This is a genomic window from Castellaniella defragrans (assembly GCF_014203015.1).
Classification (GTDB): domain Bacteria; phylum Pseudomonadota; class Gammaproteobacteria; order Burkholderiales; family Burkholderiaceae_B; genus Castellaniella; species Castellaniella defragrans.
This window is the reverse complement of sequence record NZ_JACHIB010000001.1, coordinates 1-56,414: the sequence shown is the minus strand read 5'-3', so window position 1 is coordinate 56,414 and position 56,414 is coordinate 1. Positions and strand designations below refer to the sequence as shown.

Genomic DNA, 56,414 nt, shown 5'->3' with positions numbered 1-56,414 from the left:
AAGAACCTGCTCGAGGCGCGTCTGGACATGGCCTTCCTGCATGGCGACCTGCGCGGCCCGCTGCTGCAGGCGGAGCCGCTCGGGGTCCTGAAGTTCGCCTGGATGGGCAGCCCCGAGCTGATTTCCAGCGACAAGGTATACACGCCGGAGGAAATTTCGCGGATGTTCCTGATTCGCCAGGATCAGGAGTCCGGGTTGAACGCCGTCTATGACGAATGGCTGAAACCCCATAGGGCGGAACAGAATCTTTTCACGATCAACAGCCTGCTGGCCATGGCGGGCCTGACGGTGGCCGGTTTTGGCGTGTCGTGCCTGCCACTGGACTATTTCTATGGCCTGGTGCAGCAGAGAAAACTGATCGTTGCCCAGACCACCAAGCCCATGCCCCAGTCCCAGTATTGCTCGATGTACATGAAGAACATGAACAGCGTGCTGTACCAGGAGGTCGCGGACCTGGCCAGGGAGCACTGCAATTTTGCCGTGCCTTACGGCTCGGCCGTCATGAACTGATTTGACCCGATATGAGCTGATGTGCACGCCTGATGTGCACTACTGATGTGCACCGGTCAGTGCCTGATGTCGGACAGGAACTTGAGCGCCCGGTCGGACGCCGGCCGCGTGAAGAACTGGTCGGGAGGCGCCATTTCGACGATCCTGCCGGCATCCATGAACCATACGACGTCGGCGACGTCCCGGGCGAAGTTCATTTCGTGAGTGACGCACACCATGGTCATGCCGTCTTTCGCCAGCGACTTCATCACCAGCAGCACTTCGTTGACCATCTCCGGATCCAGCGCGCTGGTGGGTTCGTCGAAAAGCATGATCCGGGGCCGCATGGCCAGGGCGCGGGCGATGGCGACGCGCTGCTGCTGGCCCCCGGAAAGCTGCCCGGGGAATGCCCCCGCCTTGTGGGACAGCCCCACACGCTCCAGCAGCGCCATGGCCGTCTCCTTGGCCTGTTTCCGGTTCAGCCTCCCGAGCATGACGGGCGCCATCGTCAGGTTGTCCAGCACGCTCATGTGGGGGAAGAGATTGAATTGCTGAAACACGAAGCCGATGTGGCTGCGCAGTTCGTCGATCGAACGGCAGCTGTGGACGGGCGTCTTGTCGACGTAAATCGCGCCTTGCTGAATGGATTCGAGGCGATTGATGGTGCGGATCAGGGTGGATTTGCCCGATCCCGACGGCCCGCATATGACGACGACCTCGCCCTGCTTGACTTCCGCATTGATGTCGTCGAGGGCGTGGTAGTCCCCGTACCATTTGCCCACGTTTTCAAATTGAATCATTCAGGCCACCTGGATTGCTGATGTGCGTTTGATCTGGATGCGGTTTTCGATCAGCTTCACGAAACCGCCGAGAATCAGATTGAGGGTGAAGTACGTGAGCGCCAGCAGGGAAAAGACCTCGAATGGCTTGGTCAACAGGATGTTGTTGATCTGCGCCGCCGCGAACGTCAGTTCGTGCACGCTGATGACGAATCCCAGCGAGGTTTCCTTCACCGTCGAAATGAACTGGCTGAGCATGCTGGGCAGCGTGTTGTACAGCGCTTGCGGCAGGATGACGCGCCGCATGGTCCGGGTGTAGCTCAGGCCCAGCGAACGGCCTGCTTCGAGCTGGCCCGCGGGCAGGGCCTGGATGCCGCTGCGGATGATCTCGGCCAGGTAGGCGCTTTCGTAGATCACCAGGGCGGTGACCATGGTGGCCGCGCCTCCCACCGGCCGGCCGATCAGGATGGGCACGAAGAAATATGCCCAGAAAATGAACATGATCAGCGGCAGGCCCCTGACGATGTAGACGACGGCGGTGCTGGGCCAGTAGAAAATCCGTATGGAACTGATCCGGCCCAGCGCAAGCGCGATGCCTAGCGGGAAGGCCAGCGCCAGGCTCATCAAGGCCAGGCCGACGGTCGCCGCCAGGCCGCCTATCGCGCCATTGGGATACTGACCCACCAGCAGGAGCAGCCAGTTGTCGAAAATGATATCCAGCATGTTTGCCTTGTCAGCTTCTGGCCGCGGCAGAGCGGTGTTTTGAGATGCAGGCGCCCCCCAGCATCAGGACGAGAGACACGGCCAGGTACAGGGCCGTGACGACGAGATAGACCTCGAAGGTCTTGAAGGTGGCGGATTCGATTTCGCGTCCGGCGCCGGTCAGTTCGATCAGGCCGATCGCCATGGCGAGGCTCGTATTCTTGAACAGCAGCAGCGTCTGGTTCATCAGCGACGGGATGGCGATGGCGAACGCCTGCGGAAGCACGATCTTGCGCATCGAGCGCAGGTAGCTCAGGCCCAATGAGCGCGAGGCTTCCATCTGGCCGTCCGGGATGGCGCGGATGGCGCTGCGCAAGTCTTCGGCGACATAGGCGGCCGTCACCAGTCCGATGGCGATCGTGGAAAACAGGAATTCTCCGCCCCATTGGTTGATGGCGTCGTTCAGCCCCGCCGGCAGGACGGCCGCGACCCCGAAATACCACAGCAGAATGTGGACCAGCATGGGCACGTTGCGGTGAAACGCCACATACAGCGCAATGGCGTAGTTGAGGGGGCGGATGTCGAGCATGCGCAGCGTGGCCAGCACGCTGCCCAGCCCGAACGCCAATAGCCAGGCGAGGGCGGTCATTTCGAGCGTCGTCAGCAGCCCCCCGAGAATGAGGGCGGGGTAGCCGTTGCCGAGCAACGCCGCAAAATCCAGTGTGTAGTTCATGAAGCGACCGCCCTTCCTTTATTCGACTAGCCCTTGATTTCCTCGAACTTGAATGTGCGCTTCGTGTAGAACTTGGTGTCCTTGCCGAACCATTTGTCGAAGATCGCCTGGGCTTTTTGGGAGGCTTCCAGCTGGGCCAGTGTGTCGTTGACTTCCGCCAGCAGTTCCTTTTCGCCCTTGCGCACGCCGATGCCCCACGGCTCGGTGAACAGCGGCTTGTCGATCATCTGGGTCTTGCTGCCCGTTTTCCGTGATTCCTGCTCGAATTTCAGCAGCATGAGCTCGGATCCGACGAAGCCGGAAACCTTGTTTTGCTGCAGCGCCAGGTACGAGGTCGGCGGATCCTTGAACGTCACGGTCGTGACGTTCGGGATCAGGCGCTTGGCGCCGGCTTCCGAAGACGAACCGCTGACCGCGCTGACCCGTTTTCCCGACAGGTCCGCAGGCGTCTTCAGCGTATCGGCATCGGAACTGCGGATCAGGATTTTCTGCGGGCTGACGTAGTCGGCGTAGCTGTAATCGATCTGCTGGGCCCGGTCGGGAGACCAGCCGAGATTGGCCGCCACGACGTCCACCCGGCCGGCGACCAGTTCGGGGATGCGCGCCGCCACGGCGATCATCTTGATTTCCAGCTTGACGCCCAGATGGTCTGCGATTTCCTGGCAGAGATCGACTTCGTAGCCGACGACCTGGCGTGTCTTGGGATCCTGGAAGCTGAAGGGTTCCGACGTCCCCAGCGTGCCGCAGACGAGCGTGCCGCGGCTCTTGACGTCATCCAGCGCGTTGGCCGATGCGGCGCAGCTGGCGCCCAGGGCCAAAGCGATGGCGGTGGCTTTCAATGCGATTTTGAATTTCATGCGTCTCTCCGGTGCTTGATGATTATGATCGATCGATCCGCCTGCGGGGCCGAACCGGCTTTCCGCGTTCCCGGCGGATCGCTTCGATGAAGGCGCCGTGCAAAAGAATATCTCGCATGGCCATTGGATCCCATCAAATCGATCCAGCGTGCATCATGCAAAAAAATGCGGAAGCGCAAAAGGGAATTAATTTGAGGTTTTCCCATTCCTAAAAAGAATGTTTGTTCTTGCGCGGATCCGTGGGCCTGTTCATGGGGAATAATTTCCATATGAATCATGATGTTATATGGAATCTATATTCAAATTGAAGAGGGGGTGGGCACTCTTTTCAGGGGCTGCATTGGCCGCTGCTGGATATGAATTCTAGGGTATTCCCTAGGAGTGCGGAGGGCCGTGATGGCCATGCCCATGAACCTCCCGAACCGGTCGTCCGGCGGGTTCGGCCCGGCGGATGAGCCGGTGGTTCCACATATCGCTTTATTTCATCTATTTGGATATAAAAATCTCCCTTTCATCGAACTTGGATCGGTTTCATAATCGCCGACATTCCGTGAAACCATTTCAAGAGCGTCTTATGTCCCTTTCTCAAGGCCAATTCCTTCCTGAAGACCTCATGTCCGAGATCAAAAGCAGATTCCATCAGGTGGATCACGACCATGCGGGCCAGAAGCGCCTGTATTTCGACAATGCCGGCGGAGCGTTTCGATTGAAATCCGTGCTGGAGCGCCTGGCCGAACTGGATGCGATTCCGGACAACATCGAGCGCGTCCACACGGTGGCGCGCCGCCTGCAGGATGTCCAGGCCAGGGGCGAGGCGGACTTCCGCTGCTTGCTGAACGCGAAAGGGGGCAGCATCCATGCGGCCCAGACGGCTTCTTCGGTCATGTTCGACATGGTGCGCGCCGTCGCGGAAAACGTGGCCGGGACCAATATGGTGACCACCGTGCTGGAACATCCTTCGGCGTTCGATGCGATGTCCCTTTATGCGCAACGGTCGGGCAGGGAACTGCGGGTCGCGCAGAGCAATCCGCGTACCGGCGGCATCGACGTCGACGCGATCGTGCAATTGATCGACCAGGACACCTGCCTGCTCAACGTGATCTGTGCATCCAACATTTCGGGCGCGAAGCTGGACCTTGAGGAAATCGTCCGGCGGACGCGCGCCATCAAGCCGGATCTCTACATTCTCGTCGATGCCGTGCAACACGCGCCTCATGGTCTGATCGATCTCCAGCGCACGCCGGTGGACGGCATCAATATTGCGCCGTACAAGATTTTCGGCGTGCGCGGCTCGGGGATGGCCTGGCTGTCGGATCGGGCCGCCGTGCTGCCGCACCACAAGCTCCAGGGGAAGAACGCCGATGCCTGGGGCCTGGGCAGCGGCACGCCTTGGCAGTTCGCGGCCATGACGGAGATCGTCTCGTATGTCTGCTGGCTGGGCGGGAAGTTCACCGACAGCCGCGATCGCCGCGACTTGTTCGCAAGCGGAATGACCCGCATCGAACTGCACGAGCGCGCATTGTTGTCACGGTTGCTGGAAGGCAGCGGATCGGTCGAGGGGCTGCGGCATATTCCGAAGGTGAAGGTGCATCTCGATCATCCCGACCTGAGCAAGCGTGATCTCATCGTCATGATCGACCTGGGCGGTCTCGATTGCTCGGAAGCCGTCCTGGAATACGAGCGGCGCGGCGTGGTGGTCTATCAGCGGACCGCCGCCAGCATCTATTCAAAACGGATGCTGGATTCATTCGGGCTCGGCGGAGGCGTACGCATATCCCCCCTGCACGTGCATACGCCCGAGGACATAGACGTGTTTCTCCGGGTCACCGCCGAAATGGCGGACGCGCTGGCCTAAATGCCGCGGCGCCTGGGGCCGCTGCCGATCCTGCAAGGGCTTCCGGCGTCCAGACGACCCTCATGCGTGGCCGGCCATCTGGGCGCAGCCGGCTCCCGGCGCATCACGCGGGGTTCCGCCAAAACAAAACGCCCGACTGAGAACAGTCAGGCGCCAATTCTGGTGGCCCGGGGCACGATCGAAAAATGATCGTAAGCCAGCATGGATAAAGGACCTTTTCAAAAGTGGTTGATACCGAGGGAACATTCTAGGGAATAGGGGTCTCCGTTCGCAAGTAGGCTAATGCTACGGCTTGCAAAACATCAGGGCGGGAGGTGATTTTGTCTGCCATCAAGTCCTGGCGGATGGCATCGCCTTGTGTATCGGCAAGCAGTTGAGTCAATCGCTTGACGATACGGGGTTTGTCCGCAGGCAGGGTGTCCTTGAGCCAGTGCAGTGCTTGCACGACGCGCATGGTGGGCCGATCGGCCCAATGCAGGCGGTTCGGAGCGGTGAGCTTGAAGTGATGGTCAGATTATCGAGCTGGATGGTGCGCCGGCGTGCGTCGGTATGGATGGTGACATGTGCGGGCACCGCGTCCGCCAGGCCCTGGTCGTTGGCAGCGGTCATGCCATCAACCAGCAGGCGCAGTTGGTCGCGGCGTGCGATCGAATCCACCACGGCACGGTAGTCCGGGGCCGCTGTCTTCTTGGTCTGGTTGTTCTCCCTGGGCCGGTCGTACAGGTCACGGTCAATGCGACGAAGCTGGCCAGCCGCGGACCAAGCGTTGGAGCGCCTTATCCACGGCATCACGACCGTCAAAGTGAGAAAAATCGGCCGGCACCCACACTCGACCGGGAGCGGCCGCGTCGATGTCGGTCTGAGTTGGGCTTTGATATCGTTCATAGGGCACCCTGGTCCGATATTTGTATATGTTTTTCGGACAGAGGAGTTAGGGCGTACGAGGGCCAGAGCAACGCTTGCACAGCAAGATGGACAAGTTGGGAAAGTGATGCACACGACTGTGCAGATTGGATGAGCTTGTACAGATTTCCTTGATGATGTAATGCAATTGAATTACAATCATGATGGCTCAAGCCTATCCCACAGGAGGCTCGCTATGTCCGCCAGTGCATTGGTTCAAACTCGCATCGACCCCGTTCTGAAAGAACGGGCCACGGAAGTGCTCAACAACATGGGCCTCACCGTGTCGGATGCTGTGCGTATTCTATTGACCCGTGTGGCCAATGAAGGGACGCTGCCGTTCAACTTTGCCGTTGATCCGGCGGCGCACGACGCCTGGTTCCGCGCCAAGGTTCAAGAGGCCTTGAGCGACCCGCGTCCTGCCGTGTCCAACGAAGAGGCCTCTGCCCATTTCGCCAAACGCCGCGCCGCCGCCATGCGCAAAGCCGAGGGCAAGGCGTGAAGGTCGAGTGGTCGGAGTTTGCGATGGAAGACCGCGACAGGATTTTCGATTACATCGAGTCGGAAAGCCCCAAAGCAGCGGTATTGGTTGACAGTCGTATCGAAGAACAGGTCAATCGGCTTGCACAGTACCCGGAGTTCGGCCGGCTTGGCCGCGTTGAGGACACCCGAGAACTGGTCATCGGTCAGACGCCCTATATCGCGCCTTATCGCATCTATGGGGATGTCGTGCGCATCCTGCGCGTGCTGCATGGGGCGCAACAATGGCCGGATGATTTTGGTGATTGAATAGCACCCCCAAAGTTGGGCCGCGCGCATCGCATCATTGGCGGGATGGTACACCTGGGCCGGGCCTGCCCCACGAGCGCAAAGGCCACGTGCGCTTTTATGTCAGGGCCGCCAAGGGTAAGCACCCGGTGAATCCATCTTGAGCCCTCCGGGTCGCTTCCGATAGTGTCCACCATTTTTAGGTGGACACCATGAGCAAGGCAGAATTGGCTCCGCTGCGCCAGCGGCGCTCTTATCCGAAGGACTTGAAGGCTCAGATTGTGGCCCAGTGCAGTCAACCCGGCGTGTCAGTGGCCGGCGTAGCACTCTCGCACGGCATCAACGCAAATGTGGTTCACAAATGGATTCGACAGGCCGAACGACAGCCCGCAACGGCGTTTGTGCCGATCATGCCCGCGGGTGTACCTGGTGTAGGTCATCATATCGAGATTCATCTGGCGCGTGGTGCTGTGCAGGCGACGGTGCGCTGGCCGGTCAGCGACGCCGGGGCGTGCGTGTCCTGGCTGCGCGAGTGGCTGCGATGATTCGCATTGAAGCCATCTGGCTGGCCACCGAGCCGCTGGACATGCGCGCAGGTGCGGGCACAGCGCTGGCGCGCGTGGTGACGGCGTTTGGCGCGGCTCACCCGCATCATGCGTATTGCTTCGCCAACCGGCGGGCCAATCGCATGAAGGTGCTGGTGCACGACGGCATTGGCGTGTGGCTGGCGGCCCGACGCCTGAACCGGGGCAAGTTCGTCTGGGCCGATGCAGTGCACGGATCCCGTGTCGGACTGGACACCGAGCAGTGGCATGCCCTGGTGCTGGGCCTGCCGTGGCAGCATGTGGGATCAGCGGGCACGATCTCGGTGCTGTAAATCAGGCAAGATGCCGATACTGTCACCGAGCCAACTGCGGCATACTGCGGCCCATGGATTCGGCAACATCCCTCGATCACCTCGATGAGCAACAGCTACGCACCTTGGTCCAGCAACTGATGGGCGACGTGGCCGTGCGTGACGGGCAGCTTGCCACACAGGATCAACTGATCCACACCAAGCAGACGCATATCGATCAGCTCACCCACGAACTGGCGATGTACAAGCGCTGGCGCTATGGCAAGCGCAGCGAGCAGCTCAATGCCGCCCAGCTCAGTGTGCTGCAAGAGACGATGGACGAGGATCTGGCGGCCATCGAGGAAGAACTGGCCGCCTTGCGCGATGAGCCTGCGGCTACGCCCCAGAAACCGCAAGCACCGCGCCGTCTGCGGTTGCCTGTCGAGTTGCCGCGCACCGACATCCACCATGCCTGGTCGATGCGCTCAAGGCCGAGATGCTGGGCCGTACGGTGCTGCATGCCGACGAGACACCGGTGCAGATGCTCACGCCCGGCGCGGGCAAGACCCAGCGGGCGTATCTGTGGGCGTACACGTCCACATCCTACGACAGCCTGCGTGCGGTCATTTATGACTTCGCACCCAGCCGTGCCGGGGCGCACTGCCGCACCTTCTTGCAAGACTGGCGCGGCAAACTGGTCACGGACGATTACTCCGGCTACAAGGCCGGGTTCGCCACCGGCATCACGGAACTGGGCTGTCTGGCCCATGCCCGGCGTAAGTTCCATGATCTGCACGTCAATCATCAGAGCCAGATCGCCGCCCAGGCACTGGAGCTGTTCGGTGGGCTGTACGGGGTTGAACGTGAGGTGGCAGAACTGCCCGCCGATGAGCGCAAGCGGATACGGCAGCAAACAGCCGTACCCATTGCCAATACCTTACATCAGTGGCGATCGCCCAGCGCCAGCGTGTACCTGACGGATCGGGGACGGCGCGGGCAATGGCTTACAGCTTAAAACGCTGGGAGGCGCTCACGCGCTACCTGGATGATGGCGATGCACCGATCGACAACAATTGGGTGGAATGGCGCGCAGGTAGCGATTGATGATCCGTGAGTCGAGGAGTGCGCCTTTGAGGTATGGGAGGCGCTTCTTGGCGTAGGTGGTGAAGGCGCCGGCTACTGACGTGCGAAATGGTCCGCTGCCAACTGCCGAGCCTTGTTGCCGGATTTCGGTGCGTAGCTCGGCCTGAGCGTTGTTCGCAGCCGCCTCCGAAGGGAAGCCACTGCGGTATTCGTCCTGGCCCTTGATGCGTAGTCGAAACGACCAGCCGTTGCCTTCGCGAAAAGGTTTAGCCATGCCGCACCTCCACATGGGAGGTGGTGCGGAGGGGGGAGGTTTGGTTCATCACAATTCCTGTGGGAGTGGAATTGCGTATAGGCAAACTCGCGAGATGACGGCCGGAAAATGGCACAACACCGCACCGAAGCGCACCCGTCCACCAATGGAATTGACAGAAAAGTGACAGACCAAATAAAAAGCCCAGCGCATCGGCTGGGCTAAGTGTTTGATTCTACTGTAAATTCTATGGTGGCCCGGGGCGGAATCGAACCACCGACACAAGGATTTTCAATCCTCTGCTCTACCGACTGAGCTACCGGGCCAAGACGCAGAATCATACATGAAAATTTGATCCTGTGCAGGCAAGCGATGTCCGGAAGCGACGGTCGGCGTTCCAAGTCGGGCGGCAACGCCCTATAATACAAGCCATCTTCTCGTGCAACTTTTTCCTGCGGGCATGTCCGTCGACGTCCTGACCTTTGGCCTGAACCACGTTTCCGCACCGGTCTCGGTGCGGGAGCGCGTGTCGTTTCCGCTCGAACTGGTCAAGCCCGCCCTGGCGGCCCTGCGGTCCGCCTTCGGCAGCGGCGTGCGCGAGGCCGCCATCCTGTCCACCTGCAACCGCACGGAAATCTACTGTGCGGCCGATCCGGGCGTCGCGCCGGAACTGCCCGCCTGGCTGGCGGAATTCAACCGCCTGGAAACCGGCCTGCTGGCGCCGCACCTCTACCAGTACCAGAAGAACGACGCCGTGCGCCATGCCTTCCGCGTGGCCAGCGGCCTGGATTCCATGGTGCTGGGCGAGCCGCAGATCCTCGGCCAGATGAAGGACGCCGTGCGCACGGCCGAGCAGGCCGGCACGCTGGGCACGCTGCTGCACCAGCTGTTCCAGCGTACCTTCTCCGTCGCCAAGGAAGTCCGCTCGCAGACGGCCATCGGCGCGCATTCGGTGTCCATGGCCGCCGCCGCCGTGCGCCTGACCGAGCGCGTGCTGGGCGACCTGTCCTGTAGCAACGTGCTGTTCATCGGCGCGGGCGAGATGATCGAACTCTGCGCCACCCATTTCGCCGCGGTGCGGCCGCGCCAGATCGCGGTGGCCAACCGCACGCTGGAGCGCGCCGAGACCCTGGCGGCCCAGTTCGACGCCCGCACGCTGAAGCTGTCGGCGCTGCCGGACCACCTGGCCGAATTCGACGTGGTCGTCTCCTGTACGGCCTCGTCCCTGCCCATCCTCGGCCTGGGGATGGTGGAAAGGGCCGCGCGCGCGCGGCGCCACCGTCCCATGGTGATGGTGGACCTGGCCGTGCCGCGCGACATCGAGCCCGAGGCCGGCCGCCTGGCCGACGTCTACCTGTACACCGTCGATGATCTGGGCCGCATGGTGCAGTCGGGCACCGACGCGCGCCGCGCCGCCGTGGTCCAGGCCGAAGCCATCATCGAAGCGCGGGTGCGGCATTTCATGCACTGGCTCAGCAACCGCGAAATCGTGCCGGCGATCATCGACTACCAGCAAAGCGCCGACGCCCTGCGCCTGGCCGAACTGGACCGCGCCCGGCGGCTGCTGGCGCGCGGCGACGATCCCGAGGCCGTGCTCGAACTGCTCGCGCACAGCCTGACGCACAAGTACATGCACGGCCCGCTGGCCGCCCTGAACCGCAGCGAAGGCGCCGAGCGCGACCAGCTGCTGGCGCTGCTGCCCCGCCTGCTGCCCGAATCCGGCGCCCGCCGCCGGTAGCGCCGATCTCCCCCTCTTCGTGCCGATCCGGTCCCGCGCGGGCCGGGTCCTGGCTTCCTTGTGATTTTCCGGAACCTCCCTCCATGAAAAGTTCGATGCGCAGCCGTCTGGAACAGCTCAGCCACCGCCTGGCCGAGATCGACGCCCTGCTGGCCGAGCCGGACAGCGCCGACGACATGGACCGCTTCCGCAAATGGACGCGCGAGCGCGCCGAGCTGGAGCCCGTGGTGCGGGTGTTCGAGTCCTGGCAGCGGGCGTGCGACGACCGGGACGCGGCGCGCGAGATGCTTTCCGACCCCGACATGAAGGCGCTGGCCGAGGAAGAGCTGTCGGGCGCCGACGCGCGCATCGAGGCGCTGGAAGCCGAATTGCAGATCCTGCTGCTGCCGAAGAATCCGGACGACGACCGCAGCGTCTTCCTGGAAATCCGCGCCGGCACGGGCGGAGACGAAAGCGCCCTGTTCGCGGGCGACCTGCTGCGCATGTACACCCGCTACGCGGAAATGCGCGGCTGGCGGGTGGAACTGATGTCCGAGAGCGCGTCCGAGCTGGGCGGCTACAAGGAAGTCATCGCCCACGTCGAGGGCGACGGCGTCTACGGCCGCCTGAAGTTCGAGTCCGGCGCCCACCGCGTCCAGCGCGTGCCCGAGACCGAGTCCCAGGGCCGCGTGCACACGTCCGCCTGCACGGTGGCGGTGATGCCCGAGGCCGATCCCCAGGCCGACATCCGCATCGATCCCAACGACCTGCGCATCGACACCTTCCGCGCCAGTGGGGCGGGGGGGCAGCACATCAACAAGACCGATTCGGCGGTGCGCATCACCCACCTGCCGACCGGCCTGGTGGTGGAATGCCAGGACGACCGTTCGCAGCACCGCAACAAGGACAAGGCCATGCAGGTGCTGGCCGCCCGGCTGAAGGACCGCCAGCAGCAGGAAATCCACGCCCGCGAAGCCGCCCAGCGCAAGAGCCTGGTAGGCTCGGGCGACCGCTCGGAGCGCATCCGCACCTACAATTTCCCGCAGGGCCGCGTCACCGACCATCGCATCAACCTGACGCTGTACAAGCTGGCGCAGGTGATGGACGGCGACCTGGGCGAGCTGACCGACGCGCTGCTCGCCGAGCACCAGGCCGAGCAGCTCGCCGCGCTGGCGCTGGACTGAAGCGATGAGAAACGCGATGGGAATCCGGCCGGACCCCCGGGGCGGGCGCATCGCGGCGATGCGCGCGGGACGCCGGACATGATCCGGACTCTGCGCGAATCCCTGGCGGCCAGCCCGCTGCCGCGCCTGGAAGCCCAACTGCTGTGGCAGCGGGTGCTGGACGTGCCGCGCGCCTGGCTGATCGCGCACGATGCCGATCCCCTGCAGCCGGCGCAGCTCGACGCCTACCGGGCGCTGGAGGCGCGCCGGATCGCGGGCGAGCCCATCGCCTACATCCTGGGCCGGCGGGAATTCTTCGGCCGCGACTTCCTCGTCACCCCGGCGGTGCTGATCCCCCGGCCGGACACCGAGCTGCTGGTCGAGTGCGGTCTGCGGGCGATCCGGGACGTGCGCGCGCCTTGCGTGCTGGATCTGGGCACGGGCAGCGGCATCGTGGCGGTGACCCTGGCGCTGGAGCGGCCCGATGCCCGGGTGCGGGCCACCGACCGCAGCGCCGAGGCCCTGGCCGTGGCGCGAAAGAACGCATGCGCCCTGGGGGCAAAACTATTGTTTTCACACGGGAATTGGTACGATACCGAGTTGGGTTCGGTGCGTTTCGATCTGATCGTCTCGAATCCTCCGTACATCGACGCGCGGGATGCGCACCTGGGGCAAGGCGACCTGCGCTTCGAGCCTCCGGGCGCCCTGACCGACGGAGCCGATGGCCTGCGGGCCCTGCGCGAAATCGTGCGGGGCGCGCCGGACCATCTGGGCCCGGGCGGGATCCTGTGCGTGGAACACGGCTGGGACCAGGCGGCGGCCGTCCGGTCCCTGTTTTTGCGCCACGGGTTCGCCGACGTCGCCAGCGAGCGGGATCTGTCCGGCATCGAACGCGTCACCCGAGGCTGTTTGCAGGCCTGATTTTTTTACCGCCAGGCCGCCCCTGGAGCACAGCCCCGGGGCGCGGCGTGGAGGTTCATTTTTTGCCGCCAGGCCGCCCCAAGGCAAAAAGCGCCCCCTCCGGGGGCAGCGAGCCGAAGGCGCGGCGTGGGGGTTCATTTTCTGCCGCCAGGCCGTCCCGAAGCTGGCGTGGGGGCATTTTCAAGCGAGACCACCATGAGCGAAGCAGTCCAATCCGAAGTCCAGAATTTCATCCGTGAAACGGTCACCGGCCACCCGGTCGTCCTGTTCATGAAGGGCACGGCCCAGTTCCCGCAATGCGGCTTTTCCGGCCGCGCCATCCAGATCCTGAAGGAGACCGGCGTCACCAAGCTGGTCACCGTCAACGTGCTGGAAGACCCCGAAGTCCGCCAGGGCATCAAGGACTACGCCAACTGGCCGACGATTCCCCAGCTCTACGTCAAGGGCGAATTCATCGGCGGCACCGACATCATGAACGAAATGCACCAGAACGGCGAACTGGCCCAACTGCTGAAGGACGCCGGGGCCATCGAGTGAATCCCCCCCGGCGGCTGGTCGTCGGCATCAGCGGGGCGACCGGCGTCCGGTACGCCACCCGCCTGCTGGAAATCGCGCGGGCGCACGGCGGGGTGGAAACCCATCTCGTCATGTCGCCCTCCGGGGTGCTGAACGTGCGCCATGAACTCGGCCTGGATCGCCAGGCCGTGCATGCGCTGGCCGATCACGTCCACAGCCATCGGGACGTGGGCGCGGTGCTGGCCAGCGGCAGTTTCCGCACGGCCGGCATGGTGGTGGTGCCCTGTTCGATGCGCACGCTGGCGGCCGTGGCGCATGGCCTGTCGGACAACCTCATCACCCGGGCGGCGGACGTGACCCTCAAGGAACGCCGCCGGCTGGTGCTGATGGTGCGGGAAACCCCCTTCAATCTCGCGCATCTGCGCAACATGACGGCAGTGACCGAAATGGGCGGCGTGATCTTCCCGCCGCTGCCGGCATTCTATCTGCGCCCGGTTACACTGGATGAACTGATCGACCATACCGTGTGCCGCGTGCTGGAACTCTTCGACATCCATGTGCCCGGGCCGCGCTGGGAAGGCCTCGACGACCCGGGCGTCCCCCCGCGGAGCGGCGGGGCCGTCTGATGCGCCGCCGCCACCCGTTTCCTGGAACTCGCCCATGATCAAGAAAGTCCCCGTGTCCCAATTGTGCATCGGCATGTACGTGCATGACCTGGGCGGCTCTTTCCTGGACCACGCCTTCTGGCGCTCGCGTTTCCTGATCCAGAACGAGCGCAAGCTGCGCCGCCTGCAGGAATCGAGGCTGGAATGGGTGCTGATCGACACCAACCGGGGGGTGGACATCCCCACCGCCGAGCTGGCCACCGCCACCGCCGCCGCCGCGCCCGTGCCGCAGAGCGGCTCCCAGGGCGCGCCGGCCGCCCAGGGCGCGGCGCAGCCCGCCGCGAAGGCGGCCGAGGCCGCGCCACCGTCCGCCACGCCGGAGCAGCAGGCCTTCGACGACGCCCGCGACATCCTCGACGGCTCGCGCGAACAGGTGCAGCAGCTGTTCGCCGACGCGGAGCTGGAAGGCAAGATCGACCTGCGGCAGATCGAGGGCCTGGTGCAGGACATGGCCGACTCCATCGAGGGGCATCCGGACGCGCTCACCAGCCTGGCGCGCATCAAGCGCGCCGACCAGTATCTGTACGCGCACTCCGTGGCCGTGGCGGCGCTGATGACCTCGCTGGCGCGGACCCTGGGGCTGTCCGACGAACAGGTGCGCCTGGCCGGCATGGCCGGCCTGCTGCACGACATCGGCAAGGTGCGCGACCCGGACGAGACGCCGGGCAAGCTCGGCCGTCCGATCCAGCCGCCCCAGGAACTGATGCGCAAGCATCCGCAAAGCGGCGCCGAGGTGCTGCGCCGGGATCCGGGCGTGCCGCCCGAGGTCATCGACGTCTGCCTGCACCACCACGAGCGCATCGACGGCAAGGGCTTCCCCGACGGCCTGGCCGGCGGCGACCTCAGCCTGCTCGCCCGCATGGCGGCCGTCTGCAATTACTACGACGAGGTCACCTCGACGCGGCCCTTCAAGAAAGGCTGGGACCCGGCCTTCGCGCTGTACAAGATGCTGAAGTCCGAAGGGCAGTTCGACATGGACGTGCTGGGCGCCTTCGTGCGCACGGTGGGGCGCTATCCGCTGGGCTCCATCATCAGCCTGACGCAGAGCGAACTGGGCCTGGTGGTGGCGCAGAACCCCCATGCGCCCGAGCTGCCCGTGGTCAAGATCTTCTATTCGATCCGCTGGAGCCACGCCATCCCGGAGCGGCGGGTGGATCTGTCCGATCCGGACTGCCCCAGCCGTGTCCTGCCCGTGGTCGCGCCGGTGGACTGGGCCCAGTCGGGCCTGCCCGTGCCGCCTATCGTGTAGCGTCCCGGGGTGTAGCGTTCCGGGGCCGCGTGCGCAGGCCGATCAGGACCGACAGGACGATGCCGGCCGCCGCGAAGGCGGCGGTGGCGGTCCAGGTCCACTGCCAGTCGCCGCCGGCCCGGTTGACCACCCAGGCCACGAAGGGCGGCCCGGCGAACTGCCCCAGGGACGAGCATTGCTGCATCCAGCCGATGGTCGCCGAGGCGGTCCGCGGGGTGGGCGTCAGCGTCAGGCCCAGCACGAACAGGGTCGTGGGCACCAGGCCGCCCATCATGGAAAACACCAGCACGGCCACGAACTGGCCCGAGGCGGGCAGGCCGGCGCCGAAGGCGGCCCAGGCGCACAGGATCATGGTCGCCAGCCCCGTGACCAGCAATTGCCAGGCTGCCACGCCGTGGTGCAGCAGCCGGCCGGCCGACAGGTTGCCGATGGCGTTGGCGCCCGCCACGATGGCCGTCAGCAGCCCGGCCGTCGTGCCGCCGACGCCCTGGGCGGCGTAGATGGTGGGCAGGAAGCCGATCACCGCCATCCACTGGCCCGCGTACAGGCCGAAGATCAGGGCGACCAGCCAGACGTTCACCGACCCCAGGGTGGCGCGCACCAGCTGCGCCACGGAATCGTGGGGACGGCCGGGATCGGCGGCGGGGTCCGGCGGCACCAGGCGCAGGGTGAGCAGCAGGCAGCCCAGGGTCAGCGCCGCCAGCAGCCACCACAGCAGCTGCCAGCTGCCCAGGCTCAGGATCCAGGAGCCCGCCAGCAGGATGACCACGGTGCCCAGCGGCATGTAGCTGCCCCACAGGCCCATGATGCGGCTCAGCCGGTCCGGCGGCACCAGGCGGCGGATCAGCGCCGGGATCGGCATGGCGATCATCAGGACGCCGCAGCCCTCCGCGGCGCGGAACAGCAGCACCAGCAGGCTGGAATCCAGCCAGGCGCCCAGCATCGAGGACACCGCCAGGATGGCCAGGCCGGCCACGATGCAGCGGCGCAGGCCGATGCGTTCGGCCGCCAGCGCCACCGGCAGGCCCAGGATCAGCCCGCCCAGCTGCACCGCCGACAGCAGGAAGCCCGATTCCACCAGGCTGAGCCGCAGTTCGGCCTGCAGCTGGGGCAGGGCCGGCGGGACCTTCCAGATGTGCAGCGCGGCGCACATGCCCACCAGGACCAGGAACAGGGCGGCGCGCACGGCGGCATGGGTCTCGGAGGGGCGAGGTTCGGGGACGGTCTGCGGCATGGGTCGGAGCCTGTTCGTGTGCGTCCTAGGGAGAGGCGGTCCTGCGGGGCAGCCAGCGCCAGAACATCCAGGCGGCGACGAAGCCCAGGGCGCCGATGGCGGTGATGCCGCTGGCGAGCGACAGCGCGGCGGTGAGGGCGGACAGCAGCAGGGGGCCGCCTCCGCCGCCGAGATCGGTGATCAGCCGCCAGATGCCCAGGAAGCGGGTGCGGTCGGCGGGGGGCGAGGCGTCGGCGCCGATGGTCATGATGATGCCCGAGCCGATGCCGTTGCCCACGCCCAGCACCATGCTGACCGCCAGCAGACCGGCGAACCCGGTGGTCCAGGGGATGGCGATCAGGCTGACGCCCATGATCAGCATGCAGGGCAGGGCCACCCACAGGCGCCCGCGCAGGTCCATGATGCGGCCGGCCGGATAGAACAGCAGCATGTCCACGCCGCCCATGATGCCGTAGATCAGGGCGGTCGCCGTGGCGTCCAGGCCGATCTGGTCGGCCCACAGCGGGATGACGATCTGGCGGCAGGAGCGGATCGCCGAGACCAGCGCCGTGGCCACGCCCAGCGTCAGGAAGACGCCCGCGTGCACGCGGGCCAGGCTTGCGAGGGACAGGGGCGGGGCGCTGCGGTTCACGGCGCGGTCGCGCGGTTCGAGGTCGGGGATGGTGAAGGCCAGGATGCCGGTGCCCACGAAGGCCAGGATGGCGGCCCAGTAGGCGCCCGGCAGGTCCATCAGGTGGATGAAGCCGGCGGCCATGAAGGGGCCCGCGAACAGCCCCACCCGCATGGTGCCCCCGAGGGTGGACATGGCGCGCGCGCGCATGGTGGCCGGCACGGCCTCGATCAGATAGGTCTGGCGCGCCAGCAGGAAGACGGAGCTGGCCAGGCCGATCATCAGGACGCCCAGGCCCAGCACCCAGGGGGAATGGGCGACCAGGCACAGGGCCAGTGCCGCCAGGCTGAAGACGGCCGCGCCGATCATGGCGTGGCGTTCGCCGTAGCGGTTGGTCAGCATGGCGGCCGGCAGGTTGGCCATCATCGAGCCGATGCCGATCAGGGCCACGATCAGCCCGGCCTGCGCCGAACTGGCGCCCAGATCGCGGGCGCTCAGCGCGAGGACGGGGTAGATGGCGCCTTCGCCCAGGCCAAAGAGCAGGGAGGGGCCGAACGCCGGGATGGCGATCCGGGCCAGGCTGAAGGAATCGGAAGAGGGTGGCACGCCGACGGGTCGTGATGACCAAATCGGCATTGTCGCATACGGGGCGCGGAAATGCCCGGAAAGGGCCTGCGTAGGTGGGTTTCCCTATTGCTCTCGTGGAAATTGGCAGATTCAATCGGGAAAAACACTAGGCGTTATTACTGATTGCGGGATCCTTGAGGTTTCGTGCATCATGCACGCGCTCTCGTCCGTTTACAAAACGGCACATCTCAACGGTTTACCAACCAACTTAGGGGCTCTCTCTCATGCAACGTCGTTCCTTCCTCAAGAAGGCTGCCCTCGGCGCGGCCGCTGGCGGCGCCACCCTGGCCGCTCCCGCTTTCGCTCAGGAATCACCCGCCATTTCCTGGCGCCTGGCATCCAGTTTCCCCCGCAGCGCCGACGCCATCTATTCCGGCGGCGAAAACGTCGCCAAATACGTCTCCGAGGCGACCGGCGGCAAGTTCCAGATCCGCGCCTTTCCCGGCGGCGAGATCCTCCCCGCCCTGGGTGTGCTCGACGGCGTGCAGAACGGCACGGTCGAATGCGGCCATACCGCGTCCTACTACTACTTCGGCAAGGACCCGGCCCTGTGCTTCGACGGCGCCGTGCCCTTCGGCCTGAACACCCGCCAGTACAACGCCTGGGTGCGCCATGCGGGCGGCCTGCAGGTGCTGCGCGAACTGTTCGCCAAGTTCAACATCGTGAACTTCCCGTGCGGCTACACCGGCACCCAGATGGGCGGCTGGTTCCGCAAGGAAGTCAAGACGGTCGACGACCTCAAGGGCCTGAAATTCCGCACGGCGGCCTTCGCCGGCGCAGTCCTGATGAAGCTCGGCGTGGTGCCGCAGCAGATCGCCGGCGGCGACATCTATCCGTCCCTGGAAAAGGGCACCATCGACGCGGCCGAATGGATCGGCCCCTACGACGACGAAAAGCTCGGCTTCCACCGCGTGGCGCCGTTCTACTACTTCCCGGGCTGGTGGGAAGGCACGCTGCAGGTGTCCCTGTACGTCAACAAGGACAAGTACGAAGCCCTGCCCAAGCACTACCAGGCCGTGCTGGACCAGGCCTCCGCCCTGGCGACCAACACCATGATCGCCACCTACGACGCCGAGAACCCCAACGCCCTCAAGCGCCTGATCGCCGAAGGCGCCAAACTGCGCGCCTTCCCGAAGCCCGTCATGGACGCCTGCTACAAGGCCGCCCAGGAAACCTACGCGGAACTGTCCGCCAAGGATGCGGGCTTCAAGAAGATCCACGACGCCTACATGGGCTTCCGCGACCACGAAATCCCGTGGTTCCGGATCGCCGAAGGCAGCTTCGACCAGTACATGGCCTCGGCGGCCAAGTAATCGACGCCTCGTGCCGGCCTGCTTTTCTTGAAGGCCGCTCATGACCGGATCACGCGCCAGCCCCCCACGAGGGGGCTGGCGCGTGTCCGGACGCAACCCTTTTTTCATCGGCTCTCACCATGAATGCACTTCTCGCCCTGTCGCGAGCGATCGACGCCGTCAATCGCCGCGTGGGCCGGGCCGTGACCTGGCTGATCCTGCTCGCGGTACTCGTCAGCGCCACCAACGCGACGGTCCGCAAGCTGTTCAACGTCAGTTCCAACGCCTGGCTCGAACTGCAGTGGTATCTGTTCGGCGCCATCTTCCTGCTGGCGTCCGGCTATACCCTGCTCAAGAACGAACACGTCCGCGTCGACGTCCTGGCCTCGCACTTGTCCCGGCGCACCCAGCTCTGGATCGAAGTGGCCGGCGTGCTGCTCTTCCTGCTGCCCGCCTGCGGGCTCATCATGTGGCTGTCCTGGCCGTTCTTCATGGACGCCTACGTCAACCACGAACAGTCCTCCAACGCGGGCGGCCTGATCCGCTGGCCGGCCAAGCTGCTGATTCCCATCGGCTTCGCCCTGCTGGTGGGCGCGGGCGTCTCGCACCTGATCAAGTGCATCGGCTGCCTGCTCGGCCGCTGCCCCGATCCCCGCGACGTGCACACGGGCAAGTCCGCCGAGGAACTGCTCGCCGAAGAAATCGCCCGCGAGGCGCAACAGCGCGAGGCCGCCTCGCATGAGAGGCACTGACCATGGAAGCATTGTTTCTGGCTTATATGGCGCCGATCATGTTCGGCATGCTGGTGATCCTGCTGCTGCTGGGTTTCCCGGTGGCCTTCTCGCTGGCGGCCAACGGCATCCTGTTCGGCCTGATCGGGATCGACCTGGGCCTGCTGTCCCCGGCCCTGTTCCAGGCCCTGCCGCAGCGCGTGTTCGGCGTGATGGGCAACGAGTCCCTGCTGGCGGTGCCGTTCTTCACCTTCATGGGGCTGATCCTGGAGCGCTCCGGCATGGCCGAGGATCTGCTGGAGACCGTCGGCCAGCTGTTCGGCCCGCTGCGCGGCGGCCTGGCGATCGCGGTCATCCTGGTGGGCGCGATGCTGGCGGCGACCACCGGCGTAGTGTCCGCCTCGGTGATCTCGATGGGCCTGATCTCGCTGCCCATCATGCTGCGCTATGGCTATGACCGCCGCCTGGCCACGGGGGTGATCGCGGCCTCCGGCACCTTGTCGCAGATCATCCCGCCGTCGCTGGTGCTGATCGTGCTGGCCGACCAGCTGGGCCGCTCCATCGGCGACATGTACAAGGGCGCGTTCCTGCCGGGCTTCGCCCTGACGGGGCTGTACATCCTGTACGTCGTCCTGATGGCGCTGTTCCGGCCCAAGCTGGCGCCGGCCATTCCGCCCGAGGCGCGCACCTTCGTCGAGCCCAACGGCGGCCACGGCATTCCCTCGCTGCTGGTGCTGATGGCGCTGGCCGTGGCGATTTCCGTCGGCGGCGTGGAGCTCCTGCTGGACGACGGCGCGCACGTGGACGAGCTGATCGTCACCAGCATCCTGATCTGGGGCGTGGCGGCCTTCGTCATGGCCGGGCTCAACAAGATCCTGCGCCTGGGCCTGCTGTCGCAGATCGCCGAGCGCGTGACCTTCGTCATGATCCCGCCGCTGGCGCTGATCTTCCTGGTGCTGGGCACGATCTTCATCGGCGTGGCCACGCCGACCGAAGGCGGTGCCATGGGCGCGGTCGGCGCGCTGGTGATGGCCATGATCAAGCGGCGGCTGAACTTCAAGCTGCTGCGCCAGGCCATGGACACCACCACCACGCTGACCTGCTTCGTGGTGTTCATCCTGATCGGCTCCTCGGTGTTCAGCCTGACCTTCCGCGGGGTCAACGGCGACCTGTGGGTCGAGCACCTGCTCACCGGCCTGCCGGGCGGCGAGATGGGCTTCCTGATCGTGGTCAGCATCCTGACCTTCTGCCTGGCCTTCTTCCTCGACTTCTTCGAGCTGGCCTTCATCATCGTGCCGCTGATCGGGCCGGTGGCGGACAAGATGGGCATCGACCTGATCTGGCTGGGCATCCTGCTGGCGGTGAACATGCAGACGTCCTTCATGCACCCGCCGTTCGGCTTCGCGCTGTTCTACCTGCGGTCGGTGGCGCCCAAGGAAGACTACCAGGACCGGGTCACCGGCAAGACCATCGCCAAGGTCACCACCGGCCAGATCTACTGGGGCTCGATTCCCTTCATCGTGATCCAGATCGCCATGGTCGTCCTGGTGCTGCTGTACCCGGGCATGGTCACCCACTACAAGGCCGACCGGCCCCAGGTCAACATCGAGGACGTCAAGCTCGACATGGGCAACTTCGGCGGCTATGGCGCCGGGGCCGAGGGCGAGACGCCGGCGACCTCGGACCAGGACTACAACAACATGTTCAAGTAGGGCGCTTCGCGCCCGTCCGGCCCCGCTGCGGCGGGGCGGGCGCCCGTTCCTCAGGCCCGGCAATCGAACCGCCGGGCCTTTTGTTTTGCCCGTTCCCCGAGGCCCTCAGGCCGGGCCGCCGGCCTCGTGCCGGCGCCGCGTGCGCACCACGTCCAGCCAGGCTTCCAGCGGCATGGGGCGGGCCAGCAGGTAGCCCTGCAGGGCGTGGCAGTCGTGCTCGAACAGGAAGCGGGACTGCGCCTCGGTTTCCACGCCCTCGGCGACCACGCGCAGATTGAGCTGGTCGGCCATGGCCAGGATCAGCTGGACGATGGCGATGCTGTCGCTGTCGTTCGGGATGTCCTGGACGAGGCTCTTGTCGATCTTCAGTTCGTACAGCGGCAGGCGCTTCAGGTAGGCCAGGTTGGAATAGCCGGTGCCGAAGTCGTCGATGGAAAAGCGGATGCCCAGCAGGGACAGCGCCTGCATGCGCCGGGCGACGGCCTGCATGTCCTGGATCAGCACGCCCTCGGTGATCTCGAAGATCAGCCGGTTGCCGGGCACGCCCTTGCTTTCCAGGGTGTCGCGGACGTATTCGGTGAACTGCGCCTCCATCAGCTGCCGCGGGCTGACGTTCAGCGACAGCGGGTAGGTTTCGCCCAGTTCCCGCAAGGCGAGCAGGGCGTCGCAGGCGAACTGCAGGGACCAGGCGCCCAGCAGGCTGATGAGGCCGGTTTCCTCGGCGATGGGGATGAACAGGGCGGGCGAGACCGGTCCGCGGGTCGGGTGGGTCCAGCGGGCCAGCAGTTCGCCGCCGGTGACGCGCCCGTCGTGGCCGAACTGCGGCTGCACGTGCAGGGTGAGGACGGGCGTGCCGATGGCCTGCAGCAGGTCCTGCTCCAGCCAGAGCCGCTGCTCGACCTCGGATTGCAGGCCTTCCTCGTAGAACGTGACCTGGTTGCCGCCGTGCTGCTTGGCGCGGTGGGTGGCCATGTCGGCCTCGCGCATCACGGTGTCGGTGGTCTGGCTGTCGGCCTGGATCAGGGTCAGGCCGATGCTGGCAGTGACGTAGGCGGGCCTGCTCTGGATGGAGAACGCGCTGTTGCAGATGGCGAGCCGCACCTTCTCGCCCACGTGCATGGCGTTGCGCGCCGCGTCGTTGACGTTGCCGCCCAGGCCGTCGAGCAGCACGACGAATTCGTCGGCGCTGACGCGCGACACCAGGTCGCGGTCGCGCACGCTGGTGCGCAGGCGGTCGGCGATGCCGCACAGCACCTCGTCGCCGGTGGCGTGCCCTTGCATGTCGTTGATCCGCTTGAAGCCGTCCAGGTCGATCAGCAGCAGGGCGCCGATGGAGCGGCCCTGCCGGGCGGACTCGATCATCTGCGCCAGGTGCGCCAGCGCCGTGCGCCGGTTGGGCAGGCCGGTCAGCGTGTCGTAGACGGCCAGGTGGTGGGCGGTCTCCTCGGCGCGCAGGCGTTCGGTGATGTCGGTGGAGACCGTGCAGATGGCTTCCAGCGCGCCGTCCGGGCCGCGCATGGGCGCCTTGATCGCCAGGAAGGTGCGGGGCTCGCCGTGCGGCGGCCGGATGGTCATCTGGCTCACGCTGCGTTCCCGGGTGTCCACCACGGCCTGGTCGTTGCGGTGGATGCTGGCCAGGGAATCGGCGTCCTTCAGAGTGTCGTCGTCGCGCAGGCCGATCAGCCTGCCCTCGGCCACGCCGAGGAATTCCTCGTGCTTGCGGTTGGCGAAGGTGTAGCGGAAGTCCAGGTCCTTGATGCTGACCGAGGCGTCGATGGCGTCCAGGATCGCGTCCAGGCGGCGTTCGGTGCGCCGCAGGCGCTGCCGCTGGCGGCTCATCTGGATGCGCAGCAGCAGCGTGATGGCCAGGGTCAGCGCCAGCAGCGCGCTCAGGCCGGCGATGATCCAGACGCCGTGGCGGCCCAGCAGGGACAGGGACTGCGGCAGGCGCCAGCCGTCCAGGGTGCGGTAGTAGAACGATTCGGGGTCGGCCTGCCAGGCGCTGAGATGGCGGTCGATGGCCGCCAGGACCTCGGGGTGCCGGCCCTTCGGCATGGCGTAGTAGGCCTGGGTGGGCTGGAAGACGATGGGGGTGGCGACGAGCTGGTAGGTGTGCGCCAGCATCCCGCCGATGTAGAAGTCGGCCGCCACGGCGTCGCTCAGGCCGGACTGCACCCGCTGGAAGCCGGACTCCAGGTTCTGGACGGCGTCGGCGCGGGCGTCGATGTCCAGGCCCGAGAAGGTCGTCTTCAGGTAGTCCTGCTGCGTCGAGCCGGCCAGGACCGCGATCGACCGGCCTCCCAGGTCCTGGATCGAGCGCAGGGCTTGGCCCGGCCGCGCGTAGACCTGGGACCAGCTGTGCAGCGCGGGAACGTGATGCAGGCCGAAGGTCTCGGCGCGTTCCAGGGTGTAGTAGACGTCGGGCAGCAGGTCGATCCTGCCCTCGGCGAGCAGGCGCATGCATTCCTCCCAGGCGCAGGCCTGAGTGCGGATCTTCCAGCCTTCCTGGCGGGCGATCTCGTTCAGCAGCTCGCCCAGGATGCCGGCCGGACGGCCGTCGCGGGCGATGTAGACGTCGGGCTTCTGGTCGTAGATGCCGACTTCCAGCGTCAGGGCGCGCGCGGCCGGCACATGCATGCCCAGGCACAGCGCCAGGGCTGGCAGGAGGATGCCGCGGTGCGTGCGGTCGCGAGAAGCCATAGGATTCGGTCCGATGTCCGGATGGGCCGCGCACGGCCATCCCCATGGCGGGAGGAGATCCGGCGCGCCCCGGCATGAGGCCAAAAGAGGACATCATAGTGCCGCGCGGACGAGGGCAAAGTGTTGCACAGCCCGCAGGATTGTCATCAGTTGTCGAGATTGTGAACAATTCCGAAATGCCGGCGGCCCCGCGCGCGCGGGTCGTGTGCGGGACGTGTATGGGACGTGTATGGGGCGTGTACGGGGCCGCCGGTTGCGTCGATGCGCGGCCGGCGGCGTACAATGCCGGCACGCTTTCCCATTCCGATATATTCCCCCAAAAGGTGGATCATGTCCCAGCGATTCCTTGCGGATGCGCGCGCCCGGATCGGGCAGCTGCGCGAAGACGGCTTCTACAAGTCCGAGCGCGTCATCGCCAGCCAGCAGTCCGCGCGCGTGCGGCTGGCGGGCGGCGCCGAGGTGCTGAACTTCTGCGCCAACAACTACCTGGGCCTGGCCAACGATCCGCGCCTGATCCGGGCGGCCGCCGAGGGCCTGGCCGCCGACGGCTTCGGCCTGGCGTCGGTGCGCTTCATCTGCGGCACCCAGACGGGCCACAAGGCCCTGGAAGCCGAACTCGCCCGCTGGCTGGGGATGGGCGACGCCATCCTGTATTCCAGCTGTTTCGACGCCAATGGCGGCCTGTTCGAGGCCCTGCTGGACGAGCAGGACGCCATCGTCAGCGACGCCCTGAACCACGCCAGCATCATCGACGGCATCCGCCTGTGCAAGGCGCGCCGCTACCGCTACGCCAACAACGACATGGCCGACCTGCGCGCGCAGCTGCAGGCGGCGCGCGATGGCGGGGCGCGGCACGTCATGATCGCCACCGACGGCGTGTTCTCCATGGACGGCATCGTCGCCGACCTGGCGGCGATCTGCGATCTGGCCGACGAATTCGACGCGCTGGTGATGGTGGACGATTCCCACGCCGTGGGCTTCATGGGCGCCGGCGGGCGCGGCACGCCGGAGCATTGCGGCGTCGCGGGCCGGGTCCACATCCTGACCGGGACGCTGGGCAAGGCGCTGGGCGGGGCCTCGGGCGGCTACGTCGCGGCCGACCCCGTGGTCGTCGAGCTGCTGCGCCAGCGTTCGCGCCCCTACCTGTTTTCCAACACGCTCGCACCGGCCATCGTGGCGGCGTCCCGGCGGGTGGTCGAGCTGCTCCAGGACGACGAAGGCGCGGAACTGCGCGCCCGCGTGCACCGCAACGGCGCGCACTTCCGCCGCGAGATGCAGGCGCTGGGCTTCGACCTGGTGCCCGGCGAGCACCCCATCATCCCGGTGATGCTGGGCGACGCCGCCCTGGCCGGCCGCATGGCCGACGCCCTGCTGGAGCAGGGCATCTACGTGATCGGCTTTTCCTATCCGGTGGTGCCCAAGGGCCGCGCCCGCATCCGCACCCAGATGAGCGCGGCCCACGCGCCCGAGGACATCGACCGGGCCGTCCAGGCCTTCGCCCGCGTCGGGCGCGACCTGGGCGTCATCGGCTGATCGAACGTTTTTTGCCGCCGGGCCGCCCCAAGGCGCAAGCGCCCCCCTCGGGGGGCAGCAAGCCGAAGGCGCGGCGCGGCGTATTTTATGGAGTCTCCATGAGAGCCTTGGCCAAAACGCAGCCCGCCGCCGGGCTGGAAATGGTGGATGTCCCGAAACCCGTCATCGGGCACAACGACCTGCTGATCCGCATCCGCAAGACCGCCATCTGCGGCACCGACATCCACATCTGGAAATGGGACGACTGGGCCGCGCGCACCATCCCCGTGCCCATGCACGTCGGCCACGAATACGTGGGCGAGGTCGTGGAGATCGGCCAGGAAGTGCAGGGCTTCCGCATCGGCGACCGCGTCTCGGGCGAAGGCCACATCACCTGCGGCCACTGCCGCAACTGCCGCGCCGGCCGCCGGCACCTGTGCCGCAACACCCAGGGCGTGGGCGTCAACCGCCCCGGCGCCTTCGCCGACTACCTGGCGATCCCGGCCTTCAACGCCTTCCGCATCCCGGACGACGTGTCCGACGACCTGGCCGCCATCTTCGACCCCTACGGCAACGCCACCCACACGGCGCTGGCCTTCGACCTGGTGGGCGAGGACGTGCTGATCACCGGCGCCGGCCCGATCGGCGCCATGGCGGCGGCGATCGCGCGCCACGTGGGCGCGCGCAACGTCGTCATCACCGACGTCAACGACTACCGCCTGGACCTGGCCGCCCGCATGGGCGCCAGCCGCACGGTGAACGTGGCCCGCGAGGACCTGCGCGACGTGATGCGCGAGCTGGGCATGACCGAGGGCTTCGACGTGGGCCTGGAAATGTCCGGCGTGGCCAGCGCCTTTTCCTCGATGCTGGACCAGATGAACCACGGCGGCAAGATCGCCATGCTGGGCATCCTGCCCGACGGCGTGGGCATCGACTGGAGCCAGGTGATCTTCAAGGGCCTGGAGATCAAGGGCATCTACGGCCGCCAGATGTTCGAGACCTGGTACAAGATGGTCGCCATGCTGCAAAGCGGCCTGGACCTCTCGCCCATCCTGACGCACCGCTATCCGGTGGCGGACTTCCGCCAGGGCTTCGAGGCGATGCTGTCGGGGCAAAGCGGCAAGGTCGTCCTGAGCTGGGACTGATTACAACCGCCGCAGCAGGTCGCCGATCCCGGCGCGGTCCATCCCGCGCGCCAGCGCCAGGCGCAGCGCGATGCGCGCCTGCAGGGGATTGAGCGCATGGGCCGCCAGCGGGCCGCTGGCGCCGGAATCCGTGACCAGGCCGTCCGGCACCCGGCTGGCGCGCACGCAGACCAGCCCGCGGCGGGCCGCCAGGGCGCAGCCCTGCGCGGCGGCCGGGCTCAGGCTGCCGTTGCCCATGGCCGCCACCACGATGCCGCGCGAGCCGGCCCGGATCGCGGCGGCGTAGGGATGGGCGGGCGCGTCCTGGTAGTCCAGGACGATGTCCACCGGCGGCAGGGCACGCAGGCCGGCCAGGGAAAATTCCGCCGTATCGGGCAGGTCGGGGCGCAGGACGTAGCGCACCTGGCCGTCGGTGACCGCGCCCAGGACGCCCGCGCCGTCCGCGCCGAAGGCATCCACCCGGGTGGTGTGGCGCTTGGCCGCATGCCGCGCGGCGACGATGCGGTCGTTCATGGCCACCAGCACGCCCCGGCCGCGGCTGGCCGGATCGGCCGCCGCCAGCAGGGCGTTGACCAGGTTCAGCGGCCCGTCGGCGCTCAGGGCCGAGGCCGGGCGCATGGCGCCGACCAGCACCACGGGCTTGGGGCTGCGCACCGTCAGGTGCAGGAAGAAGGCGGTTTCCTCCAGGCTGTCGGTCCCGTGGGTGACGACCACGCCGTCCACGTCCGCGGCGCGCGCGTGGCGTTCCACGGCGCGCGCCAGGCGCAGGACCCGGGCGGTGGTCAGTTCCCGGCTGTCCACGTTGAACGGCTGCTCGCAGCGGATGTCGGCCACCTCGGCCGCGCCGGGGATCGCCGCCAGCATGGCCTCGATCCCCTGGGTGACCCGGTAGCCGGTCAGCGTGCGGGCGTCGCCGGCCGTGGCGGCGATGGTGCCGCCCGTGCCGATCAGGACCAGGCGCGGCCGCGCCGGACGCGGCCGCATCGGGGCGCGTGGCTGCATCAGGGATACAGGCCGCGCACCTGGCGGGCTTCGAGGATGCGGGTGCAGGCCACGATGAAGGCCGCCGTGCGCAGCGACACCCCGTGCTGGCGCGCGACGCCGGACATGGCGGCGTAGGCGGCGCGCATCATGGCTTCCAGGCGGTGGTTGATTTCCTGCTCCGTCCAGAAGAAGCTGGAGAAGTCCTGCACCCATTCAAAGTAGCTGACCGTGACGCCGCCCGCGTTGGCGACCACGTCCGGGACGATGACCGTGCCCTTGGAGGAAATGATGTCGTCGGCCTCGGGGGTGGTCGGGCCGTTGGCGCCTTCGACCAGGATGCGGGTGTGGATCAGGTCGGCGTTGTCGCGGGTGATCTGGCCTTCCAGGGCGGCCGGGATCAGGATCTCGGTCTCCAGCGACCAGAATTCCTTGGGGCTGAGCGTCTGGGTGTCGGGCGCGCCCGCCACGCCGCCGTGTTCGCGCACGTAGTCGAACAGGGCCAGGACGTTCAGGCCGTTGGCGTTGTGGACGATGCCGGTGTGGTCGTAGACCGCGACGACCTTGGCGCCGGCTTCCTGGAACAGGCGCGCGGCGGTGCCGCCCACGTTGCCGAAGCCCTGGATGGCGATGCGCGCGCCCTTGATGTCGATGCCCGATTCGCGCGCGGCCTCGCAGGCCGTCACGTACACGCCGCGGCCCGTGGCCTCGACGCGGCCCAGGCTGCCGCCCAGCGAGATCGGCTTGCCCGTCACCACGCCGGTGGTGGTGGCGCCTTCGTTCATGGAGTAGGTGTCCATCATCCAGGCCATGATCTGGCCGTTGGTGTTGACGTCCGGCGCGGGGATGTCCTTGTTGGGGCCGATGATGTCGTGGATCTCGCTGGTGTAGCGGCGCGTGATGCGTTCGAGTTCGCCCTGCGAGTGCTTGCGCGGGTCGATGCGGATGCCGCCCTTGGCGCCGCCGAAGGGCAGGTTGACGGCGGCGGACTTGACCGACATCCAGGCCGACAGGGCCATGACTTCGGACAGGGTCACGTCCTGGTGATAGCGCACGCCGCCCTTGCCGGGACCGCGCGAGGTGTTGTGCTGCACCCGGTAGCCCTCGAAGTGGGCGACCGAGCCGTCGTCCAGTTCGACCGGCACGTCCACGATCAGGATGCGCTTGGGACGCTTCAGGGTTTCGACCCAGCGCGCCAGGGAGCCCAGGTAGGGCGTGACGCGATCGACCTGTTCCAGATAGATGCCCCAGGGGCCGGGGTGGGCCGGATCCAGGTAGGAAGGCAGGACTTGGGAAATAGGTTCGGGCATGGTATGCGACCTTTTTGGTATGAGGTATGAGTGCAGAACGGACAGGGACATACTACCGGCCCCATTTTAGTGCCGCCGCGGCGTTCTGTGTCCGGAGCCGGGCGCCGCCGCGCCGACCGGTTATATCGAATCAACGTTTTTTTCGTTCCGCCGGCCGCGGCCGCGGAGCACACTGGATGCTTCCGCCGGCGGGAAGCCGGCTTCGTCCATTGGAGAAGAACCGTGCCGCCGACACCGCCGCTCCCGCCGACGCCGCTCGCGCCGTTGTCTCCGTCGTTGCCTGCGCCGCTGGCGGCGCGCTGGCAGGCCCTGCTGGCCGACCTGGCGCGCATCGCGGACGCGCATCCGGATGCGCTGCTGGCCTCGTCCATGGGGGTCGAGGATACCCTGCTGATCCACGCCGTGGCGCAGCTGCCCCGGCCGCTGGAAGTCTTCATGCTCGACACCGGCCGCCTGCACGCCGAGACCCTGGCCATGGTGGACGTCGTGCGCGCGCGCTACGGCATCGAGGTGCGCGTGATGCATCCCGATCCCGAGGCCGTGCGGGCCCACGTGGCCGCGCACGGCGAGTTCGCCTTCTACGAAAGCGTGGAATTGCGCAAGGCCTGCTGCGGCATCCGCAAGGTCGAGCCGCTGCGCCGCGCGCTGGCGGGCCATGCGGCCTGGATCACCGGCCAGCGGCGCGAGCAGTCCCTGACGCGCGCCGAACTGTCCGAGACCGAATGGGACGACACCTTCGGCCTGCGCAAATTCAATCCCCTGGCCTCCTGGACGGCCGACGAGGTCTGGGGCGTGGTGCGCGCGCTGGACGTGCCCTACAACCCGCTGCACGACCGCGGCTATCCCTCGATCGGCTGCGAGCCCTGTACGCGCGCCGTGCGCCCCGGCGAGGACCCGCGCGCCGGCCGCTGGTGGTGGGAGCAGCGCGACAGCCGCGAATGCGGCCTGCACGCCGGCAACCTGCGCGCGGCCGGACGGCCGGGGGTGCGCCCGCGCGACCCCCTCCCGGCGGACGCCGCGGGCCCCACGGCTACCGCGGACACCACGGCTACCGCGGACACCACGGCCGCCAGGGCCATCACGGACCCCCTGGATCCCCCGCGCTCCACGGACACCCCGAACACCCCGGACACCCCGAACACCACGGACACGGACATCACGGAAGCATCGACATCATGAGCACCGCCCTTCTCGCCCGCACCCACCTCGACTGGCTGGAATCCGAGGCCATCCACATCCTGCGCGAGGTCGCCGCCGAGTGCGCGCGGCCCGTGCTGCTGTTCTCCGGCGGCAAGGACTCCTGCGTGCTGCTGCGCCTGGCGGAAAAGGCCTTCCGTCCGGGCCGCTTCCCCTTTCCCCTGATGCACATCGACACCGGCCACAACTTCCCCGAGGTGATCGCCTTCCGCGACCGCCGCGCGGCCGAACTGGGCGAGGAGCTGATCGTGCGCGGCGTCGAGGACTCGATCGCGCGCGGCACGGTGGTGCTGCGCCACGCCAACGATTCGCGCAACGCCGCCCAGGCCACGACGCTGCTGGAGGCGATCGCCGAATTCGGCTTCGACGCCTGCATCGGCGGCGCCCGCCGGGACGAGGAAAAGGCCCGCGCCAAGGAACGCATCTGCTCGTTCCGCGACGAGTTCGGCCAGTGGGACCCCAAGGCCCAGCGGCCGGAGCTCTGGAACCTCTACAACACCCGCGTGCATCCGGGCGAGAACATCCGCGTCTTCCCGATCTCGAACTGGACCGAGCTGGACGTCTGGCAGTACATCGAGCGCGAAGGCCTGGACCTGCCCTCGATCTACTACGCCCATGAACGCGAGGTCGTGCGCCGCAGCGGCCTGCTGGTGCCCGTCACGCCGCTCACCCCGCCGCGCGAGGACGAGCCGGTCGAGCGCCTGAGCGTGCGCTTCCGCACGGTGGGCGACGTGTCCTGCACCTGCCCGGTGGCGTCCACGGCGGCCACGCCGGCCGCCATCATCGCCGAGACGGCGGTCACCACCATCACCGAGCGCGGCGCCACGCGCATGGACGACCAGACCTCCGAAGCGTCGATGGAACGGCGCAAGAAACAGGGCTACTTCTGACCGGCCGGCCCCAGACCAAGGAATCCCCACCATGAACGCAATCAACGAACAATGGCAGGCGGCGCCGGAAACCAGCGTGCTGCGCCTGATCACCGCCGGGTCCGTGGACGACGGCAAATCCACCCTGATCGGCCGCCTGCTCTACGACAGCAAGGGCGTGTTCGCCGACCAGCTCCAGGCCATCGCGGGCTCGAAGTACACCCGCGCGCCCGACAGCGAATTCGACCTGGCGCTGCTCACCGATGGCCTGGAGGCCGAGCGCGAGCAGGGCATCACCATCGACGTGGCCTACCGCTATTTCGCCACGCCGGCGCGCAAGTTCATCGTCGCCGACGCCCCCGGGCACGAGCAGTACACGCGCAACATGGTGACGGGCGCCTCCACGGCCGACGCCGCCGTGATCCTGATCGACGCCAGCCGGGCGAGCGACGGCCGGCTGCTGCCGCAGACCAAGCGCCACAGCACCCTGGCCCGCCTGCTGGGGCTGCGCCACATCGTGGTGGCGGTCAACAAGATGGACCTGGTCGGCTGGGACCGCGCCGTGTTCGAGCGGATCCACGCCGCCTACCGGGACCTGGCCGAGCGCCTGGACATCCCGGCCTTCCACATCGTGCCGCTGTCGGCCCTGACGGGCGACAACGTGGTGCGGCCCAGCGAGCGCACGCCCTGGTACCAGGGGCCGCCGCTGCTGTCGCTGCTGGAGTCGCTGCCGGTGGATTCGCTGGACACCGAAGACCAGGCGCGCTTCTTCGTCCAGTGGGTGATCCGCCACAACGGCAGCGGCCCCGACGCCTTCCGCGGCTACGCCGGCCAGCTGCGGGGCGGCGCCTGGCGCGTCGGCGACGCCGTCCAGGTGCTGCCGAGCCGCGAATCCGCCCGCATCGCCGGCCTGCTGCGCGGCGCGCAGCCGGTGGACCAGGCCCTGCCGGGCGACAGCATCACGGTGGTGCTGGACCGCGACATCGACCTGTCCCGGGGCGACGTGCTGGTCGACGCCCAGGCGCAGCCGGCGCTGGAACGGGACTTCGAGGCGGACCTCTGCTGGCTGGACCAGCAGGCGCTGAATCCGGCGCGGCTGTACTGGCTGAAGCAGGGCACCCGCCTGACGCAGGTCCGCGTCCAGGCCGTGCGCACCCGGCGCGACATCCACGAACTGCGCTCGGTGGACTGGAACGGCACCCTGGCCATGAACGACATCGGCCGCGTGCAGCTGCGGGCCCGCGATCCCCTGGTGCTGGACGACTACGACGCGCAGCGCGCCACGGGCGCCTTCATCCTGATCGACACCGCCACCAACCAGACCGCGGCGGCGGGACTGGTGCGGCGCTGAGCGCGGCGGGGACCGCGGGCCGATGCCTTGAGCGCGGGGCAGGGGCCCGCCGGCCCGCACCCGCCGCGCCCGCCGACCCGCGCCCGCAGCAGGCCGCGGCGGGCTGGGGCGAATCCCGATGGGCACGCCCGGCCGCTTCATGTCAGAATGGCGCGAGGTGGCCGGCGTCCGGCCCGTCGCCGTGAAGCCGCATGCTCCGATTCGCCCATCAGAACCTCCGCCTGCCCTCCCTGGCCACCATCCAGGCCTTTGAATCGGCCGCCCGGCTGGGCTCGTTCGGCCGCGCGGCCGAAGAACTCTGCGTCACGGCCAGCGCCATCGGCAAGCGCATCGGCCAGCTCGAAGCCGCGCTCGGCCAGCCCCTGTTCGACCGCGGCAGCCGCGGCGTCGTGCTGACCGCGGCGGGGCACGAATACCTGGACCAGATTGAGACCGCGCTGCACCTGCTGTCGGACATCTCCCTGCACCGCCGCTCGCGGCCGCGCGAGCGCATCCGGCTGGTCACCACGCCCACCTTCGGGCACTACATCCTCGGGCCGCACCTGCACGAATTCACCACGGCCCACCCCAACGTGGACATGAGCGTGGTGCTGTCCATCCCCTACCTGGACATCGGCCCCACCCAGGCGGACTTCTGGGTGCGTTTCGGCCTGGGCCGGTATCCGGGCACGATCTCGGAGCGCCTGACGGACGACACCGTGTTCCCGGCCTGCTCTCCCGGCTATCTCGAACGCCATGGCGCCCTGCGCCGGCCCGCCGACCTGGCCGAGGCGAACCTGCTGCGCTGCCCGCTGGACCCCTGGAAGCCCTGGTTCGACGCCGCCGGGCTGGACTGGCCCGAGCCCGAGGGCGGCGTGAGCTTCTTCGACGTGGGGCTGGCGATGGCCGCCGCGCGGGCGGGCCAGGGCGTCATCATCGCGCGCCGCAGCCTGGCGGGCGCCTGGCTGGACGACGGCACCCTGGTGGCGCCGTTCGGCATCCGCGCGGCGCCCGATTCCCACTACTACCTGTGCCGCGAGGCCTCCACGCCCATGACCGGCGCGCACCTAGCGTTTTCCCTATGGGTCAAGGCGCTCTGCGCCCGGATTTCCCAGTCTTCCTAGGCTTCGCGCCGGGGTGCGGAATTTCTTTCCACCCTGGCCCGATGCAATTTCCGACAGCGCCGCGGGGCGGCCGATAGACTTTCGGCCGTGCATGCACACATCGGCCGGCGCCTCCGTCGGCCGCATCGAGAACGGGAGACGACATGACATTCCACAAGACCTGCCTGGCCCTGGCCATCACCCTGTCGCTGGCGGCGACCGCCCAGGCGGCCGACACCATCAAGATCGGCGTATCCGGACCCTTCACGGGGGGCTCTTCCTCCATGGGCGTGAGCATGCGCGACGGCGTGCGCCTGGCCGCCAGGGACGTCAACGCCCAGGGCGGCGTGCTGGGGCGCCAGCTGGAGCTGATTGAGCGCGACGACGAGGCCAAGAACGAGCGCGGCGTGCAGATCGCCCAGGAGCTGATCAACCGCGAGCAGGTCGTCGCGACCGTGGGCTTCATCAACACCGGCGTGGCCCTGGCCTCGACCCGCTTCTACCAGAACGCCGCCATCCCGGCCATCGCCAACGTGGCCACGGGCTCGGTGGTCACCCAGCAGTTCCTGCCGCCCAAGTACGAGCACAACTACGTGTTCCGCATGTCGGCGGCCGACAACATCCAGGCGCCCATGATCGCCGCCGAGGCCGTCACCAAGCGCGGCTTCAAGAAGGTCGCCATCATGGCCGACTCCACCAACTACGGCCAGCTGGGCCGCGAGGACATGGAAAAGGCGCTGGACAAGCTGGGCGTCAAGCCGGTGGTGGTGGAGAAGTTCAACATCGGCGACGTGGACATGACCGCGCAGCTGCTGCGCGCCAAGGAAGCCGGCGCCGAGGCCCTGCTGACCTACGGCATCGGCCCCGAACTTGCCCAGCTGGCCAACGGCATGGCCAAGCTCGGCTGGAAGGTGCCGCTGATCGGCAGCTGGACGCTGGCCATGGCCAACTTCATCGACACCGCGCGCGCCAACGGCGACGGCGCCCTGATGCCCCAGACCTTCATCCAGAACCCCAACACGCCCAAGCGCAAGGCCTTCATCGACGCCTACGTGCAGACCTTCAAGCCCAAGCACGACCGGATCGAGTCGGCCGTGTCCGCCGCCCAGGGCTACGACTCGGTGCTGCTGCTGGCGGCCGCCATCGAGCAGGCCGGCAACACCAAGGGCGCCGACATCCGCGCCGCCCTCGAAAGCCTGCAGAAGCCTGTCGAAGGCGTGATCATGACCTACAAGACGCCCTACTCGACGAGCGACCACGAGACCATCGACGGCCCCGAACTGGTCTACATGGGCGAAGTGTCCAAGGGCCGCGTGGTCTTCGCCCACCCCGAGGACGAGCAGCGCAGCGTCGCCAACGCCGGCCAGTCCGCGCAGTAACTCCGCCGCACCGGCGCATCCCGCCGCCCGGCGGGGTGCGCGCTCCGATGCGCGGTCCCGGGGCGCAGCCGCCCCGGACGGCGCGTTCCCGCTGGAAAGAACATGACGATTTTTCTGCAACTGGCCTATAGCGGCGTGGCCCTGGGCATGATCTACGCGGTCATCGCCTTCGGCTATCAACTCACCTACGCCACCTCCGAGACCCTGAACTTCGGCCAGGGCGACGCCCTGATGCTGGGGGGCCTGGTCGGCCTGACCCTGGTCGGGATGGGCGTGAGCTACTGGCTGATGATCCCCCTGGTGTGCATCTTCGGCATGGCGCAGGGCGCCGTGGTCGAGCGCGTGGCCGTGCGCCCCGCCATCCAGGCGCGCTCCGAGTTCGGCTGGATCATGGCGACCATCGCCCTGGGCATCATCTTCCGCAACACGGCCGAGAACATCTGGGGCCGCGACGCGCTGCATTTTCCCTCGCCCGTGTCCGAGACCCCCTTCAGCGTGCTGGGCGCCAACATCCTGCCGATGGAGCTGCTGGTGGTCGCGGGCGCGCTGCTGATCATGGGCGCCATCGAACTGTTCAACCGCACGTCGATCTACGGCAAGGCGGTGGTGGCGACCTCCGGCGACCGCGACGCGGCCGGCCTGATGGGCATCAACACCAAGCTGGTCATCACGTTCTCCTATGCGCTGTCCTCCCTGACGGCCGCCTTCGCGGGCGTGCTGGTCGCCCCGCTGACGCTCACTGGCGCCTCCATGGGCGCGGTGCTGGGCCTGAAGGCCTTCGCCGTGGCCATCGTGGGCGGCCTGAACAGCGGCCTGGGCGCCATCGTCGGCGGCCTGCTGCTGGGCGTCATCGAGACCACCACCGGCTTCTATCTCTCCACCGGCTACAAGGACGTCCCCGGCCTGATCCTGCTGCTGCTCGTCCTGACGGTGCGGCCCGCCGGGCTGTTCGGCAAGACCGCCATCAAGAAGGTCTGATCCCATCATGAACAAGAAGCATCTGCTGTCTTTCGCCGCGCTGGCCGCCGTGCTGGCGATGGTGCCGCTCGGCGTCGACAACCCCTATTACCTGCACCTGATCGAGACCATCCTGATCTACGCGGTCCTGCTGCTCGGGCTGGACATCGTGGTGGGCTACACCGGCCAGGTGTCGCTCGGCCATGCGGGCCTGTTCGGCATCGGCGCCTACACCGTCGGGACCCTGGTCCTGCACCTGGACATGCCGTTCTGGATCACGCTGCCCGCCGCCGTCGTGGTGACGGCGGGCTTCGGCGCGATCCTGGCCCTGCCGGCGCTGCGGGTCACGGGGCCCTACCTGGCCATGGTGACCCTGGCCTTCGGCACCATCATCCAGATCCTCATCAACGAGATGGACTTCCTCACGGCGGGGCCCCTGGGCATCAGCCTGGAAAAGCCCGTCGTCGCCGGCCACATGCTGAGCGGCCCGCAGTTCTTCTGGCTGGTGCTGGCGCTGCTGTCGCTGGCGGTGCTGTTCACCGAACGCGTCGCGCGCTCGCACTACGGGCGCGCCTTCGAGGCCCTGCGCGACAGCCCCATCGCCTGCGACTGCATGGGCGTGTCGGTCTACCGCTACAAGGTCGTGGCCTTCGTCATCAGCGCCGGCCTGGCCGGCCTGTCGGGCGCGCTGCACGCCTATTCGGAGCAGTACATCTCGCCCAACACCTACACCTTCGAGCTGATGGTGCTGTTCCTGCTGGCGCTCATCATGGGCGGGCGCAAGACCCGCTCCGGCGCGCTGCTGGGGGCGGCCATCATCGTGCTGCTGCCCAAGATGCTCGACGACGTGTCCACCTTCCGGCCGCTGGCCGTGGGCCTGGCGGTGCTGGTCACGGCCGGCGCCGTGATGGCGGTGCGGCGCGGCCGCGCCACGCCCGCGCGCATGGCGGCGCCGGTGATCGGCGCCCTGGTCCTGGCCGGCGGCTCGCTGGCGCTGGACCAGATGACCGACTGGCGGCTGTCGATCTTCGGCCTGATGATCCTGTTCGTCGTCTACTACCTGCCCGACGGCATCGTCGGCTTCGTGATGCATGCGCTGGGCCGGTCCCAGCCGGCGCCGGCCGCGGCCGAGCCGCCGCAGGCCGCGCCCGCGCCCGAGGGCGGCGGGCTGCCGGACGCCTCGCACGGCGTGCTGCTCTCGGTGGGCCAGGCGGTGATGCAGTTCGGCGGCCTCAAGGCGCTCAACGGCGTCGATCTGGAAGTCCGGCGCGGCACCATCCACGGGCTGATCGGTCCCAACGGCTCGGGCAAGAGCACCATGATGAACGTGCTCACGGGCATCTACGTGCCCACGTCCGGCTCCGTGGTCTTCGCCGGCCGCGACCTGGCCGGCCTGACCTCCGCGCAGATCGCCGCGCGCGGCGTGGCGCGCACCTTCCAGAACGTGCAGCTGTTCGGCGAGATGAGCGCGCTGGAGAACGTGCTGGTCGGGCTGCACCATTCCTTCGGCAGCGGACTGGCGGGCGTGGCGCTGCGCACGCCCGGCTGGCGGCGGGAAGAACGCCAGGCGCGCGCCCGCGCGCTCGGCCTGCTGGAATTCGTCGGCCTGGCGCCGCTCGCCCACGAAGAGGCGCGCAACCTGCCCTACGGCAAGCAGCGCCTGCTGGAGATCGCCCGCGCCCTGGCGCTCGATCCCCAGCTGCTGCTGCTCGACGAGCCGGCGGCCGGCCTGACGGCTCCGGACATCGAGGAGCTGCTGGGCATCATGCGCAAGCTCAAGGCGCGCGGCCTTACCGTGATCCTGATCGAGCACCACATGGACGTGGTGATGGGGGTCTGCGACGCGGTGTCGGTGCTGGATTTCGGACAGAAGATCGCCGAGGGGCTGCCCGCCGACGTGCAGGCCGACCCCCGGGTCGTGGAGGCCTATCTGGGCGGTGAACAGGCGGGAGCGCAGGCATGCTGAAGATCGAAAACCTGGAAGCCGGCTACGGCAAGGTCAAGGTGCTGCACGGCATCAGCCTGGACGTGCCCGCCGGCAAGGTCGTGACCCTGATCGGCTCGAACGGGGCGGGCAAGACCACCACCATGCGGGCCGTGTCCGGCATGCTGCGCCCCTCGGCGGGCACCATCGTCCTGGGCGGCCGGGCGATCCAGGGGCTGGAGTCCCACCGCATCGCCCGCCTGGGCCTGGCGCATTCCCCCGAGGGCCGGCGCGTCTTCCCCACGCTGAGCGTCACCGACAACCTGCTGCTGGGCGCCTTCCCGCGCCTGACCGGCAGCCGCGCGCGCGGCGACGTGGCGCGCGACCTGGACCGCGCGATGGACCTGTTCCCGCGCCTGAAGGAACGGCGCACGCAGCTGGCGGGCACCCTGTCGGGCGGCGAGCAGCAGATGCTCGCCATGGCGCGCGCGGTCATGCTCGACCCCGAGGTCGTGCTGCTGGACGAGCCGTCCATGGGGCTGGCGCCCATCCTGGTGGACGAGGTGTTCCGCATCATCTCGCGCCTGAAGTCCGAGGGCGTGACGATGCTGCTGGTGGAGCAGTTCGCCGCCGCGGCGCTGGCGGTGGCGGACTACGGCTACGTGCTGGAGAACGGCCGCATCGCCGTCGAAGGCCCCGCGCAGCGGCTGCGCAACGATCCCGCCGTGGCGGCGGCCTACCTGGGCGGGCACTGAGCGGACGGGCACTGGGCGTCTTCGGCGCCCGTGTAGTGCTTCAGGCCGTCCAGGTCCAGCACCTGGACGGCGCCGTATTCGACCTTGAGCAGCTGCGCGGCTTCCAGCGCGCGCAGGGCCTGGTTGGTGCGCTGGCGGGAAATGCGCGCCAGGAAGCCGATTTCTTCCTGGGTGATTTCCAGGCGCATCGAATTGCCCGGGTACAGCAGCGGGTTGAACAGTTCCGCCAGGCAGCGCGCCACGCGCGCATCGGGGGCCAGCAGGCGGTCGTATTCGGCCTTGCCGATGAACTGCGCCACGCGCTCGTTCAGCTGGTGCAGCAGGTAGCGGTTGAAGGGGATGCTGGCGTCCAGCAGCCAGTAGAAGGTGTCGCCGCGCAGGCGCGCGATGGTGCTGCGGCGCAGCGCGATGATGTCGTACTTGCGCGCTTCGCGTTTCAGCAGCGAGCCTTCGCCGATCCAGCCGCCGGCCGGCACCCCCGTCAGCGACGCCAGCTTGCCGTCGGCGTTGCCCACCGACACCTTCACCAGTCCTTCGAGCACCCCGATCCAGGCGCAGGCGACCGCGCCCTTGTGCTCGACGATGGTGCCGGCCTCGACGTGCGCCACGGCGGTGTCCTGCAGGACGCGCGCCTGCTGTTCGTCGTCGAGCAGGTCGAACCAGGCGGCGCGCGCCGGCAAAGCCTGAGTCAGGTTCATGGGGACTTACCCTAGATCGAGATCGAATGTCATATGTGCGACAGTCGGCGGCCGGCCGCTGCCTGTACCTTAGTCCGCGACACGCCCCACAGAGGCGCACTGAAGGCCCCGCGCAGCGCAGGATCCGCGCCGGACCGAGGAGACATCATGGTACAGGAAACCACCGCCGCGACGACGTTCCCCGCCCTGCTGATGCACCATGCGCGGGTGCGCGGCGCGCGCCCCGCGATCCGGGAAAAGGACCTGGGCATCTGGCAGACGCTGAGCTGGGCCCAGGTGGCGGCCGAGGTCCGGCGCGTGGCCTCGGGGCTGGCCGAACTGGGCGTCCGGCCGGGCGAGCACGTCGCCGTCGTCGGCGAGAACCGCCCCCGGCTGTACATGGCGATGATGGCGGCCCAGTGCCTGGGCGCCATCCCCGTGCCGCTCTACCAGGACGCGGTGGCCGAGGAAATGGCCTACGTGCTGCAGGACGCCGAGGTCGGCGTGGTGGTGGCCGAGGACCAGGAGCAGGTGGACAAGATGCTGGAGGTCTCCGGCCGCTGCCCGGCGCTGCGCCACGTCGTCTACGACGATCCGCGCGGCCTGCGCCACTACAGCGATCCGCGCCTGCTGGCCTGGGAAGTCCTGCTGTCGCGCGGCGACGAGCGCGCCCACCGGCTGCCCGACGAGATCGACGGCCGCATCGCCGCGATCCGCCCCGAGGACACGGCCGCGATGTTCTACACCTCCGGCACCACGGGCAAGCCCAAGGGCGTGGTGCTCAGCCACCACGCGCTCATCGACCGGGCGCGCGCCATCGAGCGCTTCGAGGGCCTGACCGACCGGGAGGACGTGCTGGCCTACCTGCCGCCCGCCTGGATCGGGCAGAACATGTTTTCCTACACCCAGTTCCTCACCACGGGCTTCACCGTGAATCATCCGGAATCGCCCGAGACCGTGTCGATCGACATGCGCGACATCGGCCCCACCTATTATTTCGCGCCGCCGCGCGTGCTCGAAGGCCTGCTCACCCACGTCACGATCCGCATGGAGGACGCCGGCCGCTTCAAGCGCTGGCTGTACCGCCGGGCGATGGGCCTGGCGCGGCGGGTGGGCGACAGGATCCTGGACGGCGGCGCGGGCGTCGGCCTGCTCGACCGCCTGAAATACGCCCTGGGCGACCTGCTGATCTACGGCCCGCTGCGCAACACCCTGGGCATGAGCCGGGTGCGCGTGGCCTATACGGCGGGCGAGGCCATCGGCCCCGACCTGTTCGTCTTCTACCGCTCCATCGGCATCAACCTCAAGCAGCTCTACGGCTCCACCGAGACCTCGGTCTTCGTCTGCGTCCAGGCCAACGGCCAGGTGCGCGACGACACGGTCGGCCCGCCCTGCGAGGGCGTGGACATCCGCGTGGCCGACAACGGCGAGATCCAGCTGCGCAGCCCCGGCCTGTTCTCCGGCTACTACCGCAACCCCAAGGCGACGGCCGAATCCTATACCGAGGACGGCTGGTACCACACCGGCGACGCGGGCTACCTGGACACCGACGGCCAGCTGAAGATCATCGACCGCGCCAAGGACGTCGGCCACCTGTCCGACGGCAGCCTGTTCGCGCCCAAGTACATCGAGAACAAGCTCAAGTTCTTCTCCTTCATCAAGGAGGCCGTGGCCTTCGGCGCGGACCGCCCCGAGGTCTGCGCCTTCATCAACATCGACCTGGAGGCGGTCGGCAACTGGGCCGAGCGCCGCGGCCTGCCCTACGCCGGCTACACCGACCTGGCCGGCAAGGACGAGGTCTACGCCCTGATCCGGGACTGCGTCGAGCAGGTCAACGCCGACCTCGCGCAGGACCCGAAGCTGGCGGCCTCGCAGGTCAGCCGCTTCCTGATCCTGCACAAGGAACTGGACCCGGACGACGACGAGCTGACCCGCACCCGCAAGGTCCGCCGCGCCTTCATCGCGCAGAAATACGCCGTGCTGGTCGAGGCCCTGTTCGCGGGCCGCACGAGCCAGTTCATCGAAACCGAGGTCAAGTTCGAGGATGGCCGCACGGGCCGGATCTCCGCCGACCTGCGCATCGAACCCGCGGCCGTGACGCGGCCCGAACCGCTGAAGAAGGTGGCCTGAATGACCGGACTGGCGATGGAACAGGACCGCGACGCGGCGCAGGACGGCGCCGCCGACCGGGCGGGGCGGATCGGCGAGGTCATCCTGGACCTGCAGAACATCTCGCTGTCCTTCGGCGGGGTCAAGGCGCTGACGGACATTTCCTTCGACGTGCGCGAACACGAGATCCGCGCCATCATCGGCCCCAACGGTGCGGGCAAGAGCTCGATGCTGAACGTCATCAACGGCGTCTACACGCCCCAGCAAGGCCGCATCCTGCTGCAGGGCCGGCAGTTCGCCCGGATGAATCCGCGCCGCGCCGCCGAAATGGGCATCGCCCGCACCTTCCAGAACCTCGCCCTGTTCAAGGGCATGAGCGTGCTGGACAACATCATGACGGGCCGCAACCTGCGCATGAAGGCCGGCGTGCTGGCCCAGGCGCTGCGGCTGGGGCCGGCCGAGCGCGAGGAAATCGCCCACCGCGAGGTGGTGGAGAACATCATCGACTTCCTGGAGATCCAGGCTTGGCGCAAGACCCCGGTGGGCCGCCTGCCCTACGGCCTGCAGAAGCGCGTGGACCTGGGCCGCGCGCTCGCCATGGAGCCGCGCATCCTGCTGCTCGACGAGCCCATGGCGGGCATGAACATCGAGGAAAAGCAGGACATGAGCCGCTACATCCTCGACGTGAACGACGAATACGGCACCACGATCGTGCTGATCGAGCACGACATGGGCGTGGTCATGGACATCTCCGACCGGGTCGTGGTGCTGGACTACGGCCGCAAGATCGGCGACGGCACGCCCGACGAGGTGCGCAGCAACCCCGAGGTCATCCGGGCCTACCTGGGCGCCAGCCACTAGGGCCCTTCACGCCCCTGCATGCTATTCGAGGAGTCGCAATGGGATTCTTTCTGGAAACGGTGATCGGCGGCCTGATGAGCGGCATGCTCTACGCCCTGGTGGCGCTGGGCTTCGTGCTGATCTTCAAGGCGTCGGGGGTGTTCAATTTCGCCCAGGGCGCCATGGTGCTGATCGCGGCGCTCGCCATGGCCCGCCTGTCGGGCTGGATCGACGCCTGGCTGGGCGGCGCCTCGCCCGTGCTGGCCAACCTGCTGGCCTTCGCGCTGGCCGCCCTGTTCATGTGGCTGGTGGCCGTGCTGGTCGAGCGCCTGGTGCTGCGCCACCTGGTCAACCAGGAGGCCACCACGCTGCTGATGGCCACCATCGGCATCAGCTATTTCCTCGACGGCATCGGCCAGATCCTGTTCGGCAGCTCGGTGTATTCCATCGACGTCGGCATGCCCAAGGACCCGGTCATCATCATGGATGCGATGTTCGACGGCGGCGTGATGGTCAACCTGGAGGACCTCACGGCCGCCGTCGTGGCCGCCGTGCTGGTGGCGGTGCTGGCCTTCTTCTTCCAGTACACCACGGTGGGCCGGGCGCTGCGCGCCGTGGCCGACGACCACCAGGCGGCGCAGTCGGTGGGCATTCCACTCAACCGCATCTGGGTGGTGGTCTGGACCGTGGCCGGCCTGGTGGCCCTGGTCACGGGCATCGTCTGGGGCTCGAAGTTCGGCGTGCAGTTCACCCTGTCCACGGCCGCGCTGCGCGCCCTGCCGGTGGTGATCCTGGGCGGCCTGACGTCCGTGCCCGGCGCCATCGTCGGCGGCCTCATCATCGGCGTGGGCGAGAAGCTCTCCGAGGTCTACCTGGGGCCCTACGTGGGCGGCGGCATCGAGATCTGGTTCGCCTACGTGCTGTCCCTGGTGTTCCTGCTGTTCCGGCCGCAGGGCCTGTTCGGCGAAAAAATCATCGACCGCGTCTGACCGTCTGACAGGAAGCCCCGCCCATGTTCTATCGTGAAAACGGCCAGTTCAAGAGCTCCTACCGCTCGGACCAGCAGATCTTCCCGATCCGCCAGGACCGCCGGTTCATCGCCGGCCTGCTGCTGGTGGCCTTCGTCGCCGTGCCGCTGGGCGCGTCGGACTACTTCCTGCAGGCGATCCTCATCCCCTTCCTGATCCTGTCGCTGGCGGCCATCGGCCTGAACGTCCTGGTCGGCTATTGCGGCCAGATCTCCATCGGCTCGGGGGCCTTCATGGCGGTGGGCGCCTATGCCGCCTGGAACTTCGGCGTGCGCCTGGACCTGCCGCTGGTGGTCCAGATCCTGCTGGGCGGCGTGTTCGCCACCCTGGCGGGCGTGGTGTTCGGCGTGCCCAGCCTGCGCATCCGCGGCCTGTACCTGGCGGTGACGACGCTGGCGGCGCAGTTCTTCATGGACTGGGCCTTCCTGCGCATTCCCTATTTCACCAACTACTCCACCTCGGGCAACGTGTCCGTGCCGGCGCTCGAAGCCTTCGGCCTGCCGGTGACCACGCCCGCGCAGAAATACCTGTTCGTGCTGTGCTTCGTGGCGGTCATCGGCCTGCTGGCCAAGAACCTGGTGCGCGGCGCCATCGGCCGGCAGTGGATGGCGATCCGCGACATGGACGTGGCCGCCGCCGTCATCGGCATCCGGCCGGTGTACGCCAAGCTCACCGCCTTCGCCGTCAGCTCCTTCATCATCGGCGTGGCGGGCGCGCTCTGGGCCTACATCCACCTGGGCTCCTGGGAGCCCCTGGCCTTCGACCTGAACCGCTCGCTGCAGCTGCTGTTCATCATCATCATCGGCGGCCTGGGCTCCATCATCGGCAGCTTCTTCGGCGCGGCCTTCATGGTGCTGGTGCCGGTGGCGCTCACCAACGTGCCGCACTGGCTGGGCCTGGACCTGCCGGTGGACGTGGCCTCGCACATCGAACATATGGTTTTCGGCTTCCTGATCGTCTTCTTCCTGATCGCGGAGCCGCACGGTCTGGCCAGGCTGTGGAGCATCGCCAAGGAAAAACTCAGGATCTGGCCGTTCCCCCACTGAAGGACCGCGGGGGCTTTGGGGCGGCGTTCGATCGGACCCGTTCTTTGTTGACACGATAGGTGCCACACGCACCAGGAGGAGCTACAGATGAAGCATGCATTGACGAAGACCGCCGCCGCCGCCCTGCTGGCCGCCGTCGGGCTGGCGGGCGCCGCCGGCACGGCGCAGGCCGCCGAGGAGCAGTTCGTTCCGCTGCTGGTCTACCGGACCGGCTCGTTCGCCCCGCTCGGCATTCCCTGGGCCAACGGCAAGATCGACTACCTCAAGCTCGTCAACGAGCGCGACGGCGGCGTCAACGGCGTCAGGATTTCCTACGAGGAATGCGAGACGGCCTATTCCACCGACAAAGGCGTGGAATGCTACGAGCGCCTGAAGAACAAGAACGGCGGGGCTTCCGGCTTCGACACCCAGTCCACGGGCATCACCTTCGCCGTGACCGACAAGGCGATCGTCGACGGACAGCCCGTGGTCACCGTGGGCTACGGCCTGTCGCAATCGGCCGACGGCCGGGTCTTCAAGTGGAACTTCCCGCTGCTGGGCACGTACTGGACGGCGGCCGACGTCATGATCCAGGACATCGCCAAGAAGCTGGGCGGCGAGGACAAGCTCAAGGGCAAGAAGATCGCCCTGGTCTACCACGACTCGCCCTTCGGCAAGGAGCCCATCCCGCTGCTCCAGGAACGCGCCAAGGACAACGGCTTCGATCTGCAGCTCTATCCGGTCGCCGCCCCGGGGGTCGAGCAGAAATCCACCTGGCTGCAGATCCGCAAGAACCGCCCCGACTACGTGATCCTCTGGAGCGCTGGGATCATGACCCCGACCGCCATCCGCGAGGCCCAGGGCGTGGGCTACCCGCGCGACAAGATGTACGGCATCTGGTGGGCCAGTTCCGAGACCGACGTCAAGGATCTGGGCGACGTCGCCAAGGGCTACAACGGCATCACCATCCAGAACAGCGCCGAGCACGGCCGGGTGCACGAGGACGTGAAAAAGTACGTCTACGACAAGGGCGAGGGCGCCGACAAGGATGGCAGCACCTTCGGCTCGCTGGCCTACACGCGCGGCATGATGATCTCCATGCTGCAGGTCGAGGCCATCCGCACCGCGCAGGAAAAGTTCGGCAAGGGCAAGCACATGACGCCCGAGCAGGTGCGCTGGGGTTACGAAAACCTGAACCTGGACCAGGCCCGCCTGGAACAGCTGGGCTTCGCCAAGCTGATGCGTCCGGTGAAGACCTCGTGCGAGAACCACATGGGCGACGACTGGGCGCGCATCATCCAGTGGGACGGCAAGAAGTTCGACGTCGTGTCCGACTGGTACCAGTCCAACCCGAAGTACGTGCAGCCGCTGGTGAAATCCCTGGGCGACAAGTACGCCGCCGAGAAGAAACTGCCGACGCGCGACTGCGCCGCCGAGTAAGCCGTGCCGGGGCCGGGCGGGGCCCGGCCCCGGGCGGCCCCTGGGAGAGGAAACCATGGATAGCGCACAGGCGTCCGAACCCGCGGTGCTGTTGAACGTCAACGGCATCGAGGTCATCTACAACCACGTCATCCTGGTGCTCAAGGGCGTGTCCCTGACCGTGCCGGAAGGCAGGATCGTGGCGCTGCTGGGCGCCAACGGCGCGGGTAAGACCACCACCCTGCGGGCGATCTCCAACCTGCTGCGCGGAGAGCGCGGCGAGGTCACCAAGGGCGGGATCGAATATCGCGGGGAACGCATCGAGTCCCTGTCGCCGGCCGACCTGGTGCAGCGCGGGGTGGTCCAGGTCATGGAAGGCCGCCATTGCTTCGCCCACCTGAGCATCGAGGAAAACCTGCTCACCGGCGCCTACACGCGGCGCCTGGGGCGCGCCGACCTGGACGCCGCCCTGGAGCGGGTCTACCGCTATTTCCCGCGCCTGAAGCAGCGCCGCAAGAGCCAGGCCGGCTATACGTCCGGCGGCGAGCAGCAGATGGCCGCCATCGGCCGGGCGCTGATGGCCGACCCGCGCATGATCCTGCTCGACGAGCCTTCGATGGGCCTGGCGCCGCAGATCGTCGAGGAAATCTTCGAGATCGTGCGCGACCTGAACCAGCGCGAAGGCGTGAGCTTCCTGCTGGCCGAGCAGAACACCAACGTGGCCCTGCGCTACGCGGACTACGGCTACATCCTGGAGAACGGCCGCGTGATGATGGACGGCGCCGCCCGCGCGCTGGCCGAAAACGAGGACGTGAAGGAATTCTATCTGGGCGTCTCGGGGGCGGGCCGCACCAGCTTCCGCGACACCAAGTTCTATCGCCGGCGCAAGCGCTGGCTGGCCTGACACGGGGGAATGGCATGCAGGCATACTACGATGCGCGCGAGACCCAGCCCGCCGACGAGCGCGAGCGGCTGCTGTTCCAGCGCCTGCCCGCCGCCCTGGAGCGGGCCCGCGCGCGGGCGCCGGCCATCGCCCGGCAGCTCCAGGGCATCGATCCCGCCGCGCTGGATTCGCGCCAGGCCCTGGCGCGCGTGCCGGTGCTGCGCAAGAGCGAACTGCTGCAGCTGCAGCACGCGGCCCGCATCGCGCCGCCGGGCGCCACCGCCGACGCGGAGCGCCTGCGCGTGTTCGGCGGCTTTTCCACGATCGGCTGGGGCGAGGCGCGGCGGGTGTACGCCTCGCCGGGCCCCATCTACGAACCCGAAGGCCCGCGGCCGGACTACTGGGGCTTCGCCCGCGCCCTGCACGCGGCGGGGGTGCGCTCCGGCATGCTGGTGCACAACTGCTTCTCCTACCATTTCACCCCGGCCGGCTCCATGATGGAGACCGCCGCCCACGCGCTGGGCTGCACGGTGTTCCCCGGCGGGGTCGGGCAGACCGAGCAGCAGGTGCGCGCCATGGCCGACCTGGCGCCGCACGCCTACACCGGCACGCCCAGCTTCCTGCGCATCATCCTGGAAAAGGCCGACGAGATGGGCGTGGCGCTGCCCTCGCTGCGTCTGGCGCTGTTCTCGGGCGAGGCCTACCCGCCGTCGCTGCAGGCCTGGTTCCGGCACCGCGGCATCCAGGGCTTCCAGGCCTACGGCAGCGCCGACCTGGGCATGGTGGCCTTCGAGACCCCGGCGCGCGAAGGCCTGGTCGCCAACGAGGACCTGATCCTGGAAATCGTGCGGCCCGGCACCGGCCAGCCCGTGCCCGAGGGCGAGGTCGGCGAGCTGGTGGTCACCACCCTGCATGCGGACTACCCGCTGCTGCGCTTCGGCACCGGCGACCTGTCGGCCCTGATGCCGGGGGCCTCGCCCTGCGGCCGCACCAACCTGCGCATCCGCGGCTGGCTGGGGCGCGCCGACCAGACGACCAAGGTGCGCGGCATGTTCGTGCATCCGGAGCAGATCGCCCGCGTGCTGGACCGGCACGCGGGAATCGGGCGGGCGCGCCTGGTGGTGTCGGGCGAGGCGGGGCACGACGTCATGACCCTGCGGGTCGAGGCCGACGCCGCGCTGGATGCCGGGGCCGTGGCCGCCACGGTGCGCGAGCAGACCAAGCTGCGGGCCATCGTCGAGATCGTCGCGGCCGGCAGCCTGCCCAACGACGGCAAGGTGATCGAGGACGCCCGCCGCTACGATTGAGCGGTGATGCGGCTCGGTAGCGGCGGTGTGGTTTGGTAGCGGCGGTATGGCTTGGCGGTGCTTGGTATGATCTTTTCGCCGCCGGGCCGCCCCAAGGCGAAAAGCGCCCCCTTTGGGGGGGATGAACCCGGACGCGGGGCGGTCCCTGCGGACTGACCTGCGCCTGGCGAATCCGAGCGGCATGCAGGCCGCGAGGTGGGCTCGTCCATGGGCATATTGCGTCCGGGCATATCGATTCCCGGGCTCCCTCAGTTACTATGTGCGAATCCGTGTAGCAGACCGAGGGAGATTCTTCCATGCGTGGATTCAAAATGATCGCCGGCCTGGCCGTCCTGCTGGGCGCCGGCATGCCCCTGGCCCAGGCCGACACCCTGTCCGTGGTCAAGGAGCACGGCGTCGTGCAGTGCGGCGTCACCACCGGCTTCGCCGGATTCTCGGCGCCCGACGCCAAGGGCGAATGGAAGGGCCTGGACGTGGACATGTGCCGCGCCGTCGCCGCCGCCGTGCTGGGCGACGCGTCCAAGGTCAAGATCGTGCCCCTGAACGCGCAGCAGCGCTTCACCGCCCTGCAGTCGGGCGAAATCGACCTGCTGGCGCGCAACACCACCGTGACGCAGTCGCGCGACACCGCGCTGGGGGCCGTCCATGCCGCCATCAACTTCTACGACGGCCAGGGCTTCATGGTGCCCAAGTCCCTGGGCATCACCTCGGCCCGCGACCTGAACGGCGCCACGGTCTGCATGCAGACCGGCACGTCCAACGAGCAGAACATGGCCGACTGGGCGCGTGCGCACAACGTGCAGTACAAGCCCGTGGTGATCGAGCAGTTCAACGAGGTCGTCAACGCCTTCGCGGCCGGCCGCTGCGACGTGTTCACCACCGACGCCTCGGGCCTGGCCTCGATCCGCATCTCCAAGCTGACCAAGCCCGCCGACTACGTGATCCTGCCGGAAATCATCTCCAAGGAACCCCTCGGCCCCTTCGTGCGCCAGGGCGACGACGCCTGGCTGAACGTCGTCAAATGGAGCTTCCACGCCATGACCGGCGCCGAGGAACTGGGCGTGACCTCGGCCAACGTCGATGCGCAGCTGAAAAGCGCCGATCCCAACGTGCAGCGCCTGCTGGGCGTGACCGGCAGCGCGGGCAAGAACCTGGGCCTGGACGAGCAGTGGGCTTACCGCATCGTCAAGCAGGTCGGCAACTACGGCGAATCGTTCGAGCGCAACGTGGGCATGGGCAGTCCGCTGCAGATCCAGCGCGGCCTGAACGCCCTCTGGAAGGACGGCGGCCTGATCTATCCGCTGCCGATCCGGTAGGACGCCCGCGGCCGGCCGAGGCCCCGCCCCGAACCTCACCCCAAACGCTGGACGCCGGTCCGGCTTTTGGGGTGTTTTTCTTCACGAGGAGCGACGAGGCGGCGTGTCGCCGCGGGATCGACGGGTCCCGGCCGGCTCCGGCGAGGAAGGAACCCCCGCGTGCCTGGAGGCGCGATGTTCCCGATATGCCGCCGCCAGCGTTCGCAACGCATCGCGGGAGCGCCGGTCCGTGAGCGTCGAATGCAGCATGATGCGGGATGAGGGCAGGTCGGGCAGGCCCAGGCGCCGGCCCACCTCGATGGTGTCGGCCGGAGCCAGCCGGCAGGAGAACGCCGCCACCGCCAGTCCCGCGGAAACCGCGGCCATGACTGCCGCATGGCCGCCACCCACGAAAACCTCGCTCCAGTCGATGCCCGCCCCCGCCAACGCACGGAGGGCCATGTCGCGCACCCCGCAGCACGGGGCCAGCGCCGCCAGGCGCAGCGGCTTGCCTGGCTGCTGATGGAATCCGGGAGCCGCGAACCAGCCGAAATGCTCCGGTCCCAGGTCCTCGCCATCACGGCGGTCGTCTTCCTGGCGAACGATCACGGCATCGAGTTCGCCGGCATCGAAGGCATCGAGCAGGCTGCGCGAGTTTTCCAGACGGACTTCGATGGTCAGAGCCGGGTCGCGTTCGTTCAGCCGCGCCAGCAGGGCCGGCACTTCCGGTCCCGCGACGTGTTCGGCGATGCCCAGGCGAAAGCGCCGGCATTCGCAGGACAGCGCGGCCATGGCATGGTCGTGCGCCGCGATGAATTCGCGTGCCGGATTGAGAAACGTCGTTCCTTGCGCCGACAGGCGAACCAGCCGGGGTGTGCGCTCGATCAGCTTGTGTCCCAATCGCGCCTCCAGGCGTTTGAGCTTCACGCTGATGGCGCCTTGCGTGGTGCCCAAGGCTGCCGCGGCTTTCGTGAAGCTCTGGAAGTCGGCGATGGCGACGAACGCCTGCACCGACTCCACATCCAAGGCGGGGCGGCTCATTCAGCTTTGTCCAAGGCGGGGCGGCTCATTGATCTCTGGAGTCATATCTGCTCTGGAATCATGTCCGGAATCAGGCATTCAAATTTGTTGTTTCTGATATGTTCAATCATATCATTGATAAATGGGCGAGGGCTCCTTAACATCCTTCCACACGTGCCGCGCGTTCTTTTTCCCGCGTCGGCAAGCGTTCCGGGCGGCACCCGCACGGTGTCCCGCATACAAGTCTCTTGGAAGGTATCCATGACTCCCTCAACTTCGCGTCAGGGCACGTTCGCCCTGGCTGCCGTCTGCTTGTCCGCATTGATGCTGGGCCTGGAGATTTCCAGCGTGCCGCCCATCCTGTCCACCATCGAACAGGCCATGGGGGCCAGTTTCCGGCAGCTCCAATGGGTCATGGCGGCCTACACCATCGCCATGACGACGATCCTGATGGCCGTCGGCACCGTGGCCGACCGCTACGGCCGCAAGCGTGTCTTCACCATCGGCATCGTGGCTTTCGGCATCACCTCGCTGGTGTGCGGCCTGACGGAAAGCGCCGCCGTGCTGATCGTGGCCCGGTTCTTCCAGGGCTTGAGCGCGGCCATGATGCTGATCTGCCAGATCGCCATCCTGTCCACCCAGTTCCGGGACGGGCAGGCGCGAGGCAGGGCATTCGCCTGGTGGGGCATCGTGTTCGGCGCGGGGCTGGGCTTCGGCCCCATCGTGGGCGGCGCGATTCTGGCGCTGGCGAGCTGGAAATGGGTGTTCCTGGTCCACGTCGTCCTGGCCGCCGTGACCCTGCTGCTGGCTCGGGCCGGTGTCCAGGAATCGCGCGACCCGCACGCGATGCGCCTGGACGTCGCCGGCATCGTCACGCTGTCGGTGGCCGTGTTCTGTCTGGTGCTGTTCGTCACGCAGGGGCCGGTGCTGGGGTTCGGCAGCCCTGCGGCCTTGGGCATCATCGGTTTGTCCGTCTTGAGCCTTGCCGGCTTTATCGCGGCCGAGCGCGTCAGCGCCCGGCCGATGATCGATTTCTCGGTGTTCCGCGTGCCCGATTTCTCGGGTGCGCTGCTCGGCTCGATGGGGCAGAATTTCAGCTTCTGGCCTTTCATCATCTATCTGCCGATCTATTTCCACGTCGGCCTGGGGTACGACAGTGTGCGGACCGGCCTGGCGCTGCTGGCCTATACCCTGCCCACGCTGTTCGTTCCGCCGTTGGCCGAGCGTCTGGCTCAACGCTGGCGGCCCGGCATCGTGATCCCGCTGGGAATGTCCGCCATCGGCCTGGGTTTCGTGCTGATGAGGATCGGCAGCGTATCGGCGCAGCCGGGCTGGCTGATCCTGCCGGGCTGCGTGCTGGCCGGCATCGGCCTGGGCCTGACCAACACGACCGCCACCAACACCATCACCGCATCCGTTGCGGCGGAGCGCGCCGGGATGGCGTCCGGCGCGGACACCAGCGCCCGGATGATCTCGCTGGCGTTCAACATCGCCGTGATGGGCTTCGTGCTGGTGGAAGGCATCATGGCTTACTTGAGCGATACGCTGGGCGTGATGGAAACGGCCGGACTGCGGTCCTTCGCGGAAAAGATCGCGGCCGGCGATGTGTCGGTCGCGCAGCAGACCGCGGGATTGCTGGCGAACGTCGCTGCGCCTCAGGACGCGATCGACGCCGCGCTTGTCGCAGGATTTGGCTGGGTCATGGCGTACGGCGCGCTCAGCGTGTTCGTGCTGGCGGCCCTCAGCTTCTGGGTGTTTTCAACGGGCAAGGCCGTACGGTGCGCCGGCAATGCCGCGCAGCGCCGATCGGCATGAGGCGTCGGGGCGGAGGGCGGTCAGGTTCTTTTCCGGTACACCAGGCTGATGCGGGCGAAGGCCGCCTGCAGCTCCGGCGTGCCGGCCTGGAAGATCACCGGCCGGCCCTTCTGCACGAAGCACACCAGCTTCTTCGAGGCGAACAGCGGGATGAACTTGGTGGACTGGATCTCGCTCCAGGGTACTTCGCGGCGCGTGATCCAGGATTGGCGGATGCCCCAGTCGGAGATTTCCGTGACCGAGGTCCACATGTGGACGCTCATCCAGATCAGCGCGGCAAAACACACCACGATGCTGGCGACCACCGCCATGGGCAGCGCCCGGTCGGGCGCAAGCTGCAGCACCATGGCCAGCCGCACCGCGATCAGGGCCATGATGATCCAGGCGATGACGGCGATCCAGCGCGGCCAGGCGCGGCCGCGCAGCGGCAGGGGAGCGATCTGCGCCAGCAGGGCGCGGTGTTCTTCGTCGGAGGGGCGGTACAGTGCGAGCATGGGCGCTATTCTACCCAGGCTGGCGGCGCGGGGGCGGCCGCGTCGTGGTGCCGGGACGATCGGCGGGTCCGCACCTTTTCAGCCGCGGAATACGTCTTCCAGGGTCGTGGCGTCGAGGATGTTCAGCGACCAGGCTTCCAGATCTTCCGCGCCGGCGGTGCGGATGCGTCGCTCGACTGCGGCATCCACGGCCCCGAAGCGGCGCTGGATCTGGCGCAGCAGCAGGTCGGCCTGGCCCTTGACCTGGCCTTGCTCCAAACCCTGCTCCAGGCCTTGTTCCAGACCCTTCGCAATGCCGCGGCGTTCGGCAATCATCACGTAGCTCATCTTGCGCTCCTGTTCCAGGCGTTCCACCGCCGCCAGATAGGCCGGCTCCTGCTGCGCAGGCAGCCGCAGCATCCATTCGATCAGCCGCAGCAGCGGCTGGATGTGTTCCCGGTCGTAGCCGTAGCCGTACAGCAGCCGCACCAGCGAGACGGTGGGCTCCAGCCGCTGCGCCCCGGCCCGATACCGCAGGGCCTGCAGCTGCGCCATGATCACCACGGCAAACGGGTTCGTGCGCGCCAGCGATTCCAGCTCGCTCCAGCGGCCCAGCCACTGAGACAAGTGTACGGCATGAAAGGAAAAATACACACCCTGGCCGAGGAACTCGCGCCGGTATTCCAGGCGTTCGGGGCCCGAGCGGCTGGCCACCAGGATGGCCAAGCTGAACAGCGCCGGCGGCGCGCGCCCCGCGCGGGCGTTCAGGCCTTCGTGGCGGTGTTCGATGCGCGTCCTGTAGCGGTACATGCGCTGCGCGATCCGGGACAGGGCGCGGGCGCCCATGCCGCCGCCCTGGACCTCGACGTGGACCAGGATCCAGGCGTCGGCGCCGTCCTTGTGGCGTACCCGCACCAGCTTGTCGGCATGCAGGCGCCCATGGCCGGGCGGGCCGTCGGGCACGCCAAGCGCCTGCAGTTCCTTGTCCAGGAATTGCGGGGCCACGGACCAGTCGATGACCTTGTACAGGGCCTGCGCCAGCAGTTCGATGGCCTGGCGGAAGAAGAGCTCCAGGGCCTCCTTCCAGGGGCTGTCGTGGTCATCGGCGGGGACGGCAGCGGCAGAGGTAACGGCGGAGACAGCGGGACCGGCAGCAGCATCCGTAGCCACTACGGCGGGAGCGGCCGGAGCAGCCGCAGCAGGGGCGGCTGTGGAAGCGGCGGTGGCAGGCGGGGCATCATTCCGATGGGACATGGCGGGCTTCCGAATGCAGGAAGCCTCATTCTGGGCAGGCCCAGATTCCCCCGCCAGACTGGAAAGTACGAACGGACGAAAGCGTCCTGGCTGCGCCCCTTCGCTGAAGGACGGGGCTTGGGGTGGTGCGGCAGAGAAAACCCCGCGGGCCTGGATGGGCCGCGGGGTTCCGTTGCGCGGGAGGCTGTGTCCCGCCGTGCTGGATGAGGTCCGGCACGGCGGAGCGGAGAGGTTTAGGCGGGTCCAATGGACATGACAAGCGAACCTTCGCCGGCCAGGATGCTCATCAAACCGCCGAAGAGATCGGTGGTCATATCCAGGCCGGTCGTGACGCCAACCCACTTGTATGTGTTGTAGAACCCTTCACCTACTTCAAAGGATAGGTCGTCCCAGGCTGTCTCGAGATCGAACTCAGGATCGATCAGATCTTGCGGATAGGTGACGCTCGCGTGCGCCACCACATCCAGCGCCTTGAGCATGTTGTCGTACTCGCCCTGGGACACCAGGTTCTTCAGCACCAAGGTGAATTCGGCGCCGTTGCCAACGTCGTCGTCCAGGTCAAATTCGAGCGTGAAATCGATGAAGTGATTGCCGGTGCTCCCGATGGCGGCTCCCTCGCTCAGGCTCAGACTGATGATATCAAATGAGGAACCCAGGCCCCAAAGGCCGATGCGGTCGTTCGGAACCACATAATAGGTGTAGTCCCAGGTCGATGAAAGGGTCATGTTTTCCACGATCAGCGTGGCGCCGAGGTAATTCGAGGCAGCGCCCGTCAATGCGATGAACTGGTTGGATGTGTTGACGCCCACGCTGGACGACAGGTCGCCTTTGTTGCCGTCCTCGTCGAGGTTGGCCAGCTTGATCGTGGTCTCGGTGCCGATGTCCTCGATGGCGATCCAGGTGTAGTTGTTGACGGCCTTCAGGCTGGAAACGTCCGCTTCCAGCGTGCCGAGGCTGTTGAACGTGAGAAGCCTTTCCTCGGTGTCCGCTCCGGTCAGGATGATCTTGTCATCTCCGCTGCCAGTGTTGATGGTCAGTGCGTTGCCCCCGGCCAGCGTGGCCGTGGCCAGCTTGAGGGTGTCGTTGCCGCTGCCGGTATCCAGCTGCTTGAGCGCCATGGGGCTGGACAGGCCGAAGGCGCTGAAATCGATGTTCAGGCCCGCGGAGGAGGCGCTGCCGTTGATCTGGGTGACGCCCAGCAGGTCGGTCGCGCCGTTGTGCGTGACGGAGGTGAGACCGCTGGTGCCGATGTGGTCGTGCGAGTAGTCGGAGATGCTGATGTGGATCTGATGCGTGGTGTCGGTCGAGTCCAGGTCCAGCAGGATGGTCTTGACCTTGCTGGTGCCGCCGCCCGTCTCGGTACCGCCCAGGTCGCTGAAACGCAGCACGCGGCCGTCCGCGATTGCATCGCCGAAGTCGCCTTTGATGCTGAGAGTCTTGAGCGCCTCGCCGGTGAGATTGATGAATTTTGGCGTCTCCAGGGAGTCGCTGAGGGAGGCGTCCCCAGCGGCCGGCTGCAGGGTGACTTCGCCCTTGGTGATGGTGGCGGCAAAGTGGGCGTCGGTCGCATCGGTGGAGAGCAGGATGGTGATCGAGGACGAACTGCTTCCGCCCCCGCCGCCTTCGTCGATGGGCTTGAAGGTGTCGGGCAGCACGACGCCTTCGGGCACGATGACCGTCGGCGGGACGACCAGCAACTGGCCGGGGAGGGGCACGAAGTCGAGCGGGATGGGGGTGTCGGGCGCGGGCGTCCAGCCCGCGGGTGGCTGGAAGCTGGGCAGGAAGGGCGCGACTTCGGCGACGCGGGCCAGGGCGTCGAGGATGCGGGCGGGATCGGCCAGCGCGGCGTTGAAGACGGGGTCGTTGGCGAACTGTTCGAGGGTGATGCCGTTGCCCAAGTCGCGGCCCTCGTGCAGGCCGTAGGTGACCAGGTGTTGATAGAGGTTCAGGCCCTCGATGGCAAGGTCGGAATTGGCGGCGAGGTAGGCGCCCAGGTCGAGGAAGGGGGTGATGGCGCGCGGCTCGCTCTGGCCGTGGAGCAGGAAGTGTTCATAGGCCGAACCCTGGCCGTTGGCGACGGCGGCGGCGACGTCGGGGTTGCGCGCCAGGTAGTAGACCGGATCGAAGAGGGTGGCGGGGGCACGGTTTTCATGCTGGCCGTGGAGCAGGAAGTGCTCGTAGGCCGAGCCTTGCCCATTGGCCACGGCCCGGGCGACATCCGGGTTCTGGGCCAGATACCATTGTTCGTTGAAGAGCGAGACAGCCATGGGGATCTCCTGCGGCGCGCGGGCCGGTTTCATATTGTTTCTTGGCCGGTCCCCCCTCGGTCACAATAGATGTCCGGTCCTCTGAAAACAGAAGTTGAGGGAGCGATCGGAATGAATTCATGTCCACCTATAGCCAGGAACTCAAG

General features: G+C 67.4%; 49 protein-coding genes, 1 tRNA gene and 2 pseudogenes (1 of these 52 running past the window's edge). 35 read left to right on the top strand and 17 right to left on the bottom strand.

Going from position 1 to position 56,414, the window contains the following annotated elements; genetic code table 11:
• Positions 1 to 510, top strand: partial view of a LysR family transcriptional regulator gene (locus HNR28_RS00255; protein ID WP_043679831.1) — the 3' portion only. It extends 399 nt beyond the left edge of the window; only the last 510 of its 909 coding nucleotides appear in the window; its start codon lies beyond the left edge, outside the window; its stop codon occupies positions 508 to 510.
• A gap of 56 nt (positions 511 to 566) precedes the next feature.
• Here the strand turns inward: HNR28_RS00255 and HNR28_RS00250 are convergent, their stop codons facing one another.
• The 4 genes from HNR28_RS00250 to HNR28_RS00235 are packed head-to-tail and all read right to left on the bottom strand — an operon-like array spanning position 567 to position 3,560.
• Positions 567 to 1,289: an amino acid ABC transporter ATP-binding protein gene (locus HNR28_RS00250; protein WP_151023931.1), complete on the bottom strand. Its 723-nt coding sequence runs from the start codon at positions 1,287 to 1,289 to the stop codon at positions 567 to 569.
• Complete coding sequence (locus HNR28_RS00245; protein ID WP_043679837.1) at positions 1,290 to 1,991, bottom strand: amino acid ABC transporter permease; 702 nt, start codon at positions 1,989 to 1,991, stop codon at positions 1,290 to 1,292.
• 10 nt (positions 1,992 to 2,001) lie between these two features.
• Entirely contained in the window at positions 2,002 to 2,703 is a 702-nt protein-coding gene (locus HNR28_RS00240; protein ID WP_043679840.1) for an amino acid ABC transporter permease, read from the bottom strand.
• Between the two features lie 26 nt (positions 2,704 to 2,729).
• On the bottom strand, positions 2,730 to 3,560 hold the full coding sequence (locus HNR28_RS00235) for an ABC transporter substrate-binding protein (RefSeq protein WP_043679844.1): 831 nt from the start codon (positions 3,558 to 3,560) through the stop codon (positions 2,730 to 2,732).
• A 574-nt stretch (positions 3,561 to 4,134) separates the two neighbouring features.
• On the opposite strand from HNR28_RS00235, the gene HNR28_RS00230 reads away from it, so the two are divergent.
• Positions 4,135 to 5,415, top strand: coding sequence for an aminotransferase class V-fold PLP-dependent enzyme (locus tag HNR28_RS00230; protein ID WP_043679847.1), 1,281 nt, complete (start codon positions 4,135 to 4,137; stop codon positions 5,413 to 5,415).
• A gap of 378 nt (positions 5,416 to 5,793) precedes the next feature.
• Here HNR28_RS00230 and HNR28_RS00225 read toward each other — a convergent pair whose 3' ends face one another.
• Positions 5,794 to 6,300: a DUF6088 family protein gene (locus HNR28_RS00225; protein WP_242404256.1), complete on the bottom strand. Its 507-nt coding sequence runs from the start codon at positions 6,298 to 6,300 to the stop codon at positions 5,794 to 5,796.
• A 214-nt stretch (positions 6,301 to 6,514) separates the two neighbouring features.
• Here HNR28_RS00225 and HNR28_RS00220 point away from each other — a divergent pair, with 214 nt between their 5' ends.
• The 5 genes and pseudogenes from HNR28_RS00220 to tnpC form a co-directional block, all read left to right on the top strand.
• The gene (locus HNR28_RS00220) at positions 6,515 to 6,820 is read left to right on the top strand and encodes a type II toxin-antitoxin system RelB/DinJ family antitoxin (RefSeq protein WP_043679849.1); all 306 of its coding nucleotides are present in this window, start codon (positions 6,515 to 6,517) and stop codon (positions 6,818 to 6,820) included.
• Positions 6,817 to 7,107: a type II toxin-antitoxin system RelE/ParE family toxin gene (locus HNR28_RS00215; protein WP_043679852.1), complete on the top strand. Its 291-nt coding sequence runs from the start codon at positions 6,817 to 6,819 to the stop codon at positions 7,105 to 7,107. The genes HNR28_RS00220 and HNR28_RS00215 overlap by 4 nt, the downstream gene beginning before the upstream one ends.
• Before the next feature lie 191 nt (positions 7,108 to 7,298).
• Positions 7,299 to 7,631, top strand: coding sequence for an IS66-like element accessory protein TnpA (gene tnpA / locus HNR28_RS00210; RefSeq protein ID WP_148304866.1), 333 nt, complete (start codon positions 7,299 to 7,301; stop codon positions 7,629 to 7,631).
• Positions 7,628 to 7,963, top strand: coding sequence for an IS66 family insertion sequence element accessory protein TnpB (tnpB, locus tag HNR28_RS00205; RefSeq protein WP_151023932.1), 336 nt, complete (start codon positions 7,628 to 7,630; stop codon positions 7,961 to 7,963). The genes tnpA and tnpB overlap by 4 nt, the downstream gene beginning before the upstream one ends.
• 53 nt (positions 7,964 to 8,016) lie before the next feature.
• A pseudogene (gene tnpC / locus HNR28_RS18835) lies at positions 8,017 to 9,004 on the top strand (IS66 family transposase); the annotation flags it as partial.
• Here the strand turns inward: tnpC and HNR28_RS00195 are convergent.
• Together HNR28_RS00195 and HNR28_RS00190 are read right to left on the bottom strand one after the other, a co-directional pair.
• Entirely contained in the window at positions 8,952 to 9,278 is a 327-nt protein-coding gene (locus HNR28_RS00195; protein WP_162177827.1) for a hypothetical protein, read from the bottom strand. The pseudogene tnpC and the gene HNR28_RS00195 sit on opposite strands and share 53 nt — an antisense overlap.
• A 229-nt stretch (positions 9,279 to 9,507) precedes the next feature.
• Positions 9,508 to 9,583: transfer RNA gene (locus tag HNR28_RS00190), tRNA-Phe, on the bottom strand.
• A 134-nt stretch (positions 9,584 to 9,717) separates the two neighbouring features.
• Here HNR28_RS00190 and hemA point away from each other — a divergent pair.
• From hemA to HNR28_RS00165, 6 genes are all read left to right on the top strand, one after another.
• Positions 9,718 to 10,995, top strand: coding sequence for a glutamyl-tRNA reductase (gene hemA / locus HNR28_RS00185; protein ID WP_043679966.1), 1,278 nt, complete (start codon positions 9,718 to 9,720; stop codon positions 10,993 to 10,995).
• Positions 10,996 to 11,078: 83 nt separating this feature from the next.
• Entirely contained in the window at positions 11,079 to 12,158 is a 1,080-nt protein-coding gene (gene prfA, locus HNR28_RS00180; RefSeq protein WP_043679968.1) for a peptide chain release factor 1, read from the top strand.
• A gap of 78 nt (positions 12,159 to 12,236) precedes the next feature.
• A complete protein-coding gene (prmC, locus tag HNR28_RS00175) occupies positions 12,237 to 13,058 on the top strand; it encodes a peptide chain release factor N(5)-glutamine methyltransferase (RefSeq protein WP_151023933.1) in 822 nt (273 codons plus the stop codon).
• Between the two features lie 195 nt (positions 13,059 to 13,253).
• A complete protein-coding gene (gene grxD / locus HNR28_RS18170; protein WP_043679974.1) occupies positions 13,254 to 13,595 on the top strand; it encodes a Grx4 family monothiol glutaredoxin in 342 nt (113 codons plus the stop codon).
• Positions 13,592 to 14,200 carry a UbiX family flavin prenyltransferase gene (locus HNR28_RS00170; RefSeq protein WP_043679976.1) on the top strand — a complete coding sequence of 203 codons (609 nt, stop codon included), beginning with the start codon at positions 13,592 to 13,594 and terminating at the stop codon, positions 14,198 to 14,200. Before grxD ends, HNR28_RS00170 begins: the two co-directional genes overlap by 4 nt.
• Before the next feature lie 34 nt (positions 14,201 to 14,234).
• The gene (locus HNR28_RS00165) at positions 14,235 to 15,488 is read left to right on the top strand and encodes an HD-GYP domain-containing protein (protein ID WP_052355554.1); all 1,254 of its coding nucleotides are present in this window, start codon (positions 14,235 to 14,237) and stop codon (positions 15,486 to 15,488) included.
• Here the strand turns inward: HNR28_RS00165 and HNR28_RS00160 are convergent.
• Complete coding sequence (locus HNR28_RS00160) at positions 15,478 to 16,722, bottom strand: MFS transporter (protein ID WP_052355555.1); 1,245 nt, start codon at positions 16,720 to 16,722, stop codon at positions 15,478 to 15,480. The genes HNR28_RS00165 and HNR28_RS00160 overlap by 11 nt on opposite strands.
• A 25-nt stretch (positions 16,723 to 16,747) precedes the next feature.
• Entirely contained in the window at positions 16,748 to 17,938 is a 1,191-nt protein-coding gene (locus HNR28_RS00155) for an MFS transporter (protein WP_043679979.1), read from the bottom strand.
• 245 nt (positions 17,939 to 18,183) lie between these two features.
• Here HNR28_RS00155 and HNR28_RS00150 point away from each other — a divergent pair, with 245 nt between their 5' ends.
• The 3 genes from HNR28_RS00150 to HNR28_RS00140 all read left to right on the top strand — a co-directional run bounded on the left by HNR28_RS00150 (position 18,184) and on the right by HNR28_RS00140 (position 21,694).
• Positions 18,184 to 19,272: a TRAP transporter substrate-binding protein gene (locus tag HNR28_RS00150; protein ID WP_043679981.1), complete on the top strand. Its 1,089-nt coding sequence runs from the start codon at positions 18,184 to 18,186 to the stop codon at positions 19,270 to 19,272.
• A gap of 119 nt (positions 19,273 to 19,391) precedes the next feature.
• Positions 19,392 to 20,003 (top strand): TRAP transporter small permease subunit, encoded by a 612-nt coding sequence (locus HNR28_RS00145; RefSeq protein ID WP_043679984.1) that lies wholly within the window; start codon positions 19,392 to 19,394, stop codon positions 20,001 to 20,003.
• A 2-nt stretch (positions 20,004 to 20,005) separates the two neighbouring features.
• Positions 20,006 to 21,694 carry a TRAP transporter large permease gene (locus HNR28_RS00140; RefSeq protein ID WP_043679987.1) on the top strand — a complete coding sequence of 563 codons (1,689 nt, stop codon included), beginning with the start codon at positions 20,006 to 20,008 and terminating at the stop codon, positions 21,692 to 21,694.
• A gap of 105 nt (positions 21,695 to 21,799) precedes the next feature.
• Here HNR28_RS00140 and HNR28_RS00135 read toward each other — a convergent pair whose 3' ends face one another.
• Positions 21,800 to 24,394 (bottom strand): EAL domain-containing protein, encoded by a 2,595-nt coding sequence (locus tag HNR28_RS00135; protein WP_151023934.1) that lies wholly within the window; start codon positions 24,392 to 24,394, stop codon positions 21,800 to 21,802.
• A 330-nt stretch (positions 24,395 to 24,724) separates the two neighbouring features.
• Between HNR28_RS00135 and HNR28_RS00130 the strand changes: the two genes are divergently transcribed.
• Together HNR28_RS00130 and tdh are read left to right on the top strand one after the other, a co-directional pair.
• The gene (locus tag HNR28_RS00130) at positions 24,725 to 25,927 is read left to right on the top strand and encodes a glycine C-acetyltransferase (RefSeq protein WP_151023935.1); all 1,203 of its coding nucleotides are present in this window, start codon (positions 24,725 to 24,727) and stop codon (positions 25,925 to 25,927) included.
• A 98-nt stretch (positions 25,928 to 26,025) separates the two neighbouring features.
• A complete protein-coding gene (gene tdh, locus HNR28_RS00125; RefSeq protein ID WP_043679991.1) occupies positions 26,026 to 27,051 on the top strand; it encodes an L-threonine 3-dehydrogenase in 1,026 nt (341 codons plus the stop codon).
• On the opposite strand, the gene HNR28_RS00120 is transcribed toward tdh, so the two are convergent.
• Both HNR28_RS00120 and HNR28_RS00115 read right to left on the bottom strand, forming a co-directional pair.
• A complete protein-coding gene (locus tag HNR28_RS00120; protein WP_043679994.1) occupies positions 27,052 to 28,053 on the bottom strand; it encodes an asparaginase in 1,002 nt (333 codons plus the stop codon).
• Positions 28,053 to 29,342 (bottom strand): Glu/Leu/Phe/Val family dehydrogenase, encoded by a 1,290-nt coding sequence (locus HNR28_RS00115; protein ID WP_043679996.1) that lies wholly within the window; start codon positions 29,340 to 29,342, stop codon positions 28,053 to 28,055. The genes HNR28_RS00120 and HNR28_RS00115 overlap by 1 nt, the downstream gene beginning before the upstream one ends.
• A gap of 264 nt (positions 29,343 to 29,606) precedes the next feature.
• On the opposite strand from HNR28_RS00115, the pseudogene HNR28_RS00110 reads away from it, so the two are divergent.
• From HNR28_RS00110 to HNR28_RS00075, 8 genes and pseudogenes are all read left to right on the top strand, one after another.
• Positions 29,607 to 30,302: pseudogene (locus HNR28_RS00110) on the top strand (phosphoadenylyl-sulfate reductase); the annotation flags it as partial.
• Between the two features lie 215 nt (positions 30,303 to 30,517).
• Entirely contained in the window at positions 30,518 to 31,429 is a 912-nt protein-coding gene (gene cysD, locus HNR28_RS00105) for a sulfate adenylyltransferase subunit CysD (RefSeq protein ID WP_043679998.1), read from the top strand.
• A 31-nt stretch (positions 31,430 to 31,460) separates the two neighbouring features.
• Positions 31,461 to 32,759: a sulfate adenylyltransferase subunit 1 gene (locus HNR28_RS00100; protein WP_151023936.1), complete on the top strand. Its 1,299-nt coding sequence runs from the start codon at positions 31,461 to 31,463 to the stop codon at positions 32,757 to 32,759.
• Between the two features lie 191 nt (positions 32,760 to 32,950).
• A complete protein-coding gene (locus tag HNR28_RS00095; RefSeq protein ID WP_151024680.1) occupies positions 32,951 to 33,862 on the top strand; it encodes a LysR substrate-binding domain-containing protein in 912 nt (303 codons plus the stop codon).
• Positions 33,863 to 34,005: 143 nt separating this feature from the next.
• Entirely contained in the window at positions 34,006 to 35,220 is a 1,215-nt protein-coding gene (locus HNR28_RS00090) for an ABC transporter substrate-binding protein (protein ID WP_052355559.1), read from the top strand.
• Positions 35,221 to 35,322: 102 nt separating this feature from the next.
• A complete protein-coding gene (locus HNR28_RS00085; RefSeq protein WP_043680006.1) occupies positions 35,323 to 36,198 on the top strand; it encodes a branched-chain amino acid ABC transporter permease in 876 nt (291 codons plus the stop codon).
• Positions 36,199 to 36,205: 7 nt separating this feature from the next.
• Complete coding sequence (locus tag HNR28_RS00080) at positions 36,206 to 38,143, top strand: branched-chain amino acid ABC transporter ATP-binding protein/permease (RefSeq protein ID WP_043680008.1); 1,938 nt, start codon at positions 36,206 to 36,208, stop codon at positions 38,141 to 38,143.
• Positions 38,137 to 38,856 carry an ABC transporter ATP-binding protein gene (locus HNR28_RS00075; protein ID WP_151024681.1) on the top strand — a complete coding sequence of 240 codons (720 nt, stop codon included), beginning with the start codon at positions 38,137 to 38,139 and terminating at the stop codon, positions 38,854 to 38,856. Before HNR28_RS00080 ends, HNR28_RS00075 begins: the two co-directional genes overlap by 7 nt.
• On the opposite strand, the gene HNR28_RS00070 is transcribed toward HNR28_RS00075, so the two are convergent.
• Positions 38,838 to 39,554, bottom strand: coding sequence for a Crp/Fnr family transcriptional regulator (locus HNR28_RS00070; RefSeq protein WP_043680013.1), 717 nt, complete (start codon positions 39,552 to 39,554; stop codon positions 38,838 to 38,840). The two genes, HNR28_RS00075 and HNR28_RS00070, sit on opposite strands and share 19 nt — an antisense overlap.
• Before the next feature lie 147 nt (positions 39,555 to 39,701).
• Here HNR28_RS00070 and HNR28_RS00065 point away from each other — a divergent pair, with 147 nt between their 5' ends.
• The 8 genes from HNR28_RS00065 to HNR28_RS00030 all read left to right on the top strand — a co-directional run bounded on the left by HNR28_RS00065 (position 39,702) and on the right by HNR28_RS00030 (position 49,460).
• Positions 39,702 to 41,663: an AMP-dependent synthetase/ligase gene (locus HNR28_RS00065; RefSeq protein ID WP_151024682.1), complete on the top strand. Its 1,962-nt coding sequence runs from the start codon at positions 39,702 to 39,704 to the stop codon at positions 41,661 to 41,663.
• Positions 41,664 to 42,503 carry an ABC transporter ATP-binding protein gene (locus HNR28_RS00060; RefSeq protein WP_409360346.1) on the top strand — a complete coding sequence of 280 codons (840 nt, stop codon included), beginning with the start codon at positions 41,664 to 41,666 and terminating at the stop codon, positions 42,501 to 42,503.
• A 38-nt stretch (positions 42,504 to 42,541) separates the two neighbouring features.
• On the top strand, positions 42,542 to 43,471 hold the full coding sequence (locus tag HNR28_RS00055; protein WP_043680021.1) for a branched-chain amino acid ABC transporter permease: 930 nt from the start codon (positions 42,542 to 42,544) through the stop codon (positions 43,469 to 43,471).
• A gap of 23 nt (positions 43,472 to 43,494) precedes the next feature.
• On the top strand, positions 43,495 to 44,556 hold the full coding sequence (locus HNR28_RS00050; RefSeq protein WP_043680023.1) for a branched-chain amino acid ABC transporter permease: 1,062 nt from the start codon (positions 43,495 to 43,497) through the stop codon (positions 44,554 to 44,556).
• Positions 44,557 to 44,643: 87 nt separating this feature from the next.
• Entirely contained in the window at positions 44,644 to 45,975 is a 1,332-nt protein-coding gene (locus HNR28_RS00045; protein ID WP_151024683.1) for an ABC transporter substrate-binding protein, read from the top strand.
• A gap of 55 nt (positions 45,976 to 46,030) precedes the next feature.
• Positions 46,031 to 46,858: an ABC transporter ATP-binding protein gene (locus HNR28_RS00040; RefSeq protein ID WP_043680029.1), complete on the top strand. Its 828-nt coding sequence runs from the start codon at positions 46,031 to 46,033 to the stop codon at positions 46,856 to 46,858.
• Positions 46,859 to 46,872: 14 nt separating this feature from the next.
• Entirely contained in the window at positions 46,873 to 48,144 is a 1,272-nt protein-coding gene (locus HNR28_RS00035; RefSeq protein WP_151024684.1) for a phenylacetate--CoA ligase family protein, read from the top strand.
• Positions 48,145 to 48,440: 296 nt separating this feature from the next.
• Positions 48,441 to 49,460 carry an amino acid ABC transporter substrate-binding protein gene (locus tag HNR28_RS00030; RefSeq protein ID WP_151024685.1) on the top strand — a complete coding sequence of 340 codons (1,020 nt, stop codon included), beginning with the start codon at positions 48,441 to 48,443 and terminating at the stop codon, positions 49,458 to 49,460.
• A gap of 81 nt (positions 49,461 to 49,541) precedes the next feature.
• Here HNR28_RS00030 and HNR28_RS00025 read toward each other — a convergent pair whose 3' ends face one another.
• Positions 49,542 to 50,480 carry a LysR substrate-binding domain-containing protein gene (locus HNR28_RS00025; protein ID WP_151024686.1) on the bottom strand — a complete coding sequence of 313 codons (939 nt, stop codon included), beginning with the start codon at positions 50,478 to 50,480 and terminating at the stop codon, positions 49,542 to 49,544.
• A gap of 240 nt (positions 50,481 to 50,720) precedes the next feature.
• On the opposite strand from HNR28_RS00025, the gene HNR28_RS00020 reads away from it, so the two are divergent.
• The gene (locus HNR28_RS00020; protein WP_151024687.1) at positions 50,721 to 52,274 is read left to right on the top strand and encodes an MFS transporter; all 1,554 of its coding nucleotides are present in this window, start codon (positions 50,721 to 50,723) and stop codon (positions 52,272 to 52,274) included.
• A gap of 20 nt (positions 52,275 to 52,294) precedes the next feature.
• Here the strand turns inward: HNR28_RS00020 and HNR28_RS00015 are convergent, their stop codons facing one another.
• The 3 genes from HNR28_RS00015 to HNR28_RS00005 all read right to left on the bottom strand — a co-directional run bounded on the left by HNR28_RS00015 (position 52,295) and on the right by HNR28_RS00005 (position 56,268).
• On the bottom strand, positions 52,295 to 52,768 hold the full coding sequence (locus HNR28_RS00015) for a hypothetical protein (protein WP_151024688.1): 474 nt from the start codon (positions 52,766 to 52,768) through the stop codon (positions 52,295 to 52,297).
• 78 nt (positions 52,769 to 52,846) lie between these two features.
• Positions 52,847 to 53,917 (bottom strand): DUF4351 domain-containing protein, encoded by a 1,071-nt coding sequence (locus HNR28_RS18750; RefSeq protein ID WP_151024689.1) that lies wholly within the window; start codon positions 53,915 to 53,917, stop codon positions 52,847 to 52,849.
• 317 nt (positions 53,918 to 54,234) lie between these two features.
• Positions 54,235 to 56,268: a hypothetical protein gene (locus tag HNR28_RS00005; protein WP_151024690.1), complete on the bottom strand. Its 2,034-nt coding sequence runs from the start codon at positions 56,266 to 56,268 to the stop codon at positions 54,235 to 54,237.
• Between the last annotated feature and the right edge of the window lie 146 nt (positions 56,269 to 56,414).

Coding starts and splice junctions, on each gene's coding strand:
- HNR28_RS00250 (WP_151023931.1), bottom strand. CDS start 1,289: ATGATTCAATTTGAAAACGTGGGCAAATGGTACGGGGACTACCACGCC.
- HNR28_RS00245 (WP_043679837.1), bottom strand. CDS start 1,991: ATGCTGGATATCATTTTCGACAACTGGCTGCTCCTGCTGGTGGGTCAG.
- HNR28_RS00240 (WP_043679840.1), bottom strand. CDS start 2,703: ATGAACTACACACTGGATTTTGCGGCGTTGCTCGGCAACGGCTACCCC.
- HNR28_RS00235 (WP_043679844.1), bottom strand. CDS start 3,560: ATGAAATTCAAAATCGCATTGAAAGCCACCGCCATCGCTTTGGCCCTG.
- HNR28_RS00230 (WP_043679847.1), top strand. CDS start 4,135: ATGTCCCTTTCTCAAGGCCAATTCCTTCCTGAAGACCTCATGTCCGAG.
- HNR28_RS00225 (WP_242404256.1), bottom strand. CDS start 6,300: ATGAACGATATCAAAGCCCAACTCAGACCGACATCGACGCGGCCGCTC.
- HNR28_RS00220 (WP_043679849.1), top strand. CDS start 6,515: ATGTCCGCCAGTGCATTGGTTCAAACTCGCATCGACCCCGTTCTGAAA.
- tnpA (WP_148304866.1), top strand. CDS start 7,299: ATGAGCAAGGCAGAATTGGCTCCGCTGCGCCAGCGGCGCTCTTATCCG.
- tnpB (WP_151023932.1), top strand. CDS start 7,628: ATGATTCGCATTGAAGCCATCTGGCTGGCCACCGAGCCGCTGGACATG.
- HNR28_RS00195 (WP_162177827.1), bottom strand. CDS start 9,278: ATGGCTAAACCTTTTCGCGAAGGCAACGGCTGGTCGTTTCGACTACGC.
- hemA (WP_043679966.1), top strand. CDS start 9,718: ATGTCCGTCGACGTCCTGACCTTTGGCCTGAACCACGTTTCCGCACCG.
- prfA (WP_043679968.1), top strand. CDS start 11,079: ATGAAAAGTTCGATGCGCAGCCGTCTGGAACAGCTCAGCCACCGCCTG.
- prmC (WP_151023933.1), top strand. CDS start 12,237: ATGATCCGGACTCTGCGCGAATCCCTGGCGGCCAGCCCGCTGCCGCGC.
- grxD (WP_043679974.1), top strand. CDS start 13,254: ATGAGCGAAGCAGTCCAATCCGAAGTCCAGAATTTCATCCGTGAAACG.
- HNR28_RS00165 (WP_052355554.1), top strand. CDS start 14,235: ATGATCAAGAAAGTCCCCGTGTCCCAATTGTGCATCGGCATGTACGTG.
- HNR28_RS00160 (WP_052355555.1), bottom strand. CDS start 16,722: ATGCCGCAGACCGTCCCCGAACCTCGCCCCTCCGAGACCCATGCCGCC.
- HNR28_RS00150 (WP_043679981.1), top strand. CDS start 18,184: ATGCAACGTCGTTCCTTCCTCAAGAAGGCTGCCCTCGGCGCGGCCGCT.
- HNR28_RS00145 (WP_043679984.1), top strand. CDS start 19,392: ATGAATGCACTTCTCGCCCTGTCGCGAGCGATCGACGCCGTCAATCGC.
- HNR28_RS00140 (WP_043679987.1), top strand. CDS start 20,006: ATGGAAGCATTGTTTCTGGCTTATATGGCGCCGATCATGTTCGGCATG.
- HNR28_RS00135 (WP_151023934.1), bottom strand. CDS start 24,394: ATGGCTTCTCGCGACCGCACGCACCGCGGCATCCTCCTGCCAGCCCTG.
- HNR28_RS00130 (WP_151023935.1), top strand. CDS start 24,725: ATGTCCCAGCGATTCCTTGCGGATGCGCGCGCCCGGATCGGGCAGCTG.
- tdh (WP_043679991.1), top strand. CDS start 26,026: ATGAGAGCCTTGGCCAAAACGCAGCCCGCCGCCGGGCTGGAAATGGTG.
- HNR28_RS00120 (WP_043679994.1), bottom strand. CDS start 28,053: ATGCAGCCACGCGCCCCGATGCGGCCGCGTCCGGCGCGGCCGCGCCTG.
- HNR28_RS00115 (WP_043679996.1), bottom strand. CDS start 29,342: ATGCCCGAACCTATTTCCCAAGTCCTGCCTTCCTACCTGGATCCGGCC.
- cysD (WP_043679998.1), top strand. CDS start 30,518: ATGAGCACCGCCCTTCTCGCCCGCACCCACCTCGACTGGCTGGAATCC.
- HNR28_RS00100 (WP_151023936.1), top strand. CDS start 31,461: ATGAACGCAATCAACGAACAATGGCAGGCGGCGCCGGAAACCAGCGTG.
- HNR28_RS00095 (WP_151024680.1), top strand. CDS start 32,951: ATGCTCCGATTCGCCCATCAGAACCTCCGCCTGCCCTCCCTGGCCACC.
- HNR28_RS00090 (WP_052355559.1), top strand. CDS start 34,006: ATGACATTCCACAAGACCTGCCTGGCCCTGGCCATCACCCTGTCGCTG.
- HNR28_RS00085 (WP_043680006.1), top strand. CDS start 35,323: ATGACGATTTTTCTGCAACTGGCCTATAGCGGCGTGGCCCTGGGCATG.
- HNR28_RS00080 (WP_043680008.1), top strand. CDS start 36,206: ATGAACAAGAAGCATCTGCTGTCTTTCGCCGCGCTGGCCGCCGTGCTG.
- HNR28_RS00075 (WP_151024681.1), top strand. CDS start 38,137: ATGCTGAAGATCGAAAACCTGGAAGCCGGCTACGGCAAGGTCAAGGTG.
- HNR28_RS00070 (WP_043680013.1), bottom strand. CDS start 39,554: ATGAACCTGACTCAGGCTTTGCCGGCGCGCGCCGCCTGGTTCGACCTG.
- HNR28_RS00065 (WP_151024682.1), top strand. CDS start 39,702: ATGGTACAGGAAACCACCGCCGCGACGACGTTCCCCGCCCTGCTGATG.
- HNR28_RS00060 (WP_409360346.1), top strand. CDS start 41,664: ATGACCGGACTGGCGATGGAACAGGACCGCGACGCGGCGCAGGACGGC.
- HNR28_RS00055 (WP_043680021.1), top strand. CDS start 42,542: ATGGGATTCTTTCTGGAAACGGTGATCGGCGGCCTGATGAGCGGCATG.
- HNR28_RS00050 (WP_043680023.1), top strand. CDS start 43,495: ATGTTCTATCGTGAAAACGGCCAGTTCAAGAGCTCCTACCGCTCGGAC.
- HNR28_RS00045 (WP_151024683.1), top strand. CDS start 44,644: ATGAAGCATGCATTGACGAAGACCGCCGCCGCCGCCCTGCTGGCCGCC.
- HNR28_RS00040 (WP_043680029.1), top strand. CDS start 46,031: ATGGATAGCGCACAGGCGTCCGAACCCGCGGTGCTGTTGAACGTCAAC.
- HNR28_RS00035 (WP_151024684.1), top strand. CDS start 46,873: ATGCAGGCATACTACGATGCGCGCGAGACCCAGCCCGCCGACGAGCGC.
- HNR28_RS00030 (WP_151024685.1), top strand. CDS start 48,441: ATGCGTGGATTCAAAATGATCGCCGGCCTGGCCGTCCTGCTGGGCGCC.
- HNR28_RS00025 (WP_151024686.1), bottom strand. CDS start 50,480: ATGAGCCGCCCCGCCTTGGATGTGGAGTCGGTGCAGGCGTTCGTCGCC.
- HNR28_RS00020 (WP_151024687.1), top strand. CDS start 50,721: ATGACTCCCTCAACTTCGCGTCAGGGCACGTTCGCCCTGGCTGCCGTC.
- HNR28_RS00015 (WP_151024688.1), bottom strand. CDS start 52,768: ATGCTCGCACTGTACCGCCCCTCCGACGAAGAACACCGCGCCCTGCTG.
- HNR28_RS00005 (WP_151024690.1), bottom strand. CDS start 56,268: ATGGCTGTCTCGCTCTTCAACGAACAATGGTATCTGGCCCAGAACCCG.